We start from the raw sequence: 57,671 nt of genomic DNA on the forward strand, positions 1-57,671 counted from the left end.
AGGGTGCCTACACGACCGCGCACGCCGCCAATGCCGGCCTCGTGCGGCAGGCCGAGGGCGGCACGCTGTTCCTCGACGAGGTCGACTCGCTGCCCCTGCCGGCGCAGACCAAGCTGCTGCGCTTTCTCCAAGAGCACGAGTACCGGCCGGTGGGCTCGGCGACACTGGTGCGTGCCGATGTGCGCGTCATCGCCGCCAGCAATGGCGACCTGCAGAGTGCCATCCGCAACGGGCAGTTCCGCCAGGACCTGTTCTTCCGCCTGAACGTGCTCAGCGTGACACTGCCGGCACTGCGTGAGCGGCGCGTCGACATCCCGGTGCTGGCCCAGCACTTCGTCCGTGAGTTCGCACGCGAGTACGGCAAGCCCGTTGCACAGCTGACAGCGGGCGCGCTGCAGTTGCTGCTGCAGCACGACTGGCCTGGCAACGTGCGCGAGCTGCGCCACGTCATCGAACGCGGGGTGCTGCTCAGCGGCGGTGTCGAGCTGGATGTGATGGACATCGACATCGACGGCGTGGACAAGCTCGCGCCCGTGCCTGCGGAATCGTTCAACGCCGCCAAGCGCCGCGTCGTGGGTCGTTTCGAGCGCGGCTACATCGAGCAATTGCTCAGCGCTCATGGTGGCAACGTCACTCACGCTGCACAGGCCGCGCGCAAGGACCGCCGCGCCTTCTTCGAGCTGATCCGCAAGCACGGCATTGACCCGCAGCGGTTTCGCAGCCCGGCGGTCTGAGGCGCGGCGGGCCAACTGGGTGCCTGCTGCGCAATGCAGCAGACGTTTCACTGGCCTATCGTGAGCCGCCTTGCAATGCTTGCACGACGTGCTTCAGCATCGCCTGGACGCCCTTGTCGGTTTCATGGGGTAGCGCCGCCTTCAGAACATCCGAATGGGCCGTCGCGCCGGCAAGGTGTGCGGCCATCACCGCGTCCTCACGACGCAGGGCGTCTGGGCTGGCGAGCGCCGAGATGAGGAGCTCGCGGAGGTCTCCTGCCAGCCTGGGATCATGGGTCAGCGCCAGGCGTGACAAAGCCCCTCGTCGCCATGGAGCCGATTGCTCGCGCAGGGCTTCATAGTCCAGCACCGGCAGCTGTTCTCGCAGCGCCATGAGCACGGTTTCGCGCACCCGTGCATCCGCGACCTCCACCGCCAGCCAGCACGCCGGCATATCGGTGTCCAGCATCAGCCGGACGTGATTGCCAGCATCCTGATCGTCAACCCATGCGATCTCCGCGAGCGATGCCGTCGCCTGACGGCGACCGGCGGGTGCGAGGTTAGGACCGTCTGCGGCAAGCAGGCCGACCAACGCCTCATCGACAAGGTCTTCCAAATCCGATGCGGTGCAACGGTCATCGCAGGCAAGCAGGAGATTGATGGCAGCCATGATTGCTCAGGATCGGTAGGTCTTCAGGAAAATGATGAGCTTCTGCACAAGCGCCTGTGTGAGCCGGATGAGCACCGTGCGATCTGCTGGTAACGCGCCGGCCTGGGCATTGAACCAGGCTTCAAAGGCCGCGGCCACGCCTTGTGCCGCGCCACCAGCCTTGGTGAGTATGGAGCGGTCGGCGCTGACCAAGTGACGCAGTTGCTTGAAGATATGACCGATGCTCTCTCGCCGCGCTTCGGTGGCTTTACCGATCTTCTCCAGGTCGGAGGCTGACCGCCGGGTGTGGTCTGCATGATGGTCATCGCGGTGCGCGGCGACTGACGACTTGTCCGCCGACATCGGATTCGCCTTGCCTGCCAGCACCTCCTCAGCGCCTTTGATGACGCCTTCCTGATGCAGCGTGGAAGCGAGGTCCATGGCCGGCATCATGCCGCTCTTGCGTGCGCGCTCCACGGAGCCCAACGCGTCGAAGAACTTTCGTTGCTCGGCGCTGAGTGCCGAGATGGGCACATCCTTCAGTCGACCGTCAGCAATCATGTTGGCGTACTTCACTGGCAGGTTGCCCATGCCCGGCACCGAGCGAACGAAGGCGGTGTTCAGCGAAGCGTGATCCCGCCACCACAGGTCGGTGCCTTGCGCGGTTGTGGTGGTGGCCGAAGCTTTGTCCTGGCGAGACGATTCGCCGCTTGCGCGCGCCTGTTGTCCTGCATCGCGTTTGGCGCGAAGGTCGGCGATCTGCTGGGTGTCGGCGTTTGCCGGCATGTGGTGCAGCCCGGCTTCCGCACCCTGTTCTTCGCTCTTTCGAGATTGATCGTAGCGACGCAAATAGGCCGTCTCCGCCTTGACGAGGATGGGCTCCAGCATGGCACCCAAGACCGCGTTGTCCACGGTGTCCAGGGTGACTTCCGGGCTCGCTCGCGCTACGACGGCCTTGCCCTTGAGTGACAGGGATTTCAGCCCATTCGTCAGGCCCAGGAAGCCCAGCCGAGCCATCAGCCAGAAACGCCCGATGCCTTTGGACAGCAAGGCATCGACCTTGGGCCGCACTCTGGCGATGGCCGCCTCGCGCTTCTTGCGGCGCTCCTCCTCCTTGTCCTTTGTCCGCTGGCTCGGATCCTTCTTCTTGCCAGCATTCTTCGCATCCTTCTTCGCCTTGCGCCTGGCCCGCCAGTCCGTGAACTTCTTCTTCGCCTTTCTGACCGCACCGCCGATCTTCCTGGCGATCTTCTTCAGAGCGCCGCCCACCTTCTTCATGGCCGCCTTGACCTTGGCCATGATCTTCTGGGCGATGGCCTTGACCTTGCTGCCGACCTTGGACGCCGGCCCGCGCAGCTTCTTCAGCAGCCAGTTGGCGACGAAGTCGATGACGACGATGGCGGCGGAGGCCAGCAGTTCGGCGAACTGCGGCCCCGCACCGCCGGCCTTCACGGCCTTCAAGAAAGACACGAACTTGCCCAGCGCCGCAATGATGCGCTGCACCGTGCCCCAGGCGGCCTGCAGCCCTTCGATGATGGCCATCACGGCGCCGGCGGCCGGCACGATCATCGCCACGACCTTCTCGACCAGCAGCTGGATCAGCGCGGAGGGAATCGCCGCCTTCAAGGCCTCGAAGGCCATGTGGCCCACCTCCTTCACGGTGATGCCGCCCTTCTTGAGGACGTTCCAGATGGTCATACCCACGCCCAGCACTTCCTCCAGCTTGTCGTTGAACCATCCCTTCACGGCCGTCTTGAACGACTTCCATAGGTGGTTCTTCACGCCGTCCATGACGGCTGCGCCGAGATTGCTGATCCAGCCGCCCGGGTTGGCCGCGATGTCCTTGATGAGTACGACGAAGGTACCCACCAGGTCCGCCACCGCCTTGGCGAACTTGATGGCGCCGTCTACCACGGCCTTGGCCGCGTCAAGCACCATGAACATGGCCTTCTTGTAGGCATCGAGCAGGAACTCGAACGCCTTGCCCAGCAAGTCCAGCAGTTTCGTGATGCCCTTCTTCAACGCGTCGGCCAGCCGGTTCACCGCGTCCTCGGCCGCCTTCACCCGGTTCTCGATGAAGCGCCGCCATTTCTTCTTCAGCCCCGGGAACGCCGCCAGCAGCACTTCGCCCAGCAGGATCAGCGCCGCGCCCACCGCCTTGATGACCGCCACGATGGCCTTGCGCGCGGCCTCGATTACGGCGACCGCCAGCTTCTTGGCGGCGTCGATGACCGTGCGAACCAGCTTCTTGGCCGCGTCGAAGATGGCCGTGAGACCCTGCTTGAGTGCATTGAAGAACGACGCCACCTTGCTGGACAGCCAGCCGAACACGCCGGTCGATTCCTGCTTGGCCTCGGCCTTTCTGGTGGCTGCTGCCTGCTCGGCTTGGGCCTTCTCCTCGCCCGCCTGGCGGTCGCCGTCCTCGATGTGCTTCGTCGCCTCCGCATCGGCCTTGGCCTGCTCGGCCGTGACCTGCTCGTTGCCCTTGGCGACTTCCTTGCCGGCCTTGTCGTTGGCGGTCTTGATTTCCCGACCCTGCTCGGCCGTCCAGTCGGCCCGGGCCTTGGCCACCTCGCCGCGCGCACCCGCCTTCTCGGCGGCCTGCTGGGCCAGGTTGTCGTCCTTCAGTCGCGCCATCTCCTGGTCGTTCTTGGTCCTTTCCTCTGAAACCTTGGCCTGGTGCTCGCCCTTCTTGGCTGCCATCTCGGCCTGCGCGTGCGCCATTGCGGCGCTGACCTCGGGGCCTTTCTTCTCCCTGGCGATGATGCCGATGCCCTCTTCGGCCGCAGCCGCATCGGCCGCCCCCTTGCCGGCACCGCCGCCGGTGTCGGCCACCGTCGGCCCCTTGAGAACTTCCTTGGGCCGCGTCACGCGGATAGCGTTCTCACCGGCGGGCTTGGCGGCATCGACGCTGCCCTGCGCCCGCTGCGCGGCTGCGGTGCGGTCGAGTTCGGCCTTCTGCTGGTCCACCGCCGCCGGGTCCGCGTCGCCTTGCAACTGCACCTGCGGCGGCGCACCCGCCGACACATTCAGCCCCGGGTCGGTGGTGGGCATCTCGTCCACCGCGCCCTGCACCCGCGCGCCGTCTTCCTCCGAGACCTTGCCGCCCTCGCCCGCCGTGACGCTGGGCGCCACCAGGCGCTCGCTGGGCGCCGGCCCGGCCTCGGGTGTCGCCTCGGGCTGCGGTGTTTCCGGCGACGCGCCGGCCTCGACGGCGGCTGGGGCGTCACCAGCTTCGACGCTTTCATCCGTCTGCACGCAGCTGGCCGGCGCGCCGTCGGCGCCGACCTCGGCCTGCGGGATTTGATCCTGCAGCGCCGTGGCTTCCTCGCCCGCCGTGCGGTCGATGGCGCTGCCGACGCCGGCCAATGCCGCGCCGGCCTGCACCGGGCTCAGCGACGCCGCGGTGCCCAGGCCGGCTGCCGGGTCCTGTGCAGCGGTGTCCAGTGGCGGGCTGTCTTCCACGGCGCCCGCACCTCCTCCAGCCCCGGCACCGCCACCCGCGGCGCCTCCTCCGCCCCCTTCACCACCGCCGCCGACGCTCTCGCCCAGGTCCGCAACGCCCGCGCCCTTCTCGGCGGCACTCAGCTCGCCGGCCTCTGCCGCCCCGCCGCCGCCCGCGTCGGCTTGCTGTTCGACCTGATCATGCGCGTGGGCCTCGCTGTCGCTCTCGGCAACGCGCTGGGTGTCCGCTTGCGCCTCGCTGGCCTCGCGGCCGGCCTGCTCGCGGTGCAGGGCTTCGGGGTCCGCCGTCCGGGTCGCGCCGGCCGCGTTGTCGGCTTCTGCCGGCTTGAGCACTTCGGCGGCCTCAGGTGCCGCCCCGCCGCCACTGGCCTCGGCGCCCGACATGGCGGCCTGGGACGCGGCGGACTCGCCGCCGGCCGGCTCCGTGTCACCCGCGCTTTCATTCGCGCCTGCACCCGCGCTTTCACCTGCTGCCGTTGACGACTGCGGCTCGGCCTCGGCCTCCTCCGACGCTGCCGCCGGGTCGGCATGCGCCATCTTTTCCTCGGTCTTCTCCTGCGCGGCCTCCGCGGGTCCGGCCTCCGGCCCTGACGGGGTGGACTCGGCTGCGGCTTCTGCACTTTCACCGCCGCCTGAATCCCCACCGGTCGCACCGCCACCGCCTCCACCACCCGGCGCTGCGCCAGCTGTCGCTGCGGCGCCGCCGGCCGCCGGCGTTGCTCCGTCGTTGCCGGTGGCAGTGGCCCGATCGGCAACGGCCTCGTTGGCGATCTGCTGATTCGGCTGATCCGCCGCGCCTGCGCCCTTCGCTTTGGCGTCGTTGTGGAGGCCGCTCGTGTCGAGCTTGGGGTCGGGCTTCAGGTCGGCCTTTGCGCCGGCAACCTGCGCCCTACCACCCGCCTCGGTGGCTGAAGCGGCATCTCTCGCCGCCTGCTTGCCGGCCGGGGCGCCCGGTTTCTCGTTTGTCTTGCCCACCGACTTGAAGTCGGCCGGCTTCGCAGGCCTGAGATCCTGCAGATCGGCCTGCTTGCCCGGCGCCATGGCCTTCGGTCCGGCCGGATCGACCTGCGCCGGCTGGGCAGCCGTGCCGTCGTCCGTCCCAGCCGGCAGCGCCTTCGACGCGGGGCCGGCACCCGGGGCCAACAACGCCTGCGCCGGCGCTGCCGCACGCGATGCCTGCGGCAGCGAGTTCTCGGCGACTCCCGCTGCCGTCCCGCTCTGCAGGTAACGTGGCAGGATGCTCCGCCCGGCGGCGTCGGCCGCGAAAGGCGCGCCCTGCGGCGACGCCTTAAAGCCTGCCGTCGCCTGGCCAGCCTCGCTGGCCGCGCCTGCGGCAGACGGCATGGCGTTTTGCCCCGTCGGCCCCGTCTGCGGTGTGGCAACCGCCGGCGCCGCAGGTTCAGCCCCCGCCACAGGCACAGGCACCGGCGGCACACGCCGGCGGGCGTCTGTGGCGGTAGCGCGGGTGGTGTGGAACACGGCCGCCTCAGCTCAGAGGCTGTCCGGCGCGCGCTGCCCGAGCTTGCGGTACTCCAGCGCCAGCGCTTCGCGCAGGTCGTCGACCGACAGCGCGGGGGGGGCGCTGACCTCCTGCGCGCGCTGCCGCGCCAGCAGGGCCGCCGTCAGCACGGCGTTGCGGATGTGCCCGCCGGGCAGGTCCACCAACGCGGCGATTGCGCTCATGGCGGCGGTGTCCACCTGCGGCGTCTCGCCCAGATGCAGCGACCACAGCGTGCGGCGCTCGGCCACATCCGGCAGCGGGAACTGCACCACCGCATCGAGCCGGCGCAGAAAGGCGTCGTCGAAGCGGGCCTTGCTGTTGGACGTCAGCACCGCCACGCCGTGGAAGGTCTCCAGCCGCTGCAGCAGGTAGTTGGTCTGCATGTTGGCGTAGCGGTCGTTGGCCTGCTTGACGTCGGTGCGGGCGCCGAATAGCGAGTCGGCCTCATCGAACAGCAGCACCGCGTCCAGGTGCTCGGCGCGCGACAGCAGCTGCCCCAGGTTCTTCTCGGTCTCGCCGATGTACTTGCTGACGACTGCGGCCAGGTCCACGCGCACCAGCGGCCGCGCGAGGCGGTCGGCCAGCCATTGGGCGGCCAGTGTCTTGCCGGTGCCCGACGCGCCGATGAACAACGCCTTCACACCCGGGCTCAGACGGCCGTTCAGCAACGGGCCCAGCTGCTCACCCGCATCGGCGCGCGCCATGCAGCGCGTCAGCAGCAGGCCCAGCTCGCGGTGCACCTCTGGCGGACCGACCCAGGCATCGGCGGGGATGCGGTCGGCCGACACCTGCGCCCAGGCGCACAGGCTGCGCGCGCTGGCGCGCACCGCCGCCTCGATGGCGGCATGGGCGCGGCCATCGTGCGCCTGCGCGGCGGCCTGTGCCAGCACCGAGATGCCGCAACGCGAGCGCGCGACGGCCTCGCGGTCAGGCGCCGCCAGGCCATCGACTTCGGTCTCGCGCAGGCTGGCCCACAGCGCCAGCCGGTCGTGGGCATCCGGCTGGCTCAGCTCGAACTCGTGCAGGGGCAGCGCCGATTCGAACGCGATGTCGGTGCCGGCCAGCACGATCAACGAGCCTGACCCCTGCTGCAGCTGCGGCACCGCCGCCGTGCCCCCGGGCGCGGCCGGGGCCTGCCACACCGGTAGGCCGCGCGCGACGATCAGCGCTGGCACCACCCCTTCGCGGGCGGCGACGGCAGCGAGAGACTCGGCATACGCGTCATGCCCCTCCAGCTCGAACGCACGGCGGCCCACGGCGTCCGCCAGGCACGCCGCCATGCCGCGCAGTTCGCCCGCATCAGCGCCGCGCAACACCACCGTGCACGCGCCCGTCATCACTGCTGCCAGCCGCCCCACGGCCTGCGCCCAGGCCGCCGGCACCGGCCACGGCGGTGCGGCCAACGGGCGCAAACGCAGCTGCCCCCCTAGCGCCACCCCGTGGTTGGCCGGCTCGGGGGATGCCAGCCAGGCGACGATGGCCGTCGGCATCTGCACAGTGCGGGCATGCGCCAGTTGCTGGGCGTCTGCCCACTGCAGCAGCCCACTCGCCAGCGCTGTGCCTTGCAGCAGTCGGCTCATGGCAGTGGCCTGCGCCAGCGGCTCCTCGTCGATGCACGCGGCGAGGCTGGCGACGAGGCCCAGGCTCGGGCGGGCCGGCCCGATGCGGTGCGCATTGCCTTGCAGCAGCGAGACCGAGGCAGCCAGTCGGGCGTCCAGCTCCACCCACAGCGCCAGCGCGATGGCGGTCTGCTCGACGATGTCCAGCCCCAGCGCGTCGACCAGTGGCGCCAGCCGGGCCTCGTCGACGACGGGCCGCGTGGCCGGGTCGCGCAGACATTGCGCGTCAGGGTGGTCTCGCTGGTCGGCTGGCAGCGCGGCAGCCATGGCCGCCAGCAGCCGGGCGTGCAGCGACAACGACGCACGCTTATCCATGCGCGCTCCGCGTGGGCAGCAGGCGCGCATCGATGAAATGCAGGCTGACGATGCGCCCCAGCCAAGGCACCCAGCCCGGGTCGGCATCCAGGCCGAGGCGGCGCAGGCGCAGGTCGACGTCGTCCAGTGCGTAGATCACGTCGATGTGGGTCGGCGTGGCGCTGACCCACGCGGGGCGACACACCAGCTCGGCGAGGTCCATGCGCGCGTGGCGGCGCAGCGTGCGCCGCAGGCGCAGCGTCCACAGCCGCGTGGCGGGAAGTGGCCCCGCGTCCGCGTCGAACCAGTCACGTTGCGGATCGTCGCCACCCGCGTTGGCGATGGCCAGGCAGTCCAGCAGCAGCCCGACCACGAAGCGAGGACGCTCGGCAGCCTCCAGGCGTTCCAGCCAGCGCGGGAAGCGAAGCGCCATGAGCACGTTCAGCGCCAGCATCAGCCCGCCGCAGCGTGTGAATGCCGCGTCGGCCAGCCAGGGCCAGCACGACGGGGCACGGATGTGCACGGCCCCGGCGTGTGCACCCGGGCGTGCCGGCGACGGCAGGTCGCACGCCACTTGGCGGGCCGTGGGTGACGCGTGCGAGGGGGGCGCCGCCGCCGGTGCGGCGGGCTGCGCCCGTCCAGTCGCGGGCATGAAGGCATCGAACAGGCGCTGCGGGCTGTCTGCGGCACGCGCCTGCGGCCCGTCAAGGTCCTCCGGGCTTGGCTTCGGTTCTTCCGCTTCGACCGTGCGGGCTGCGCTCCCGGCCACGGCAAGACCCGCGCCCGCGGCGGTCGAGCCAACCAGCGCCTGCACCTCATCCATCGACGGGCGCCGGCGCAGTTCGGGCTTCAGCCACAGCGCCGCCAACAGCAACGCGGCCCCCTGCCCCAGCGGCGCGCAGGCCGCCAGCCGGCAAGCCACCGGATGCTGGCCTTGACGCAGACGACCGCTGGTGATCCGAGCGGCGGCCCTGTCGGTCGGCGACGTCGTGCCTGCCACGGGCACCGGCGCGGTCAGCGCCTGCAGCAGCGGCGGCTGTGAGTCGGGCGGCAGCGCCCGAAACAGCGCCGCCAGCGCCGTGTCCGACCAACGTCTGAACGCATCCAAGAGCTCAGGCGCGCTGTCCCGCAGCGCGGCCGCCATCACTCGCGCGGTGCCGGAGTCAACTTGCGTCGGGCCAGGCGTTTTTAACTCGGGCAAGGCCGCCGGCCAGAACCATGCGGCCGGCGCTTGGCCGCTCGCCAGCCGGGCCAGCCAGGCCATGCGCGCCTCGAACCGCGACACGAAGAACACCGCCTCGGCCGACGCTGCCGAGGTGTGCAGCGCCGGCACCGCGTGCAGCGCCAGCGCCCGCCAGGCCGACTCCAGCGCCCGCGCGACCGACGCCGGGCTGGCGCGGGGTGGCAGGTCCAGAATCCGCAGCCGGCGCACCAACACCAGTCGCCCGGCGTCGCCGAAGTCAGCCGTGTTCAGCGCGTCTTCCACCGCCAGGCGCAGCTGTTGCGCATCGTCGGCACAGGCTGGCAGCAGCGTCGCGTGACCCACGATGCGCGTGTGCCGACCAGCATCCACGGCCTGCCGGGCACGCGCGAGGGCAGACGCCGTGGTCATGGCTAACGCACCTTGGACATGCGCAACGCCTCCACCTGCCGGGCCACCCGCTTCTCGGCAACCGGCTCGGCGCCGTGTGGCGCGGGCCTCGTGGCCGCAGTGGCCACGGTGGCAGCACTGCGGGGAACCGCTCCCGCCTGCACCTGCGCCGCCTCCGCGCGCTGCACGCCGGCGGTGGTCAGCGGCGGACCGGCCTGTACCTGCACGCGCAGCGTGGCATCCAGCGTGACAGCCGGCCCGGCCGGCGCGTATGTGATGCGCGCGGTGGCAACGCCGTCGGCCAGGTCCTCGATGACGGCGCGCGCCAGCAGCGTCTGCGTGCTCGGGGCATGCACCAGCACCTGCATGCCGATTCGCGTGATGGCGGGGTCGATGGCGATGTCCAGCCGCGTGTTGACGATGGCCGGCACGGGGCGGCGGATGCGCGCGCTGATGATGCGTTTGACCGGCGCATGCGCGGCCAGCAGCAGGCACACGCGCACCAGGTCGTTCATGGCGTCCTGCGCCGGGGCCTCGTCGGCCACCTGGGCGAACAGCCAGTCCACCATGCGCTGCATCTGCCGCCAGGTGATGTGGTCCACGCCCAGGCTCTCGTTGCCGAAGCCGGGCAGCACCGTCAATAGGCGCAACGACACCGCCGCGTCGAGCTGAGAGAACAGCGCCGTCCAGCGCAGCCGCGTGGCCGGCGGCACTGTGCAGAAAGCCGCATGCAGGCAGGCCGAGACGCCCGCCACGTCGTCCAGCAACTGGGCGGCGGCCAGCGTGACCTCGCGCCGCTGCGTGCCGACCTGCAGCAGGTCGCGCACGTTGGCGATGCGCTGCACGGGTTCGATGGCCTGGCGCCAGCTGGTCGCATCGAAGCCCACCAGTTGCCGTGCCGAGTCCTGGTAGGACTGCGCGATGCGCTCGGTGTGGCGCTCGAAGGTGGTTGCCAGCATCAGGCCGGTCGCCGTGTGCGCGCCATTCGCCACGCCCAGCAGGCTCACCGTCGACACCGCCTGGCCCAGGAACACGCGCTGCTGCGCCTGCGCCACCACCCGCTCGATGTCGGTGATGCGGTCCAGCTTCACGAACACGTCGGCGATGGGCCGCAGCCAGCGCACCGGCACGTCGCGCAGCGTGTCGACCATCGCCATCAGCTCGGGCGGCGCGTCGTGGGCATCGTTGCGGCAGCGCGGCACGGGGTCGGCCACGTCGGCCGGCTGCGCGGCCAGCAGCGGGGTGTCCTGCAGCGCCAGCGTGACGCGCGGGCGGCGGAACACCAGGTAGGGCACATGCTCGGCCAGGATGGCGCGGCGCTTCGCTGCCAGCGCGGCCAGGCGCGCCTGCTCCTCGTCGCGCAGCGCGCGCGCGACCGACAGGTCGTGCCTCACCTCGGCCAGGCGCAGCGCCAGCGCCGCCAGCAGGTCCTGCAGCCGCGTGGTGACGCCGGCAATGCGTTCGCGTGCGGCCTTCGCGTCGGCCTGCAACCGGCGGTAGTCCTCCGCGCGCAGCTCCATGCCGCGCAGGAAGCGGATGGTGTTGTCGATGGCGTCAATGCCGCGGCGGAAGTACACCGCCTCGTGCAGGTCGGTGCCGACGTCGGCGGCGTCCTCGTCGCTGAGGTCGGCGCCGCCCAGCAGGTCGCCGGCCGTCACGCGGGTGGGGTCGTCGCCGGTTGGCTTGCGGTAGCCGTAGATGGGCAGGTCGTCGACCACCAAGCCGCTGGCCTTCAGGCCGTTGATTCCGCCCACGACGAAGTCGTTCTTGCCCTTGGCCGCCGTGTTGCTGGACACCACAGACGCCGGCAGCGTGAAGCGCTCGGCGACGGTGACGGTGTTGTAGGTGGCGCCGATGAGGCTGGCGCCCACCACGTCCTTGATGGCCGGCGGCGTCTCCAGGCTCAGCTGCACCGGCCGCACGCCCACGCCGCCGATGACACCGACCGCTGCTTTGCCGCCGATGACCTTCACCGGCGTGACGGCGATCTCCGGCGAAATCTTGACCGCCCCGTCCACCTCCAGCCGCGACCGCCCGCCGACCCCGATCACCGGCGAGGGCGCTTCGCGCAGCAGCAGCGCGGTTGGCGCCGGCGCAGCGAACAGCGACGTGCCGGCCGACGACAGCGCGAAGGTACTGGTGGGCACCGAAAGGCGGTTGCCGTTCTCGGCCAGGCGCAGTGCGGCCACGTTGCCGGCCCCCACCCGCGCCGCCGCCGCTCCCACACGGGCCCGCGTCGCCCGTTCGAACACAGGCGGCGCGACGGCCTTTTCGTTCAGCCGCTTGAAGTAGTCGTTGAACTCCTTCTCGGTGGCGACCGGGTTGTCGCTGCGCTGCACGAGCTCGGCCGCCGCCGGTGAGGTCAGGAAGCGGCCGGCGTCGTCGGTGCCAAGCACGCTTTGCCGCAACCGGAAGATGTCGGTGCGCGCCCGCAGGAAGCCGAAGTCGACGTGGTCTCCCGCCGCCTTGATGCGACCGTCCAGGCGCTGGATCAGTTCGTCCAGCCCGCCATCGACGGGGCGCGGCGGCGTGGTGGCGGTGCGGCCGGCGGGTGGTTCGCCCAGCTCGACGGTCAGCAGGCCCGCGCGGAAGTTCTTCCAGCTCGCCAGCAGCTTGTCGAGTTCGCTGACGTGGCGGGTGTGCGGGCGCGCGCCGGGCGGCGCGGCACTGTCGCCCTGCTGCGGCGCCAGCGGTTCCAGCGGCACTCCCAGCGCGGCGTCCTCGGACGCATCGGCGGCGGCGCCCTGCTCCACCCACACCCAGCCGCTGGCGTCGCTCACCTGCGCACCTGGCGGCAGCGCGTCGCTGACCCAGAACGACTCGACCCCGCTGGCGGCCCGGCCCGCGTGGCCCCAGCTCACCTCGCTGGGCTCGTCGCCGCCGAAGATGGCGAACGCAAGGCCGTCGATCTTCTGGCCTGCCAGGCCGGCACGCGCCATCGGCACAGACAGGCGCGTCCACACGCCCGTCGGCGGCAGGTCGCCGATGCGGTCGCCACCCGCCTCGCGCGGCACGCGGCCCCAGGTGAAGGGGCGCGTCGTCAGCGCAGCCTGCGGGGGCTCGCCGCTCACCAGCGGCCGCACGCCGATGCCGGCCGGCGGCCGGTCGATGCGAACGAAGACCACCAGTTCGTCGCTGGCCTGGAACTCCAGCTTCAAGTGCGCGTCCTTGAACTCGTGCATCTCCGCGCCATTGGCGACGGTGCTGGAGCGGTGGATGCGCGCAAAGGCGAGCGCGTCGAGCGCGCCGGTCTCGTCGGGCAGCGCGTTCGGATCGTCCTGCGGGTAGCTGGGCGTGTCGCCCACCAACGCTTGCGTCAGCAGGTCGAAGCGGCGGCGCAGCGCGTCGCGCCGGGTCAGCAGCTGCAGCCGCTCGCCGGTCAGGCGGGCGACCTCCAGGTCGAACAGCGGATGCAGCGGCAGGTCCAGCTTCAGCAGGTCGGGGTCGTACAAGCGCGCTGGCACGGGCACCAGCAGCTGCACCTGGTCGCGCAGCGACAGGTTGAACGGCAGCAGCGGCGACGCCTCGGCGATCAGTGCGTCCACCATGTCCAGCGGCACCGGCTGGGCCTGCACGTCGAAGCTGGGTGGGAAAAACCGTTGTCGCCCCGCTGCGAAATCGGCCATGTCGCGCGGCAGGATGCCGGCCGGCGGCAACCAATCGAACTGCCGGGCCAGCGCGTCGGCCTGGCGCTGTGCTGGCGCGAGTTCGGCTAGGTGTTCTAGCAGCTGCGAGACGCGTGCCTGCCACAGCACGTCATCGCCCGACCACGGCACCAGCGCGCTGCGGTTGCGCCGCCCGCCGCCCTGGCGCACCACCGCACCCCGGTCGGCGAAGACGGGCTTGAACTGCGCATCGAAAGCCACCAGCGAGAGCGGCACACCCAGCAGCTCCCAGGGCCAGGGCTGACCGCGCTCGGCTACCTGGCCCGCCTGCGCGGCGAGCGCGTCCAGCTCGGCCGGCGACAGGCTGGCGCGCTCCATCCATTCGCGCATGGAGCGCGGCACGGCGACGGACAGCCGCTCGCGCTCGGCGTTGAACACCGCGTAGGCCAGCCGGTTGCGCAGCCGCGGATCGACGTGGACGTCGTCTTCGCTCCACGGCGGCAGCGGCCGGTCCTGCGGCCAAGGCGCCCAGACGAGCTGGAAGCCGTCCTCCCAGGCGGCGCGCGAGAAGGCACTCTCGTCGGTGGCGTTCGGGCACGGGGAATCGATGGCGTCACTGCGGTCCAGCGCGATGGTGCGCGGCATCGCCACCAGCGCCATCGCATGCGGCAGGAAGCTGGCACCGTCCAGCTCGGCCAGCACCTGGGCCAGCGAGGTCTGGCGCTGGAAGCTGGACAGCCGCTCCCACGGCGTGGCGCCGAGGTGATGGTCTTCCAGCGCCTGCTCGACCCGCGGCGAGATCACGCTGATGGCGTCGAACGCGATGTGCAGCGGGTAGGCAAGCTCGATGTCCTGCCCGTCCGGCGCGATGGCACGGCCGGGCAGCAGCACCAGCGTGTCGCCCTCGATGGCGAGCTCCAGTCCGTCGATGATGCCGGGCGCCACCGACTGGCCGAGCCGCATCGCGTCGGCGATGCGGCCGCGCTGCTCCTCGATCAGCGCGGTGTGCGTCAGCGAGCGCTGCGGGAACAGGTGCAGCCGCTTGCGCAGCGGCGGCTCGCCGGCCCCCGCCTTGGCATAGGGCCCCAGCGCGGGCACGGTCGCGAGGACGTGCTCGCCTGCCAGGGGCCGGTCGATGCTGCGCAGGATCTTCATTTATTGCTCCAGCTTGGGCTTCACGCCGGCAAGCGCGGCCAGCCGCAGGCCGGCGTCGGGCGCCTGCGCCGCATCGCGCAGCTGCAGCGCGAAGCCTGCGTGCTGCAGCACGGGCAGCGACCGCACGGCGCGGTCCAGGTGCTGCGCCACTCCGCTGTCAGCCACGGACTTCACCAGTTCGGCCGTCTGGAGATCTTTCTTCACGTCCGGCGCGGCCGCCTGCGCCAGCGCGTCGAAGCCCTCGCCCAGCCGGGGGTCGCCGAACGCGCGGGCGACTTCCAGCACGTCGTCGTGCTGCAGGCCGTCATCGCCGCGGGCATCGGCGCGCAGCGACAGCGCCGAGAACGCGCTGCGGCGCAGCAGGTCGGACGTGGCCAGCACCTGGTTGCCGAGGTCGGCGGAGACGGCCAGCTTGGGAGCGGCCAGCAGGTTCACGGCCTCGGCGCGTGCCAGCGTCGGGATCTTGGCGACCAGGCTGCCGAAGCGCGTCAGCACCGCGTCGGCGCGCAAACGCACGTCGACCTCGGCGTCCAGGGCACGGGCATCGCCCGCCAGCCGCAGCGTGGTGCCGGAGATCTCGGCCGTGTAGGGCAACTGGCGTTTGCGCAGGTACCAGAACATGCCGCGCCCCTGCGCGCCGGCGGCGGCCTGCGTGCGCGCGGCCTCGATGGCGCGCTGCCAGGCCTGCGCCAGGCCGTCCGCCGGCACCTCCAGCACCGGGGGGCGGATCAGCAGGTCGGGCTGCGACAGGCGCACCAGCGACTCGAACGGGGAACGCTTGGCAATCAGCCCGGCCGAGGCCGAGCGCACCGGCCGCACCACCGTCTGCAGCGAGCGCTTGTGCTGCTCCAGCTGCTGGCGCGTGACCGGCGCCACGATGAGCAGGGACAGGTGGTCCAGGTCGTCGTCCGCGGCGCGCAGGTCGATGGGCGGCAGCGCGAGCGCCTCCTGCACCAGTGCGGCCAGTTCGTCGCTGGGGATGAAGGCGAACTCGCAGTCCACCAGCGGCGGGAAGTAGCTCTGCAGCAGCGTCAGTGCGCCCAGCTCGGTCTCGAAGCGCAGAGTTGCCGCCGGCAGCGGCCCCACCGGCGGCAGCACCTCGAACTGCCGCGCCGCCGCAAACCCGGCCTGCACCGTGCCGGTATCAATGTCGTCCATCTGGTCCTGGTGCTGCTTCAGCCAGGCTTCCAGCAGCGCGCGCGGCCGTTGCGACAGCCCAGCCGCCAGCGTGGACTCGGCGCCAACTTCGCGCCGCACCATGTGCACGTCGATCCAGCGCAGCGTGCCGCCCTCCAGGCACACCATGGCCAGCGGCAGCGCGTCCTGCAGCACGCCGGGGCGCTGGCGGTCGAAGAAGATCTCGCGCGCAACGCGCGAGCGCCGCGCGTTGGCGTTCTCCACACCGGCGCGGTCCGGATAGGGAATCAGCGTGATGGCCGTGGCTTCGATGATGTCGCCGTCACGCACCGTGCGCTGGCCGTCCAGCGTGGTCGGGTAGGCCGCCGTCGGGTTGGCGCTGAACTCGATGGGCCGCAGCGCCAGCACGAACAGGCCGCTGCGGTTCACAGCACTGGCCGCGGGCAGCAGCTTCACGCCCAGCTGGGCATCGAGTTGCGCCGCCATCGGCAGCGCGGCGATGGCCACGGTCTGCCGGCTGTCGATGTTCACCAGGTCGCCGCTGGGCGTGACGCCGATCCCCGGCTCAATGACGAGCTGCGGGCTGTTGGACGCCGCCTGCGTGCCCAGGCCCACCATCAGCCCGCGGATGACGCCCGCACCCATGGCCTGCGCCAGGTCGGACTGCCGCGCGCGGATGTAGTCCTGGTCGGCGGTGAGGTCGTCGGCGGTCAGGAAGCGGCCATCGAAGTAGAACGGCCGCCGCCGGCCGGCATCGACGATGAGCGCGCCGGCCGCCAGTTGGGCCTGCAGCCGGGCGTCGTCCTGCGCGTCCTGGATGGTGATTTCGCGGGTCGGGGTTGGCATCACAGGCTCCTCACAGCGCGCCGCGCCACGAATAAGGGTTGAAGACGATGGGCCGCAGCGCGTTGTCGGCCAGGTCGCGCCACCGCGGCTCGTGGTGCTCACCGGGTGGGGGCTGCGGTGCCGCCGCGATCGCGGCGATGGCTGCCGTGTCGACGGTGGGGAAGCGGGTCGCGTCGGCCTGTTGCACGGGGATGGCCACGCGTGCGAGCAGCACGCGGTCCCAGTCGGCCTCTACAGCGTGCTCGGCCAGCTTGGGCAGGCGCGTTGGGTCGTCATGTGACGGCTCAGGCCACGCGTCCAGCGCGCTTTCCATGCACCACAGGCGTCGCGCTGCCTCCAGCTGCACGGGGTCGGTGACGCCCTGCAGGTCGGCCAGCATGGCTTCCAGCTTCGGCGAGCGCGGCTGTGGCTGCGCCAGCGTACCCTTCGGGTTGGCCTCGGTCTCGCCGACGTCATGCGCGAGCTGCAGTGTCAGCTCGAAGGAATCTGCCAGCCGCGCCGGCACGACGTAGTCGGTGGCGTTGAACGGCCCCGCCGCGAAGGCGGGTGTCTTGCCGTGCGGGCAGGTGGCGAAGCGCAGGAACACATCGAGCACCAGGCGAGGCTCGCCCGGCGTGTCCTCGCGCACCGCGTCGATGACGTTGATGCGCTCCAGCGCCGTGGCGCCCATGGCCTCGCGCTGCGCAAGCCAGCGCGTGACGTGGATGCATTGGATGCGCCGGATCTCGATGAGCCGGCCCAGCCGGTCCAGCGCCAGCCCGGGGGCCACCTGCACCTCCAGCTCCGGGTTGTCCGCCGCCGCGCAACTGACCCGCAGACCGGCCACGGTGCCCACGCCGTACAGTGCCGCGAACGCGCGCCCCATGCGACCGCGGTGGTACAGCTGCTCGGCCGCAAAGTCCTCCGCGCCCAGCAGCACGCCGGTGGCGTAGTGGACGCGCTCGGGCACGCCGCGCGGCGCGAGGCTGTCGGCGACCAAGTCGTCGGCCTGTTCTTTCACGAGGCTGGTGTCGGCGGCGCCCATGCTCACTCCTTGAAGACCTTGATCTGCAGGCTGGCCGACGCGCTTTTGCCGGTGCTGCCCTGCACGACGAGTTGGACCCGGTAGGTGCCTGCGGGCAGCCGTGGGTCCAGCTGGACCTGGGGCTCGCGGACCGTCAGCGGCGCGTCGACCTTGAGGGTTTCCATGACGAGCCGTTAGCCGCGCAGCAGCGTCCAGTTCCACACCTTGACCTCGCCACCGATGTCGCTTGAGCGGTCGCCGGTGAGGCGGAAGGCACGGCCGAACGGCACGTTCACCTCGGGCGTGGCAACGCGCTCGCCGCGTTCGGTGAGCAGGTCGATGACCGCCGTGGGCCGCTCGGTGTCCTGCACGATGATGGTCACGTTGGCGGTCTCGGACTCGTTGCCCGCGTCGTCCACAACAACGAGCTGGAACACGTGCTTGCCGGGCTTCAGCGGGGCGTTGGGGCTGACGACGACGTCGAGCAGGGGCTCGTCGGACTTGACGCTGGCATCGGTGCCGGGAACGAACTTGGCCATGGTGGGCTCCTTGAAGTGGCTGGGGGTCGGTGGGTGGGGGTCAGTCGGGCGGCAGGTGCGTCCAGGTGAAGCTGTCGATGGCGCGTCCCTCTTCGGCGCTCGACGCGCTGCCGTCGAGCTGGAAGGGTTGGGCAACGCCGGCCGTGTCGCCAGGCGACAGGCCTTGCACCGCGATGCGCGCCACCGGCCGCTGCTGCGGGGCTTGCGGCGGCAGCACGGCGTCGAACGCGCCGGCATGGGCGTCCAGCGAGGCTTCGCCGCGCAGCGTGTCCACGCCGCCCAGCGACGAGGTCTCGGCGCCCGGCCCTACGCGCACGGGGCGCTGGGGCGGCGCGGCACGGAGGTAGGTATCGGCGCCCACCAGCGCGGCCACGCCCACCATCAACGGGTAGGCGGCATCAACGACACGGGTCAGCACGTGGGCTGGCGCAGCCAGTTCGGTCAGGCGCTTCACCATGCCCTTCTCGTCTGCGCCAAACGTGTCGTGCACCAGGACAGTCACGCGGTGTGCCAGGTCGTCGAACAAGGCCTGGTGCGCGGCGGCGCGGCCGGCCTGCAGTGCTGCGTCGGCCTGGGGGGCGGCTGCCGTGAGGTGGCGGAACAGCGCCAGGAAGGTCTTCAGCTCGCCGTCGCTGAGCGTGCGCGAATCGCCCAGGAAGAGCGCGTCGCCGACGACCGAGTTGCCGGATTGCGTGAGGCCGGTCGTCAGCGGGTCGGTCGCGTCCTGCAGCTGCGCGCCGAGGATGGTCGAGAGCGTGCGGCGCAGCCGGAAGTCCTCCACCACGACGATGCGCCCGCGCGTCACGGCGCCGTCGGTGGCGATGTCCAGCGCCCGCTGCAGGCCCGCCAGCGTGCCGTGGTGGCGCGCCAGCTGCGGCGCGTTCAGCAGCATCCAGCGCGCGCGCTCGCGCGACATGCCGGGCTCCAGCGACAGGCCGACCCACGACGCCAGCCAGGCCAAGGCCTCGGGCGGGCACGCCATCGCATCAGTCAGCAGCGCGCTGGCGGCAATGCGGCCCTCGATGTCCGTGAACAGGCCCTCGAACAGGTGCAGGAAGCGGTCGAGGAAGTCGGCGCCGGTGGCCGGGCCGGCGCGGTCGGCGTCTGCGCCGAAGACACGCTCGTGGTACAGCGCCGGCAGGTAGCGGTCGCGGTAGGACAGCCGGCCGGCGTAGGCCCGCAGCACGGCCAGTTCGGGCGTGGCGCGGCCGTCACCGAACAACTCCAGCGCCACCCACAGCCGCGAGCCCTGCAACGCGCGCACCGTCGTGCCGGCGCGCTGGATCAGCATGGCGAAGAGGCCGGCCTGGCCCGGACGCGCCGGTTGATCGCCCCCGGTACCGCAGCACAGCACGCTCTGGCCGCTGGGCACCTCGGTGGCGTCCTTGACCCAGGCGGCGCGCGGCATGTCGGGCGGCAACGCGTCCTGCAGCGCCTGCGGCAACGCGCTGCGCTCGCCGATCAGATGCGGGTACCAGTGCGCCCGCCGGCCGCGTTCGCCGGGCGTGAAGTCGGGGGCGTCGGCATCGTTGGCGGCCAGCCAGACCAGCATCGCGCAGCCGGTCGGCACCGCGGCCTCGGCGTAGAGGCGGTGCCAGACCGTACCCGGGTCGCGCGCATCGATACGGCCCAGCGCGGCGCGGGCACGGTCTTCGGGCGTGCGGTCCTGCGCGGCGTTCACCAGCAGGCCGTAGCGCGCACGGGCGCCCGTGGACACGCGGGCGACCCGCGCCGGAGCCACGCCGGCATCGCCACGCCGCGCGTAGTGCAGTCGCTCACCCGGCCGGCCCGCGACGAAGGCGCCGCCGTTCCAGCCGGCCAGCGGATAGAAATCGCCCTGCGGCTGCAGCGGTGGGCGCAGGTCCTGCGGCAACGTGTCGTGCCCCTCCGCGCTGGCGGCGGCCAGACGCTCCAGCAGCGTGGCGGGCATGGCGTAGGTCCAAACCCCAGGATCGCGGTCGCGACCCTCGGGCGACTTCAGCACACCGCGCGTGGCGATTGCGATGCGCTCGCCGTCCAGCCAGCCCAGCGTGTGCGGGAAGCGCGGCCCGGCCAGCCGCAGCGGCAGCGACAGGCGGCTCTCGTCCAGCAACGCGCGCACCGAGGCACCGCCGGCCGCGCGGCCCAGGCTCAGCACCAACAGCGGGCCGCGGCGGTGCGTTGACAGCGCGACCGCCTTCTCGCTGGCGGGCACGCGCGCGGCCAGCACGCGCCAGCGCGGCGGGTGGGGGTTGGGGTCGGCGGCGCTGAAGCGCGCATCGGTGCCGCGGCCCACATAGACGGGGAGAGTGGCCAGCGGCAGGCCGCTCATGCGCGCGATGCCGCCCTGCTCCACGTCAAGCGCCCACACGCCGCCGCCGGGCGCCGAGGCCAGGCGCTGCAGGTTGAAGCCGACCGGCGCGTCGAGCTGCGTCAACTCGAAGCGGCCGCGCAGGTCCACCAGCCACAGCGCGCCGTTGGCGGCAAGGTAGAGCACGTCGTCGTCCCCGACCGTCATGTCCGTTACCGGCTGGGCCTTCGCGGGCAGCGCGAAGGCCTGAGGCGCCAGCGCATGCCGGGCGGCCAGGTGCGAGACGCTGGTGATGCCGCTGCCGTCCCACTGCACGTGGTTGCCGAAGGCGTCCACCGCAACGGACGGCTGCAGCGCCACATCGGCCACGCTGGCCGCTTCTTCCACCAGCGCGAGGCTGTGGGCGCGGCTGGCCAGGCGCGCGCCTGTGACGCGGTGGTGCAATGCTGCCTCGACGGCCTCGGTCGGCTCGCCGCCAGGCACCGGCACGCGCCACGGCTGCAGCCCGCCGCCGAAGGACAGGCCGAAGGAGCGCAGGCCGTTGACGTCCATGGCGCCCTCAGCAGAATGCCGGCACGACCGGCAGGTAGAGCGCCGGCCCGCCGTTGCCTGCTTCGCCCGGGAACGGCGCATCGACGGACACCGGCGCATTGACGCCTTCGACCACCGCCAGCGCCGTCAGCTCCGGCAGCTGCCACGGGTCCAGCATCAGCGTCGTCACCAGCTTGCCCGCGCCGGGCAGTTCGACGAACACGCCGTCCTGCTTTTCGAACAGCCGCACCGGCGACACGCCGGCCACGCCGGCCACGCGCGCCACCACGACCTCCAGCTCGCGGTCGCCGAGCTTGCGGCCCAGCGGGTAGCCGCCGTCGTTGGTGGCTGTCGCGGGCCAGGGGCCGTCGGCACCGCCCAGCCCCAGCGGCAGTGGCCACAGGTAGCGGCGCAGCGCCAGCCGCACGTCGGCCAGCACGTCCTCGCGCGCAAAGCCGTCGCGCACCTGCACCGCCACTGAGATGCCGATCTCACGGTATTCGCAGCCGATGATGTACAGCTCGGTCCCCAGCGGCCGGCGCTCGTTCAGAAAGCCGTGCACCGCTTCCAACAGCGGCCGGTCGGCGCGCGGCATCGGCGCGGCGTGGCCCGTGCCCAGGCGCTGCGGTAGCACCATGACGGACACCGCGCCGGGCACGCTGGCGTTGCGCTCGTGCGGCTTGAACCGCGGCAGCACCTCCACGCGCCCCACTTGCACGCCGGGCGCCTCGCGGGCCAGCACGCGGTAGTCCTCGGCAGTCACCGCGCGGTCGCGGTGCTGGAAGTACGCGGGAATGCGGCGCTCGGCCGCGTCCAGCGTCTCCGCGTCGCTGCCGTGCTGCAGCGCCAGCGGCTGATGAATGTCGATGGCGGGGCTGGGCTTGTCCTTGCCGCCCTGGCGGTTGATGAGGCTGTCGAGCTTGGCCAGCGTGCCCGCCGGCAGGTTGCCCGCCGCCCCGCCACCTACGCGCAGCCCGGTCACCACGATGCGGCTGCCGGTGCTGGGCACGCGCCCGTGAACGCCGTCGCCCAAGCGAACGGTGCCGGCCTCGGGGTCGAGCTGGAAGGCGTTGTCCAGCGGGCCGGCGCGGCCGAGGTCGTCAATGGGCGACCACACGCGGCTGCCGCTGACGGGGTCGTGCACGAGGAGCTGCAACGTGGCCGGATCGGCAGTGCCCAGCGTGCTGATGCCCAGCTCGAATTGCTGGTCGGAGCCGCCGTCCGACACGCCGACGGCACGCCCCGGCAGCGCCTGCCGCTGTTCGATATGCACGGCGTTGACGCCCGCCCACGCCAGGCGCAGGCTGGACAGCGCGAAGCCGGGCTGCACGCGCAGCCGCAGCCAGGTGACCAGCTTGCTGGCGTCCTCGTCGCTCTCCAGGCGCGGCGGGGCGTCGCCAACGCCGGCATGCAGGTTCTCACGCGGGTCGTTGGACGGCGCGCCGATGCGCTCGATGCCCGGCAGCGCCAGCCGCACGATGCCGGAGCGCGTTAGCCCCCGCGTGCTGTCCTCCAGCGCGTCCAGCGCCACGGCGTCGGGCACCTGGGGCGTTGTCGCGTCGCTGCCGGTCGTCATCTCCCACACCAGCGGGATGGGACTGCGGGCGGTGATGCCCTCACCGCCTTCGCCGCCTGCACCGCCATCAGGCACATCCAGCGCTAGCGCCAGACCCACGTTGATCGCGCGTGCGCCGTCCTCAGCGTCGGCGGCCAGCGTCTGGCGGGCGTCCGCGCGTAGCTTGGCGCTGGGTGCCAGCAGTGCGATCCACAGCGAGCCGTCCACGGTGGCCTCGATCAGATCCACTCCGGTGGCCAGGTTCTGCCCGGGAGCGAACACCTCGGTGGTGACGTAGCCCAGCGGCGTGCCCTCGGTCGTGCGGTACACCGCCTGCAGGTCGGGCAGCAGCGCGTTGAAGTCGTCCTGCTCCTGCGCACCGAGCTTGCGGCGGATGAAGGCCCGTCCGTCCAGCGGGTAGGCGGTGCAGAAGTTCAGCGTAGAAAACGGCACCGGCTTGTCGATGCTGGAGCCGGGGCGCACCTGCACGGCCACGGCGGTGCGGTCGGCCTTCACCTTCAGCGACACCAGGCCGCGCGCGGCGGTGGCGGGCTTCAGCGGCATGCCCAGCAGCCGCAGGTAGGCCAGCCGCTGGCGCTCGGGAATGAGGTTGGCGCGGTACAGGATGGTGTCGCCCAGCCACGCGAACAGGTCGATGAGCGTGCGGCCCGGGTCGCCGGGGCGCGGGTGCGTCCATTCCGGTGTGTGCGCCGGGATGCGCGACAGCAACTCGGCGACGAGGTCGTCAAAACTGCGGTCGTCGAGGGCGGGCGGCCTAATTGGCATGGCGCGACTCCATCACCAGCGTGAGCCCCACCCGCGCCGGCGCCCCTGTGCGCTGGTGGCGGTAGGCGATCTCCACGCGCACGCCGTCGGCGACGCCGGTGGCTGCGTCGCTGACCGGATCGACCGCGATGCCGTCCACAACGATGCGCGGCTCCCAGCGCTTCAGCGCGTCGCCCACCAGGTCTTTGATGCGGCTGCGGGTGGCCACCGTGTTGGGCTCCGTCAGCAGGTTCTCCAGTCCGGCGCCGAAGCCCGGCCGCATCAGCTGTTCACCAGGCCGCGTGGACAGCAGCACCTGGATAAGCTGGCGCACGCTCTGCGCCAGGCTGGGGTAGTGCAGCTGGCCGTTGGCATCGGGCACCGGCAGAAGCGGCCAGCCGATGGGCTCAGAGAAGTTCGCGAGGGTGGGCGCTGGCTTGATCACGCGCTACTCCTTGGCCTTCGGGATGGGCAAGCAGATCTTCAGGAACGCCATCCACTGGAAGATCAGGTTGAACAGCGACAGGAAGATGTTCAGCACGATGAACGCGCACAACGTGATGATGGGCAGCGAGAACGAGCAGATCCAACCGAGGCCGATGGCGGGGGCGCCGCTGCCCTTGCCGTCCATCAGGTCCTTGGGATCGCCTCGCAGCAGCTGCGCGAGCCGGGGCGGCAGCGCGAAGGCGACGCTGGGCTTGACCTTGGCGAGCTGGTTGCGGTCCAGCAGGTCCGGCATGGGGATGACAGGTACCGCGGCGCCCGACGACTCGAACCACGGTGCGATGGTGAATTCCTCGCTGTAGCCCGACCACACCAGGCGGACCGGGCACCCGTCGTGCTCGGGCTTCAGGCGCACGAAGGCACGCACGACGAAGCGCGGCTCGGCGCCGTTGCGGCCTTTGTCGAAACGCCCGCCGGCTGGCAGCAGCCTGGCGAACTGCTGCTGCATGCACACAAGCGACGCCTCGAAGATCGCGTCGCCGGTCGCTGGGCTCACCGCGCCCCAGCGGTCGGGGATGCTGACCGTGGCGCCGGGTTGTGCGTCGAACAGCACGGCCTTGGCGTCGAGCACAAACTGCCAGGCGCTACGCCGGTCGATGCGCGCCGGCTGGGCGCCTGAAGCGGGCACGTCGGTCTCGACCTGCAGCGTCTGCAGTGCCGCCTGCAGCGCCCGCGCGCCGCTGCCCTCACCGAAGGCGTCGTACTGGTTGTTCAGTTGCAGCAGCAGCAGACCCAGCGTGCGGTACAGCGCGTCGTGCTCGGCGCGGGTGAACGCGGGTTGCGACGCCGCCAGCGGCGTCTGCGCGGCGCGGCGGGCGTCGTCCGTGCCGATGGTCCGCACGGCCGGCACCGGGAAGGCGCGCGCACCACCCGGCAACAGATAGCTCACCATGTCGGCCCGCAGCGCGCTGCGTTCGTCGGCGTCCGTGCCGAACGCCGGCGCGCTGGCGGTGGCCTCGGTCAGTTCGCCAGACACGACTTTCAGCGTGCCGAACAACAGCGTCTTGCCAGCACCGGCGCACACGTCGGGCGCGGCGACGAACAGGGGCTGCACGTCCTCGCTGACCGATACTGCCGACGCCGCCAGCCGCGCCGACCCCGCCGTGCGCACGCGCTGCTGGCTCGGCGCCAACGCGTCCAGCAGCGGGTGCCCCAGCAGCACCGCCCGGCCGCGCCGGTCATGCGCGGGGTCGAGGTCTTCGTCCACCGGCTCCCAGCCGAATACCTTGTTGCCGGCCTTGAGCCACGCCAGCCTGCGAGCACCGTCCACACGGCGCAGCACGAAGCCGCTGCTGTCGATCTTGTCCGGAGCCACGCGCGGCTGGCCGGGCTGGTCGCAGAAGCATTCCAGCACCAGCAGGTTGAACACGCGCTGCAGCGGCGGAAACACGCGCAGCGCGCCGTCGCTGCGGGCGGGCGACATGGCCAGCACGGCGGCGTGGCGGCCGGTGTCGGCCAGGTCTTCCAGCAGGCCTTCGACGAACTCCTGGTCGCGCCGCTCGACGATGACCGGCCGCTCTTCGTGGGCGCGCGAGCCATGACGCAGGCCCGTCAGGCAGACCGGGTGCGCCCGCCCGTGCGACACCGCCTGGGACGCGCGGATTGCGAGGGGTTGGGGCGGGCGCTTCACTGCTTGCGTCATGCCGGCCTCACCAGATGTTGCCCGCGCCGGGCGTGTACGACGTCGACACCACCGCGTTGGTGATGAGGGTGTCGCACTTGACCACGCCGGAGAACGTGGACATGGCCGCGTCCACCTTGACCATGCCGGCGCTGACCTCCACTTGCGCCGCCTGCACCTTGACCTTGGCGGCGGCCTCGACGGAGACACCCTGCGTGTCGATAGTGACCGTGTTGCCCGCGCATTCGATCCTGACCTTGCCGCCTGCCTCGTCGGTCATCGTCAGCTTCACGCCGCCGGGCGTCTCGCACGCGATGGTGGCCGTGGCCTCGCTCTGCTCGACGATGGCGATGCGCGTACCGGCCTTGCCGGTGATGCTCCAGCGGTCGACCTTGCCATTCAGGCTCTCGGGCGGGGCGGCTGCGCCATTCCACAGCCCGCCCACGACCACCGGGTGGCGCGCGTCGCCGTGGACGAACACCACCAGCACCTCGTCGTCTTCCTGCGGAATGAAGAACCCGCCTCGGTTGTTGCCGGCAAACGGGCTGGCGACGCGCGCCCACAACGCGACGTCGCTGGCCGTGTCGAGCGCATACAGCTCCACCTTCACGCGGGCGAGGTTCAGCGGGTCGTTCACGTCTGTCACGCGGCCCAGATACGGTATGGCCAGCGCATGCAGCGGTGCCGCGAAATGCTGCACGGGAAGCGTGTCGCGTTTCATGGGGCACTCACGCCGGGTTGCCGAGGTAGGCGCTCTCGGCGCTGAACTCGGTCTCGAAGCCGCGCTGCGCGTCGTAGCGGTGGGTGCAGCCGGTCACGTAGTAGGTGTTGTCAAAGCGTGGCGACACGTCGGCCAGCGTCACGTGCGTGCCCACCCGCAGCGCCGGATTGCCCTCGCAGCTGGCGACCACGCGCACGAAGCGGCGGGCGCGCTGCTCGAACTCGGCCTGCGCGAGTGCGTCGGCCTCGGACTGGGTGAGCGCGAGGCGGTGCGAGGTCTGCTGCACGCGCTCCCCGAAGGCGGGCTGTAGGAGGTCCTTACCCAGGCGGCCGCTGCCCGGTCCCACCGGGGCGCTGCTGCCGGTGCCCTCAACCGCCTGGCCCTGGGCGTAATCGAACCCCGACAGCTTCACCTCAGTGACCTGATGCGCCAGGTCCGCCACGACGCGCACCTTGTGCAGCTGGCTGTGCATGCGCAACGTCACGGCGTTGCGCTGCACGTCGCGGCGCGGCGAGACTTGCAACTCGCCGCCGCTGATCTGCAGGTCTGCGCCACGGCGGGCCAGCAGGCGGCGCAGGAAGGCCAGGTCGCTCTCGTTGAACTGAACCTCCACCACGGACGTGTCCGACAGGCCGGTGATGGTGGGCGTGAGGCCCATGCGGCCGGCCACCTCGCGGGCGATGTCGGCCACGGACTTGTTGTCATACACGGCGATGCGCCGCGTCATGCGCGCCTGCTGGGCTTGATCCTCGGCCTGCACGAGGAGGCGCGGCGGCCCCTCGCTGTCCAGCGCCAGTTCGAGCGCGCTGACGGTGCCGGAGAAGATCTCCGTGGGCGCGGCGGCCTCGCCGGCATAGACCTTCAACGCCGCGCCGAGCTTGAGCAGGCGCTCGTCCTCGAAGGCCAAGCCCACCTGCCCGTCGGCGCGGGCGGTGAAGTTGACGAAGGCGATTTCCAGCGACGACAGGCCGCCCTCCTGCTCGCGCATCACCAGCGACTGCATGAGGCCGGCCGCCATGTCATCGTCCTGCCCGGCAATGCGCAGTGTGGGGCGTGCCGAGTAGAACGCCAGGTGGGACAGGTTGATCTCGCCCATGACGTCCCTCTCAATCGGCGGCCAGCCGTTCGAGCCGCCACGCCTCGCGGCTCAGCGCCGCCTGCAATGCACGCTCGTCCAGCGTAGGGCCGCCCTGCCCTTCGCCCGACGCGGACGGCGGCGGGCTGACCGGCTGCGGTTGCGTCTGCACTTCCAGTTCCTCTATGACGACGGCCACGGTGGCTCCTTGCTCAGTCGAACTTGATGCGGGCGCCGACACCCATGTCGGCCTTCATGCCGGAAGAACTCGCGCTGACCGCCTTGCCACCAAGCGCGAACTCGCCCCCCACGGCGACGGACGGTGTGCGCGGCGGCGCCTGCAGTGCTGCGGCGTTGAGACGGACGCTGGTGGGCGTCCTGCTGGCCCCGAGGCCGGCAAAGGGCTGCAGGCTGACGGCGCCGCCGGAGGAAGCACCCGCGCTCAGGCCAGAACCCAGTGAGATGCCCGCGCCGGCGCTGGCACCCATGCCCGCACCGATGCCGCCAGCGGTACCCGCGCCGGCCGTACCGCCCGTGGAGAAGCTGACGGCGGCCTTCAGCTCGATGCCGCCGCCGGCCACCGCCGCCACGCCGGCGCCCGGGTTGCGCATGCTCTCGAAGCCGTTGGCCGCCGCCAGCGCGCGTCCCGCGACGGGGTTGCCGCCCTGCGAAGCCATGCCGCTGGTGCCGCGTGCGCCCATCGGGGCCAGGCTCACGCCGCCCCCGGCCGCAGCCGACGCGTCCGGGTGGCCCGGCGGCAAGGCCGCGAACACATCCTTGGGGTCTTGCGACGACAGGCCAATCTTCAGCGTCGAGCGCAGCGGCACGCCCTCGGACGAGAAGAAGTCCAGGTTCTCCTTGAACGACTCGACGATGCCCTTGAATTGGAAGGTGCCCCAGCGGAAACCAACCAGCGGCGGCGCCTGGTCCTTGTTGGTCGCCTTGTCGCCGGGGTTCAGGAACTGTTTGATCCGATCCGTTTGCTCGCGCACGTCGCCGCCGTCGTGCGTGCTGTCGAACACCAGGTCGAATTCCAGCTTGGCCGTGGTCTGCGCGACGAACTGCTTGGCGTTGGCGTCGCGGCCCTTCTTCTCCAGCGTGTTCTGCACCGAGTACGACAGGCTGGTCGGGTTGAACTGCACGAGCACCGCGTCGGGGCTGTCGGCGTTGGGCTCCTGGCTCGGGCAGGCCTGGTCGACCTTGTAGAGCTTGGCCTTGTGTTCGTCCGGGATGCGCATGTCAGCCCTCATTTCCAGGTTCGGCGGCGGGCCGTGCGCCGGGCCACTCCCAAGCCGACCCGCACTGGCGATGTGGTTGCGGATCGATGCCGCAAGCATCACTGCCGCCCCGGGGGACCGGCCAAGGTAGGCCTTGCACGAGGGGCCTCATGGTCAAACCGCCTCGAAGAACAGGCCTTCGTGGGCCAGGTGGATCTCTTCGATGCCGACGTCGCTGGCGCGGCCGTTGAAGTCCGCGGCCTTGAACTTGACCGGCATGGCCCGCTCCAGCCGCCACTTCAGTCGGGGGGTGCCGTCGATGTCCAGCATCGTGATGCGCACCGTGAGCCGGTGCGCGAGGGCCCCGTTGGCGCGCACGTTGCCGTCGCTGGTGCCCGCGCCGCTGAACAGGCCCCACCAGTTCCACAGGTCGCGCTGCTGCGTCATGCCGCGCTTGAGCACCACGGTGGCAAAGCTGACCTGGCCGGCGCGTTGGTGGGCGCCGTAGTTGACGCCGCCTTCCTTGATGGTCTTGGTCTCCATCGAGGCTTCCAGCCCCGACACCTCGGCGAAGGCGCCTTCGCACAGCGGCTCGTCGCCGCTGGCGCCAGTGCCGCCACCGCGTGGGGCGATGGGCTCGCGCGTGAACGCCACGCTGAAGCGGAAGCCGAACATGGGCGGCGCGAAGTGGTCGTTGGTGTCGGGCATGGTGATTTCGATGCCGATCACGCCGCGTTGGCGAACGCCGACGCCGGGCCGGCGTCGCGCAGGTTCAGCACGACGACGATGCGCTGGATGGGTTGTGCGGGCTGGATCTCGATCTGCGCGATGAGCCGGCCGGCGTCGAGGTCGTTCTGCTGCATGGTGTCGCGGCCACATCGCACGACGAAGGGCGTGCCGTCGGTGGACAGCGCGCCGCCCGTCAGCAGCACGCGCATCAGGTCGGACAGCCGCTCGCGCACGCGTGCCCATAGCCTCTCGCCGTTGGGCTCGAAGCTGAGGTCGTTGCCGGCACCGCGAGAGGCCTGGATGACGACGTTGATGAGCCGCCGCACGCAGGCCTGGCGCGTGCGCGGGTCGTCGGCGCAGGTCACGTCCGACAGCAGCTGCGGCCCGCGCGGCGTGGGGCCTAGCAGGCACACGCGCTCGGCCAGCGTCAGCGATCCGAGCGGCGTCCAGTGCGCCTGTTGCGTGGCCTGGGTCCACGCCATCACCGGCTCGCTGCCCTGGTAGCGCTGCAGCGGACGCGTGCCCGCAGAGCGGTACGCACCGCGCTCCAGCGCGCTGCGGGCCAGCACGCCGGCCAGCGTGCCTTCAGGCGCCTCGATGCCGCCCTGCGCGTCGGCGCTGTCGCCGGTGCGAACCCAGGGGTAGGCGATCTGCAGGCGGTCGCTCAGCAGGCTGCCCTCGCCGTCGGCGGCCGGCAGCATCCAACCAGGCGTCTGCGCCATCCACGCAATCCACTGCGCCGGGGGCGGTAGGTCGGTCGCGTCGCTGAGCAAGGGCAGCGAGGCCAGCAACTGCACGTCGCGGCGGTGGAAGGATCGGCCGGCGTTGTCCAGCAGCGCCAGCGCGCGCAGTTGCAGCTGGCGCCACAGTTCCAGACCGCGGGCGTCCAGCCGGGGCGGTGGCAGCCGGCGACCGACGGGCAGGTTGTCGGGCGGCGCTTCCTGCACGCACTCGACGAAGCGCTCGTCAGCCGCGACAACCTCGGCGGGCGGCACGTGAGACGGTACCGGGCGCGCGCAGGCATCGATGAGATCGGGCAGCAGAGCGAAGCTCACGTCCTCCAGCCCGTACACATGCTCCAGCCCGACCCAGTCCGCGGCCGATTGCGCCACGGGAGGCGCGCCACTGCGCAGGCCCGTCATGTCGCTGCCGGCCATCAGGCGCCGGATGCCGGGCAACTGCGGGCACCGCTCCGTGTCGGCGTCGAATACCGTCGGCACGAACGGCCCGCGTGGCTCTGGAAAGCAGGCGGCGAATCGGCTCACGCGCGTGTCGAACACATCGCTGGGGTCGCCGCTGCGCACGACGTAGCAGCGCCGCCCGCCCTCGCCGAAGAAGGCGCGCACGGCCACGCCCAGCGGCGTGGCCAGCACGGGGTCGTCGGCGCGGACCCGGCGGTCGCGGATGCCGTGCTGGTCCCACGCGAACAGCGCGTCGAACGTGTCGAAGCTCTCCAGGGCCACCGGCAGGTTGTGCAGCCGCTGGATGCGCAGCCACGCCGCCAGTTCGTCGGTGCCGAGCAAGCTGCGCGGCTGAAAGCTCCGCAGGCGCGGGTCGTCGATGAGGGCATCCGGCAGCGGTGTCAGCGTCCGGCAGTCCTTCAACAGCGCCGCGAACACGGGACGGCGGGTCTGCGCGGCGAGGAGTTCGGCCAGCCCCGCGGCTTCATCAGCCGAGGCGGCCGCCAGCAGCGTCTCCACGAAGCGAGCGCCCGAGGCCAGCGACACCCGCAACTGCGCCACCGGTACGCCGCCCACACGCTCGATGCGCTGCGCGGCCAGCCAGCGGGCCAGCACGTTGGGCATGGCCTGCAGCTCGCCGGCCGGTGGCACGCGGCGGCGCGCCACGGTGCCGATGAAGCAGGCGATATCCGTGCGCAGCGGGTGGGCTGCCACAGGCAGCGCCACCTCGAAGCTCAGGCCCGGTCGCGGGCGGGTGATGGTCATGACGGTTCAGCGCGATGGGGTGCGGTTCACTCGACCTGGTAGCCCTCGCAGGAGAGGACCAGCTCCTCCATCGCCACGTCGCCGCCGCCCTTGCCGGCCAGCGTGGGGCCGGTGTACTTCAGCGGCATGGCGCCCTGCAGACGCCAGGTGGCCACGGGGCCGTTGCGGGCCTCGTCGAGCAGGTGGATGACCACGGTGCGCTTGGCCTTGTAGCCATCGGTGCGGGTCAACTTGATCCAGTCGAACAAGTCCTTGCTGCCCATCAGTCCGCGCTTGAACGTCACGTCGCCGACCTTGTGCACGCCGGGGATCTTGCGCACGTGGTTCTCGGCATCGTTTCCGTTGCGGTACTCGGCCACCGTGATCTCGGTGACCAGGCCCGACACGTCGGAGAAGCCGGCGACCACGCCGGTGCCGAGGTCGACCTGGAAGTTGAAGGCGCCGTAGGGGGTGTCGCGTTGAATCATGGTGGGTTCCCTTCAGCAGATCAGCTCTTGGCGTCGGCCGTCTTCTGGCCGATGCGGAAGATGACGAACTCGGCCGGCTTGACCACGGCCACGCCGATGAGGCAGATGAGCCGGCCGTTGTCCAGGTCGTTCTGCGTCATGGTCGTGCGGTCGCAGCGAACGAAGAAGGCTTCCTCGGGCTTGGTGCCGAGCAGCGCGCCGTTGCGCCACTCGTTGTAGAGAAAGTCGCCGATGGTGCCTCGCACGTTGGCCCACAGCATCTCGCCGTTGGGCTCGAACACGGCCCACTGAGTGCCGCGGTCGATGCTGGCGCCCAGGTAGTTGAAGTAGCGCCGCACGTTGAGGTACTTCCACTCCGGGTCGCTGGAGATGGTGCGGGCGCCCCAGACCCGCAGGCCGCGGCCGTTGAGCGCGCGCAGGCAGTTCACGCCAATGGGGTTGAGCAGCTCCTGCTGGCCGAAGTTGACCGCCGGCTCGAAGCGCAGCGCGCCGCGCACCACCTCGTTAGCCGGAGCCTTGTGCACGCCGCGCTCGATGTCGTTGCGCGCGTAGATGCCGCACACGTGGCCTGACGGCGGCAGGGTGATCTCCACCGGCTGCGTGCTGTTGGGACCGGCCAGTGGGTTGGCGGCGACGATCCAGGGGTAGTACAGCGCAGCGCGGTTGGAGTCCACCAGGCCGCGCAGATCGCGCATCTGGTTGGGCGTCACGTCCGGCGGCGCGTCAAGCACGGCCATGCGGTAGCGCCGCGGGTCGGCCACGTGAGTGATCAGCGCGTCCTGGATGGCGCGATAGATCGAGCCGCCCGACACGTTGAAGAACGCCGAGTAGCCCGGGCAGGCAACGATGGACACGTCGTCCAGCGCGACGAACAGCGCCAGCGCGTCGGCGTACTCGTTGGCGTCCGGCGCGCTGCCGTCCGTGCCGCCGGCGAGCGTGTAAGTGGAGCTGGGCTCGCTGCCGTCGCTGGCCATCGTGCCGCCGCCGAAGGCCGCCAGCAGCTCCCCGGCCGTCACGGCCGCCCCGCTGAATTTCAGCGCCAGGCCTTGGGCCAGCTGGTCTGCGCGCTTGCCGGGCTTGTCGGCCAGCCGCGCGCCGATGTACTGCGGATGCTCACTGCCCAGCGTGAGGCCTTCATAGACCGCGCGGGCGCCGTCGGTGGTGTCGACCGTCACGTCGAAGGTCAGCGCGACGGCGGTGAACTGGGCGGCGTCGAAGTCGGCCGGCAACGTGGAGATGCTGGGCGCCGGCGCGGGGGCCGGCCCCGGGGCAGGCGCCGGGCCGGGTGCCGGTGCGGGTCCGGGCGGCGGCACGGCGGCGCCCACAGTGGTCCAACTGCCCGCCGTCTTGGCCCACAGCCCCACCAGCGTGGCGGCGGTGTCCTTCAGGTGGACGCGCACCACCGTGCCGTCGGGTGCGATCTCCAGCCCCTTCTTGCCGATTGGCGTGGCGACCTGGCTTACGCGAACGCTCGCGCCGTTGTAGTGCGTGCCCGGGAAGCGGGCCTCGAACCAGGCACGCGGGCTGGGGGCCGGTGCGGGCGCAGGCCCCGGCGACGGTGCAGGTCCGGGCGACGGTGCAGGTCCGGGCGACGGTGCGGGTCCGGGCGACGGTGCAGGTCCGGGCGACGGTGCGGGTCCGGGCGACGGTGCGGGTCCGGGCGACGGTGCGGGTCCGGGCGACGGTGCGGGTCCGGGGGCGGGGGCCGGGCCGGCCGCTGCAACTACGGGTGTTCCCGACGCGGTGGCTGCAGTGGCGTCGCTGGTCAGCGCGCGGCTGACGTATAGCCGGCCACCGCCGTTGTTGAAGAAGGCCTGTGCGGCGTGCGCGATGTAGTTGCGGTTGTGCACGGCGCTGGTGTCGCCGTCGAAGGCCAGATCCTCGACGCCGCCGTAGATGCGCTCGAAGTCCGCGAAGCTGGTCAACAGTTCGGGCGAGACGCCGCCGGGGCCCTTGCGCGTCGGCCCGGCAAACGCACAGGTGCTGGTGCCCACGCCTTCGATGGACTTGGATCGGAAGCTGACCTCTTCGACGTAGACACCGGGTGCAAGATATTCAGGCACGGTTCACCTCCATGGGGATCGATCGGCTAAGGCCAGGTCACCTTCGCCAGGGAACGCCGGCTCGATCCGGCGGACAGAAACACTTCGCCGGCATCCACCGTCGTCAAGGCGGGCGCCGGATCTGCAGGGTCCAGCGCGGCCAGGCGGTCCAGCACGCGCCGGGGATCGGGGATCGGCAGCGCGGCTGCGTCGGTGCGGCGCACGACGGCCTGGTCCAGCACAAGCTTCAGGGCTAGCCTGAATTCGCGCGTGAGACCCGCGGGGCCCGGGTCGGGCAGCAGCGGCGGCGCACCCGCGATGACGACGAGAGCCTCGCCATGGGCGTCGGTCATGGTGCGATGCACGGTCAGGCCGGCGACGGCCGGCGTCGCCTCGACCAGCACGTTGGCCAGGCCCACCTCGGGCCCGCCGGCATCGACCACCACGCGCAGCCGCAGCGCCGCCCAGGTGGCGCGCAAGTGCTGGGATGCCGCCGGGTGCAGGCGCACCTGCACGGGCGTGACCGCGTTGTCGGCCTCGGGGACCGTCGATGTCGGCTTGCGCAGCAGGCGCGGCAGCGCGACAGTGAAGCCGCGCGGCAGGTAGCGATGCGCGGGGTCGTGCACCGTCATCGCCACGTCGGTGCGCGGCGGGTCGGCCGGTGCGCCGTCGAACGCGCGGGTGTAGGCCTCATGGTCGTCGAAGTGGCGAATGACGTAGAAGCCGCTGCCGTTGCGCAGCAGGCCCAAGCCTGGCGCCTCCACGTGCAGCGGCGCCAGCACGCGGGCGTCGGTGACGTCGTCGACAAACTCTATGGCACCGAAGACCCGGCGGTCGAGGGTCTCGATCACGACGCGCTCTCCCCGCCACCCGCGACGTCGTCGCCGAGCTGGAAGCGCGTGGCGACCACGCGTTCGGCATCGGGTTGAGTGTCGATGTCGATCATCACGTTGCGCGCCACATAGCCCAGCGACGGCCGCAGCGGTGGCACCAGCACCTGCCAGAGCTTGCTCAGGTCGTCGAGCGAGAGTTCTTCGGGGGCGAGCGTGATGAGGTCTCCGACCCCGAAGCCGCCGATGTCTGCGAAGACGCTCCTGTCCATCACCGGCCGCATGTGCAGCTCGCGCAACGTCCAGGCGATGAGGCTCTGCTCGCGCAGCGCCGAGTCGGCCCACACGGTGACGAGCATGTGCAGGTTGACGGTCATTGGCACAGGCTTGCCAGTGGGCAGCGTGGCCGCCGGCCGGTTGCGCAGATGCTCGTTGTGCGAGATGCGGTACAGCACGATGCTGACCTTGGTGTCCTGACCGTCCAGCTTCTTGAAGTCCGACATGCCCAGCGGCTCGAACTTGCACGTGATGCCCGCCACCGGCCTCAGCTGGTAGGCGCGCGACAGCAACTGCGCGAGGCCACTGGTGAGGGCGTGGATGGCGGAAACGGTGGCCATGTCAGTGCACGCGGGGCTTGCCGGTGGGCAGCACCGACTGCGGGTTGTCGACCAGCGCATCGAGCCGCGCGCCGAGGGCGGCATCGGTGCTGACGCGCCGGTAACGCACGCGGCCGTCGGCCGCCTGCAGCGCCTCGACGACGCCACAGGCCGACATCCATCCCAGCGCGCCTTCCACCAGCGTCGCGGGCACGGGCTGCGGCTCCACGTCGATCCACCAGCGCGCGATGCCTTCGGCAGTGTCACAGGCGTCGGGGTGCTGGCGCCAGTAGCGGGACAGGTGGGAAACGATGGTCATGACGTCGGGATCCATGGGCATGGCTGCCCCTTCGGAGGTCGTGACCTGTTCATTGCAATTGCGGTGCCACACGCGGCAGTACGTGCAAGTGCCTGTCGCGCTTGAAGTCTGTGGTTTCTAGGGAGGCGCTTGGCGAGGGCGGATTTGTCTCAGCAGGCGGTGTGAGGCCTCGGCTGCAGGCGGCATGGAGGCTGGTGGAGCGGGCCAGGACGAATTTGTCCTGCTGCGCGCCGGGCGGAATCTCAGGGATGCTGCGAAGCCTGCTACTGGTTTACGGGGGGAGCAGCAGGCCTGCGGCGGGCACAGGCGCGGATGACCAGCGGGCGGGTGGCCCTCAGGCCACGATGCTCAGGCGTATTGCCGGGCGCACCTTGGGGGCGGCATCTGATTGGCGCCGCACCAGCGTGTAGTCCATCAGCGACTGGCTGACCGGCAGGCGCACGCCGTTGCGCCAGGCGCGGATGTGCCGCACCAACAGGTCCACGGCGGCGCTGGCCATGTCGCCGATGGGTTGCCGGATTGTCGTCAGCTCGGGCCAGATCGTCGTGGCCAGCGGGGCATCGTCAAAGCCGACGACGGTCAGATCGCTTGGCACGAACATGCCCAGCCGCTGCGCCACGGCGACCGTGGCGGCGGCCATGTCGTCATTGCTGGCAAAGACGGCGGACGGCCGGTTAGGGCCTGCCGCCAGCAGGTGCTCGGCGGCGTCCAGCCCGGACTGGTAGGAGTACATGCCGGGCGCGATGCGCGCGTCGGCATCGATGTCGAGCCCTGCATCGGCGACTGCGGCGCAGAAGCCCGCCAGGCGTCGATCGCTGCAGCTCTGGCCCGGGTCGCCTTTGATGAAGCCCAGCTTCTGGTGCCCCAGCGACAGCAGATGCCGCGTCAAGTCATAGGCGGCCTTGTAGTCATCGATACCGACGCTGTACAGATGGGCCGACGGCACCCCGGCCGACACCGCCACCGCGGGCATGCCGCTGCGGGCCACCTGCTGCAGGATGGCGGGCGCCTCGCAAAACGGGGGCGGCAGGATGAACCCGTCGATGCCGCTGGCGATCATCTCGGCCACGGCCGCCTCGCCGGCATTGGCAGACGCGCAGTACCGGGCATTGAGCTGCACATGCCGCAGGCTCGTCTTGCTCAGCAGCCCCAGCAAGAATCCGTTCAGGTAGCCGGCGCGCGGATCGCTGTACAGCATGCCGATCAGGATGGGACGTGAACCGGCGAGCTTGCGGGCTGCCGGATTGGGCATGTAGTTCAGCGCCGCCACGGCCGCCTGCACCTTCGCCCGCGTGCCGGGCCGCACGGTAGATTCGCCATTGATGACCCGCGACACCGTCATCGCCGACACGCCGGCCAGGCGCGCCACGTCGAAGACGGTGGCTGACCTGGGAGCACCTTTTTTTTCTGCGTCTGTCGTCATGGCCTTCCTTGTTGGTGGCGGTACCTCTTCGGGGCAGCCCGATGTTAGGAAGGGGGTTCAGTACCTGCGATCACATTTCGGCGTGAAGCGATAGCGGATGTGGATCGACTCCCTCAGCCGGGTCTGCAAGCACCCCAGGCCGGGGTGGGCGATGAACGAAGTGGCATCGCCACCGCGCCGGATGTGATCGCTGAGTCGCGCGCCCTCGCCTAGCATGCGCCGACGAACTGCCGGACTTGCGATGAAGAGACTGTTGCTGACCCTGCTGGGGTCGTGCCTGGCGGCTGGTGTTGTCGCGCAGGGGGCGTCGGCACCGGCCGGCCCCATGAGCTGGGCCATCACCCTGAATGCGGACGACAAGCCTGCCTTCGCCTCGCCGCCCGAAGGGTGGGACCGGCGCCGCGCCGGCGTCGCCCAGGGCCGGTTGGAGATGGTCGGGTACGACTCGAAAACCGTGGGCACGCGCCGCCGCATGCAGGTCTACACCCCGCAAGGCTACGACGCGCAGCGCGCGTATCCGGTGCTGTACCTGCTGCACGGCATCGGCGGCGATGAGACCGAGTGGCAGCGCTTTGCCGCACCGGAGGTGCTGCTGGACAACCTGATCGCCGACGGCCGGGCGGAGCCCATGATCGTCGTGATGCCCAATGGCCGCGCCCAGCCCAACGACCGTCCCGAGGGCAACGTGTTCGCGGCTGCGCCGGCGTTCGCACGCTTCGAGCGGGACCTGCTGGACGACGTGATCCCGGCCATCGAGTCTCGCTACCGCACCCGCACGGATCGCGACGGTCGCGCGCTGGCAGGCTTGTCCATGGGCGGCGGCCAAGCGCTGAATTTCGGCCTGGCTCACATCGACCGCTTCGCCTGGGTCGGCGGCTTCTCCGCGGCGCCCAACACCCGGGCGCCGGCCGAGCTGCTACCCGTGCCTGCCGCGGCGCGGGAGCTGAAGTTGTTGTGGCTGTCCTGCGGCAGCCAGGACGGGCTGCTGCGCGTCAGTCAGGGCGTGCACGCCTATCTGAAGGCCGAGGGACTGCCGCACGTCTGGCACGTTCCCGCCCACGGGCACGACGCCGCGCAGTGGAAGCAGGATCTCTACTGGTTCTCGCAGCGCCTGTTCCGTTGAGGGCGCCGTGGCGCCTCAACCCGCGGCACATCAACCTGCGGCGCTCAGGCGCAGCGGCGGGCGGGAGCGCGGCGCGGCGTCGGACTGCCGGCGTATCAGCTCGTGGGCGACCAGTACGTGCTCGCAAGGCAGCGGCTCGCCGGCGCGGCGCGCGCGGATGTGGCGCACGAGCAGATCCACCGCCGCGCCTGCCATCTGCGTGATGGGCTGGCGGATGGTGGTCAGCTCGGGCCAGATGGTCGTGGCCAGCGGCGCGTCGTCGAAACCGACTACGGTCAGGTCGCTGGGCACGTCCAGCCCCTGGCGATGGGCGATGGCCACGGCGGCGGCGGCCATGTCGTCGTTGCTGGCGAACAGGGCCGTGGGGCGCTGCGGGGCCGAGAGCAACTCCTCGGCCGCGTCCAAGCCGGAGCGGTAGCTGAAGTCGCCCTGGGCAGTCAGCGCCACCTGGGCGGGATCCATGCCGGCGTCGCGCAGCGCCGCATGAAAGCCGGCCAGCCGCCGCTCGCTGCAGCGCTGATGCCGGTCGCCGATGACGAAGCCCAACCGCTGGTGGCCCAACTGCAGCAGGTGGCGCGTCATTTCATAGGCGGCGCGGTGGTCGTCGATGCCCACGGCACTGAGCTTGGGGTGCGGGCGCCCGCTAGACACCGCGACGGCCAGCTTGCCGCTGTCGATGGCCATCTGCAGCAGCGGTTCGGCGTCGCAGAAGGGGGGCGCCAGGATGAGGCCGTCCACACCGCCAGCCAGCAGGGTGGCGACCTGCCGTTGTTCGTCGTCGCGGGCCTCGCAGCGCTGCACGTCCAGGTGCACGTGGCGCAGGCTGGCCTTGTTGAGCAGTCCGATCAGGAAGTCGCTCAGGTAGCCCACGCTGGGGTCGTGATAGACCATGCCGATGCTGATCGTGTCCGCGTCCAATACCCGGCGCGGTATCGGGTGGTTCTGGTAGTTCAACGTGTCCAACGCTGCGCGCACTTTGTCGCGCGTGCCGGGACGCACGTTGTCCTCGCCATTGACGACGCGCGACACGGTCATCGGCGACACGCCGGCCAGCTCGGCAACGTCGGCAATTGTCGCCAGCTTGGTGCGACGCCGCTGACGCAGGGGTGGGTTCAATGTCGACCTCGCAGGTTCACTTCGGCCTGCGCCGTGCGCAGGGAAATGATTTCGCTAACATTTATTGGTTGAAGAATCACCAGCAGACTGTAGCGCGACTGGACAGCGCGGTCCTTGGCGTTTGCCCGACGCTTGCAGCATTCATCGGCAGGCCCTCGACGCGCTGCTGCGCATCGCAGTCAGCGCCCCTCCCGCTTGGTGTGCAGGGTGATCTCGGCCGGTGCCAGGCCGTCTGCCTGCGCGCGCACCACCAGCGTGCCGGCGGTGCCCACCCGGCCGCGCACGATGGCCAGCGCCTGGCCGCTGAAGGCACGACGGTGGGGTGACGGGAACGGCTCGAAGCTGGTCGCGTCGCCATTGTCGGTGGCGACGATGTCGCCGGGGCCGTCAATGCTGAAACGGATGCGCGTGTCGGCGCGCGGCACAGTGCGTCCGGTCGAATCCGTGACGCGCAGCGTGACAAAGCTCAGGTCGCTGCCGTCAGCCATGATCCGGCTGCGGTCGGCCTGTAGCGCCAGCGCCGTGGCCGCGCCCGCGGTGGCGACGGTGGCCGTGGCCCAGGGCATGCCGTCCTTGTAGGCCTGCAGCGTCAGCTCGCCGGGCTCGTAGACCACCTCGTCCCAACGCAGCCGGTACTGGCCCGTCGCCTTCTTCCGCTTGCCGAGTGACCGGCCGTTCAGGAACAACTCGGCTTCGTCGCCGCTGGTGAAGGCGTGGACCGGCGTGACCTGGCCCACGCGATCCGGCCAGGTCCAGTGCGGCAGCAGGTGGGCCATGGGCAGGTCGGGCCGCCAGCGCGACTGGTACAGGTAGAAGCGGTCCTTGGGGAAGCCGGCCAGGTCCACGATGCCAGAGTAAGAGCTGCGCGCTGCGTAGTAGGGCGTGGGCTCGCCCAGGTAGTCGAAGCCGGTCCAGACGAACTCGCCGGCGACGTAAGGATGGGCGTCCAGCGCGGCGAAGACCTTGTCGGCCGAGGCGCCGAAGTCCACCGCGTACAGCTCGTAGCCGCTGACCTGCAGCGCTTGGCTGTCGCCGCCGCGGCCATCGCGCGTGATGGAACTACTGGCCGGCGTGACCGGGAACAGGTAAACGCCGCGGCTGCTGAACGCAGAGGCTGTCTCGCTGCTGAGGATGAGCTTGTCCGGGAACCTGGCGTGGAAGTTGGGGTATTGCGGCGGCGTGCGGATACGGTCGGTGCCGATGAACTCGGGGTCTTGCCTTATGCCCTCGCCCTGGTAGTTCAGGCTGATGACGTCCACCTCAGCCGGCAGCGGCATGTCGGACTTGGCGAAGTTCATTGCCGTCGTCGTGGGCCGGGTGGGGTCTTCCTCACGGGCGATGGCGTGTAAGCGGCGGGCTATCGCCGCGCCGGCCTGGTCGGTGTACTGCTCGCCCACCTCGTTGCCGATGCTCCACATGATGATGGACGGGTGGTTGCGGTCGCGGCGCAGCATGGCCCGCAGGTCGGCGTCGTGCCAGTCCGGGAAGATCAGGTGGAAGTCCAGCGGCGTCTTCTTGCGCTCCCAGCTGTCGAAGATTTCATCCACCACCAGCAGGCCCATGCGGTCGCACAGCTCAAGGAACTCGCGGGCCGGCGGGTTGTGCGACATGCGCACGGCATTCGCACCCATCGCCTGCATGATCTGCAGCTGTCGCTCGGCGGCCCGCACGTTGAAGGCGGCGCCCAAAGCGCCCAGGTCGTGGTGCAGGTTGACGCCCTGCAGCTTCACCGGCTGGCCGTTGACATGCAGGCCGGTGTTGGCGTCAAAGCGCAGCGTGCGGATACCGAAGGGCGTCTCGTAGCGGTCGATCACGCCGGCCTTGCTGGACAGCCGCGTCACAGCGACATAGCGGTGGGGTTGCTGCTGCGGCCTCGGGCCCCACAAGCGCGGCTTCGCGATGCGCATCGCCAGGGCGGCGACGCCCTGCCCGCCCGCCGGCACCGCGAGCGCCGGCTGCAGGCTCGTGGCGACGGCGTCACCCATCGGTTTCCCATCCGCGTCCAGCGCAAAGATCTCGGTCTGTACGTCCACACGCGCGGGCGCGGCGCCGTCGTTGTCGACGCGCACCTCCACCTCCACCGTGGCCTGCCCGGCCGCCACCTGGGGCGTCGTGATGCGCGTGCCCCAGTGAGCCACATGCAGCGGCGCGGTCTTGGTCAGCCAGACCTTGCGGTACAGGCCTGCCCCCGGATACCAGCGCGCCGACTCGGGCGGGTTGTCCAGCCGAATGACCAACTGGTTGGCGCCGCCCGGTTGGGCCCAGGGCGTCACGTCCAGCCGGAACGAGTTGTAGCCATAAGGCCAGCCGCCCACCAGCTTGCCGTTGAGCCACACGGTGGCATGAGACATGGCGCCGTCGACGTCCAGGAACAGCGAGCGGCCGCGGTCCGCCTCCGGGATGTCCAGCGTGCGCCGATACCAGACCGGGCCCCAGGTCTGCAGCCGGCCCATGCCGCCGTACGGGCCGGTCTGCAGGAAGGGGCCGGCGATGGCCCAGTCGTGCGGCAGCGTGACGGCCTGCCAACCGCTGTCGTCGAAGCCGGGCCGCACGAAGTCGACATCGCTGCCCAGGTGGCCCTCGGGTCGGCGATGGCGTTGGGCGGGATCCTTGATGAAGGGGTTGGCGCTCGGCAGCACCCAGGGCTTGAGCACGCGGTCTTGCGTGCCGGCCTGGGTCCGCACGGCTTCGTCGGGCCGGGCATCGGCCACCTTGCCGTCCGCCGACGCTTGCACCTCCGGGCGCACGTCATACATCAGCCGCGCCGTTGCGCCGGCCGGGTCGCTGCGGTGGAAGCGCCAGCCTGCTGACAAGTCGATGCGCTCGCGCGCCAAGGCCGGCAAGGCCACGGCCAGGCACAGGGCCAACGCAGTCGCCGTGCGCCGCCAGGGGTTGTCGTACATCCTTGAGTCTCCTGCGGTCGTTGGTAACGTTCTCAAAATCTACATTCAAGCCCGTCAGCCTAAGTGGAAACGCCAGCAGGCACGTGCTGGTAGATACCTATGATAGCGATACCAATAACGAAGAGACAACGCTGCGCATGACGTGGAGCGCGTGCGGCTTCCCCACCCGGCCAGGTGACCGCAGGGCCGCTGAGCCGGGCCACTCCACCGCATCGCCGGCGGCTCGAAATGGCTCCTCCACCCCCTCTCCTTCTGCCCGACCTGCGGGCGCGGCTGCACGACGTGGCGCGTGAGGCCGGCGTGAGCCTGGCCACGGTGGACCGCGCGCTGAACCACCGGCCCGGTGTCAGCCCACGCACGCTGCAGCGCGTGCAGGAGGCGGTGACGCGGCTGACGCAGCGCCACCACGACCCTGCCATGCCGCTGCCGCGCGGCGGTGGGTGGCTGCTGTGCTTCCTGCTGCCGGCCGGGCAGAACTGCTTTGTCGATCAACTGCGCGAGGCACTGCACGCGCTGACGCCGTGGCTCGCCGAGCAGCGCGCCCGCGTGGAGATACGCACCACCGACGCCTTCTCGCCGGCGGCTGCTTCCGCAGCGGTCAGGCGGCTGCGCGGCCAGTACGACGCGGTGGTGCTGATGCTGCAGGACCACCCACTCGTGCGCGAAGCCGTGGAACGCATGGCTTTCGACGGCACCAGCGTCGTGACGCTGGTGTCCGACATCGCGGCGCGCGCGCGCAGCCATTTCGTCGGCATCGACAACCGTGCCGCTGGCCGCACGGCCGGCGCACTGCTGGGCCGCTTCGTTGGCGCCTGCCGCGGGCCGGTGGGCATCGTCATGGGCTCGCATTCGCTGCAAGACCATGCGCAGCGGCTGCACGGCTTCCAGCACGCAATGGCGGCAGAGCATCCGCAGCTGCAGTTGCTGCCGCCGCTGGAGTGCAAGGACCGGCCAGAGGCGGCGCAGCCGCTGGCCGCTGCGCTGTTGGCACAGCAGCCCCGGCTGGTCGGGCTCTACAGCATCGGCGCCGGCAACGACGGCATTCACCAGGCGCTGAAGACGTCCGGCGCCGCGGGCCGGCTGGCCTGGGTTTGCCATGAGCTGACGCCGCACACGCGTGCCGCGCTGTTGGACGGTAGCGCGAGCGCGGTGATCGGCCAGTCCGCCATGCAGGAGGCGCGTGCGGCCTGCCGGCTGGCGCTGGCGCGGCTGACCCGCCAGCGCGAACTCGCAGACGTCGAGCCCATCCGCATCGAGATCTACTTGAAGGACAACCTCCCATGACAGCCACTCGACTGGCGGCCGCCCTGTGCGCAGCCGGCCTGTGCCTCGCCTCGCCGCCAGCCCCGGCCTGGCAGTCCGACAATGGCGACGGCAGCTACACCAACCCGCCGCTGAACGCCGACTACCCGGACCCGGACATCATCCGCGTCGGCGAGGACTTCTACTTCGCCACCACCACCTTCGCCAACTCGCCGGGGCTGCGCATCCTGCACTCGCGCGACCTCGTCAACTGGCGCATCGCCGGCCACGTGCTGCCGCGGCTGGAAGGTGGCCCGGCGTTCGACCTGAAGGGCGGCAGCGTCTACCGGCGCGGCGTGTTTGCGCCCAGCCTGCGCTTTCATGACGGGCAGTTCATCATTGCGTTCACAATGGTGGGCCAGCACACGCGCATCTGCCGCGCCGCCGACGTGGCCGGCCCGTGGCGCTGCCACGCGCTGGATCGCGCGGCCTTCGACCCCGGCCTGTTTTTCGACACCGACGGCAGCGCCTACATCGCCACTGCCATCGGCAGCGACGGCACGGTGACGCTGCTGTCGCTGAGCCCGGACCTGACGACGGTGACGCAGGCCCGCAAGATCCACCACATCCCGGGCGCCGAGGGCTCCAAGCTCGTCCGCCGCGGCGACTGGTACTACCTGTTCAACGCCGTGCCGCGCCGCCTCGCGATGACGATCTCGCGCGCCCGTGCGCTGACCGGGCCGTGGGAGACCATCCCGTCCATCAACAGCGCGCAGACCGGCGGCCACCAGGGTGCCATCGTGGACCTGGCCGACGGCCGCTGGTGGGGCTTCGTCATGCAGGACAAACCCAGCATCGGCCGCATCACCAACCTCAGCCCCATCTTCTGGAAGGACGACTGGCCCGTCTGGGGCACGCCCGAAGCGCCAGGCCGCGTGCCGGCCGTCGCGCGCAAGCCGGTGCAGGGCCAGGCGCCGCAGCAGCCCGCCACGTCCGACGAGTTCGATGCGCCGCAGTTGGGCCTGCAATGGGCGTGGAACCACAACCCCGACGACAGCCGCTGGTCGCTGGCCGCCCGCCCCGGCTTCCTGCGCCTGCAGGCGACGCGGGCCACCACGTTCTGGAGCGCCCGCAACACACTGACGCAAAAGGGCCAGGGCTCCTACAGCCGCGCCGACGTGGCACTGGACCTCCAAGGCCTGGTGCGAGGCGACCACTGCGGCTTCGGTGTCATCGGCAAGGTCAACGCGCACATCGCCGCGACGCGGCTGGACGATGGCAGCCTGCAGCTGGAGATGGGTGGCCAGGTCGACCAGGGCGACGGCAAGCCGCAGACCGAACTGCCAATTGAACACCCAGCCCGCGCCGCACTGCCCGGCCCGCGCGTGCTGCTGCGCACGGAGCTGGACTTCACGCGCGAGCGCGGCCGGCTGTCTTGGTCGGTGGACGGCCGGTGGCAGACGCTGGGCGACGAGTTCGCCTTGATCTACGACTGGCGCACCGGCACCTTCCAAGGGCCGCAGTACGCCCTCTTCTGCTTCAACCCCGGCGCCACAGGCGGGCAGATGGACGTGGACGCGTTCCTGTTCAGCGATCGCCGCTGACGCTGGCGGCACCTGCATGAGAGACGCCCCGGTATGCCGGGGCGTTGCTGTTGGCGGCTGCCGGAGTGCCAGCAGCCTCAATGACCGTCAGAACGCGGCGCGCATCGACACGTTGTAGCTCGGGCCCGGTTTGTACTCGTCGAACACGGCGCCGGGGAACTGCACCCAGGTGCGGCTGATGGCATCGGTGGCGTTCCAGACGCTGAAGTTCAGGCTGGTGTCGTACTTGAAGCCGAAGGCCTGTTTGAAGTTGATGCCGGCGGAGGCATCGATCTGTGTGCGCGCGGTGCTCCACATGTAGGCGCCGGGCGTGGACAGCCCCACGCTGGAACCGACGATGTGCTCCGACTGGTACTGGCGAGAGACCCGGAAGCTGTAGCCATTGCGCTCGTAGTACAGCGTCAGGTTGTTGGTGCGCGGCGGCACACCGGCCACCGGCAACGCGTTGGGCAGCGTGTCGGTCTGCTTGGTGTACGTGTAGTTGGCGGTGAAACCGAAGCCCTTGACCGGCAGGAAGTCCAGCGGCTGCTGCCAGGTCAGCTCGGCACCGCGCACCTTGAGCTTGGTGGCGATGTTGAAAGGTTCGGTGATCTCCACGATGTGGCGGTCCCGTCCGCCGCTGGCGGTGACGGATTGCGTCTGTGCATCCGTCAACCCGACCTCGCCGTACAGCGCATCCAGCTGCGCCAGCGTGTAGCTGACGACGCGGTTCGCCGGGCGACCGGTCAGGTCCTTGCCGAACGCGCTCAACGCCACGTAGGCTTCGCGCGTCATGTAGTACTCCAGCGCCAGATCGAAGTTGTTGGACTTGAACGGCTGCAGCTTGGGATTGGTCAGGTTGCCCTGGCGCGCGCCCTGGTCGCCGATGGTCAGCCGGGTCTGGCGCAGGTCCGCCGGGTTGGCGCGCGTCATCGACTTGGAGGCCGACGCCCGGGCGATCAGGCTGGGCGTGATGTTGTAGGCCAGCGAGGCCGACGGCATCATGTTGGTGTACGTCGTCGACTCGTAGTTCCAGAGCGTCAGATCGTCGTAGCGGGCGCCGTTGAGGTTGCCGAGCGCCGCGTTGCGCGGGTCGGCCTGCGTGACGACCTCGCCGATGGTCTGCTGCGTTTCCGCATAGCGCAGGCCAGCGTTGTAGCGCAGCGTGCGGCCCAGCGGCCGCAGTATGCCGGTGACCTCGGCATAGGCCCCGTAGACGTTCTCGCGGATGTATCCACCGCTGCCGTTGCCGAAGCCGCGGCGGATGTTGTCGCGGAAGTAGCCGTAGTCAGTGTCCTTCGCGAACTTGTCCCAGTTGACCGTGATGAAGCCCTGGCTGGAGGCCATCGCGTACTCGGGCACCCGCGCGTTGGGAATGACGGACCCCAGGTAGGCCAGCGGCGTCGTGACGCCGCTCGTCACGCCCTGGCCGAAGCCGGGGTACGCGGTGGCGGGCAGCGCACCGGTGGTGGTGCGGCCATCGCAGCCGGGCGTTTGCAGCTGGGTGTTGGGCTGGAAGAAGCGGTAGTTCATGTTGCCGCCGCAGGTCACGTTCATCCAGGCGTCGGCCACCGAATAGCTGCGGTAGCGCCGCTCGATGTCGTCGACGGCGACACCGACCTTGAGGTTCAGCGTCTCGTCGCCCCACTTGGCGTTGAGCCGGCCGCCACTGGTGGTGTTGCGACGGTCATAGAGGTCCATGCGCAAGCCCGACAGGCCCTGCCCGGCTTGGTACCAGCCGAAGTTGGCCGGGTCGTTGATGTTCAGGTTGCCGCTGTAGCGCGGGATCTCGCCGGGGCGGGAGTTGTCGTAGGTGATGACGGAGTTGGGCGACCGCGTGGCGAGCAGCACCGTCGGCATGTCGCGGTAGAAGTCGCTGTAGGTCAGGTTGAGGTGGGCGTCGATGGTCAAGTCATCGCTGGGCCGCACTTCGAAGCCGGGGTTGAAGCTCCAGAACTTGGTCTTTTCCTCCATGGGCCGGAATTCCAGCGACCAGAAGGTGTTGGCGAACGTGGCTTTGGTCAGCACGCAGCCGCTGGTGCAGTCGCTGCGGTCGAACTCCATGCCCACGGGGATGGGCGTGTTGGCGCGCGTGCCGGCGTTCATGCCGTTGTAGACCATCTGGTTGGACTTCTGCGCGCCCAGCATGTCCAGGTAGATGTCCCACTTCTCGTTGGGGCGCCATTGCAGGCTGACGATGCCGCTGGCGCGTTCGCGCTCGCCCTCGTAGCTGATGTGGCGGCCCAGGCGGCCCATCAGCGCGTTGTCGATCTGCTTGATGTTGGCGCCGGGGTTCAGCGCCAGCAGCATGTCGCGGTTGATCTGCGCGCCGGGTGTGCCCAGGATGGTGCGCGCATAGTCCGGCAGCGCGCTCAGCGCCAGGCCGGATGGCACCGTGTCCGGCGTGGACTGCGAGCCGCCGCCGGTGTTGTTCGGATTGTCGCTGGCCAGCGCCTGGAAGGATTTCAGCTGGAAGTTGCGCATGTCCACCGTCTGGAAGCCGGTGGTCCTGTACTGGGTGTGCCCCCAGGCCGCCCCCACGAGCACGCCGAAGTCGCCCAGCGTGTTGGTGCGCCACGTGTTGCTGACCAGCGCAGAGCCGGTGTCGCTCCACTTGCCGACTTGATCGCGGTAGTTGCCGCTGAGCGTGACCGCCGAGCGGAAGCCTTGCTTGTCGAACGGGCGCACGCTGCGCATGTCCACGGTGCCGGCGATGCCGCCTTCCAGCACGCTGGCACGCTGGCTCTTGTAGACGGTGGCGCTGCGGAACAGCTCGGAAGGCAGGAAGTCCATGTCGACTTCGCGGTTCGCGCTGATCGTGCCGCCCCAGTGGCCGGCCGAGGCCGAGGCCATGGGCGCGCCGTTCAGCAGTACGCGGGTGAAGTTTGCGCCCATGCCGCGGATGGAGATGTTGAGCCCCTCGCCGTCGATGGTGGCGCGGTTGACGCGCACGCCGGGCACGCGCGACAGCGAGTCGGCAATGCTGGAGTCGGGGAACTTGCCGATGTCTTCGGCGAACACCGTTTCACTCAGGCCGATGTCGTCGCGCTTCTCGCGGGCGGCGTTGGCCAGCGAGCTGCGGTAGCCGGTCACGGTGACCGTCTCCAGCGTCTTGCCCTTCGCCGCGGCCGCCGCAGATGCGGCGTCGGCGGGCGGCGTCACCCCTTGCGCGTACGCGCCAGCGATCAAGCTGGCCAGCATGGTGGTTGCGAAAACATCGCGTGCCACGGTCATGCGGCGTTGCGCCGCGCCCTTCGAATCAGCGTTCACTCTTGTCTCCTTTTGTGGATCTTCTCGGGTCTTGTTGCGCACCGCGTGCCGAGAACACGGCTTAAGCAGGTCTGGTAGTTAGACCAAATGATTGGTAACGCAATCATTTCAGTCTAGTTTGAGACCGCTACCACGGGACTATGGTTTTCCCGATCCAAACGGCGGCTGTGGCGTTCTTGCCATGCCCCACCGCGCGTCGGTCAGGGGCCGAGAGCTTCGAAATCCACCCAGCTGAAGTCCGCCGTCGCCGCACGCGCCGTGGCGCTGACGGCGTACAGGCCCATATAGACGCCAGTAAAGCCGGTGGACGTCTCAGTGGACAGCTCGTGCGTGGGAATGCTGCACAAGGCCTGCCACCGGGCAGCGCCGTCGGCTCCCTCTGCGCCACGCCAGGCCAGCGCGTACTGGCGCGGGTCGGCCAGCACCTGCAACTGCAGCGCGCCCGCGGGTGCAGGAGCCGACGCCAGCACGCGCGCCTTGCCGCCCAACTGCTGCACGCATTCGACGCGCCGCTCCGTGCCGCCCATGCCGCCGCTGATGCGCAGCAGCGCGTGGTGAGACTCGTTCATCCGCAGCGCCACGCCGGCGGCATCGCCCGCGTCGCCGGGCTGGAAGTCGAGCTGCGTCGCGAAGCGTTGATTCAGGCGCTCCTGGCGCCGGCCGATGAAGCTGGGCGTGCCCACGACGTCGAGCCCGATGCGCGCGCCGGTCAGCCGCAACTGCCCCGGGCGCTCCGTCAATGACCACTGGCCCGGTGCGTAGGTCCGCAGGAAGGTCCAGTGCGGTGGCAGCCGCCGCTGCGCCGCAAAGGTCTCGCGGACCGGCGCAGCCGGCCAGGGCGCCCAGTCCGGCAGGCCACGGGTGGGCTGCGGTTGCGCCAGCACGCCCTGCTGGCCGAATTCGGGCCAGCCGTCCGCGCGCCAATGCACCGGCGACAGCAGCGTCTCACGGCCGATGTGATGGTGGCGACCACCGGCAGCCTGCTGCGGGCGGATGGCTAGCAACGTCGCCCACCAGTCACCCTTGGGTGTCATTACGAGGTCCGCATGGCCCAGCGCCTGGAACGGGCTGTCGGGCTGGTGGCGGTGCGTCAGCACGGGGTTGTCGGGATGCGGCTCGAACGGCCCCCACGGTGAACGCGAACGCGCCATGGTGATGCGGTGGTCGTACGACGTACCGCCCTCGGCGATCATGATGTAGTACCAGCCCTCGCGCTTGTACAGATGCGGACCTTCGGGCCAGATCCCGCCCATGCCGCTCCAGATCAGCCGGGGCTTGTCCAGCAGCTTGCCCGCCTTCACATCGACCCGCGCCTGGTAGACGCCGCCGTTGCGACCTCCACCGTGGCGCGTGTAGTAGACCGTGCCGTCGTCGTCGAAGAAGAACGAGGGGTCCATGCCGAACTCAGACTCCGGCAGCCGCACCGGGTCCGACCACTCGCCCGCAGGGTCCGTGGCGGTCAGAAAGAAGTTGCCGATGCCGCCCACGTCGGTGGTCACGATGTAGAACCGACCCGGCTCGCAGCGGATGGTGGGGGCAAAGATGGACTGCGAGCTCTTGCGGCCCTCGAAGGTCAACTGCCCGGGGCGCGACAACGCGTTGCCCACCAGCCGCCAGTGCACCAGATCCTTGCTGTGATAGACGGGCAGCCCCGGCAGGTACTCGAAGGTGCTGGTGACGAGGTAATAGTCGTCACCAGCCCGGCAAACGCTGGGGTCCGACGCGAAGCCGCTGACGACTGGATTGTCGAAAGTGGCCGGCATTGGTGGCTTCTCCGACTGCGCACTCGCGGCGCCCCACGCGGCTGAGAGGAACAGCGCCACCGAGGCGACAAAGCAAGACTTCAGATTCACGATGTCTCCTGACTATTGATATGGTTACCATATCCATGGTACCGATACCATTCATCCCGCACCGACCGGGTCTACCCTGATCCAGGTCGCAAGTTCACCGGCACGCCAGCGCACCCGCGCGCGCAGCACGGTTCAGCGACCCGGGTGCCCAGACGCCTTACGGCGATCCGCACAGGCAGTTACCACTACGATGCCGCCCCAGAACAAAAGTTGGGTGCGGACGATGGTGTGCATGGATGACTCCGGGGTGGGCGTGTGGGCGTGAGGCTGCTGGTCGGCCTGGTCTGGCTGCTCAGCTGGCTGCCGTTCCGCGTGATTTCGGGGCTGGGCTGGCTGCTGGGCAGCTTGATATACCTGCTGCCCACATCACGCCGCCACATCGGCACGGTCAACTTGCGGCTGTGCCTGCCCGACATGCCGGAGTCCGAACGCCAGGGCCTGCTGCGCGCCCATTTCGTCGCGATGGTGCAGATGCTCCTGGAGTACGGCTACGGCTGGTTCGCGTCGCGCGAGCGGCTGAAGCGGCTGATGCGCATCGAGGGTCTGGATCACCTGAAAGCGCTCGACGGCCGCAACGTCATCCTGATGATGCCGCACTTCACCGGACTGGACCTGGCCGGACTGCGCATCTCGCTGGAGACGCCGGTCGTCAGCATCTACTCGGTGCAGAAGGATCCCTGGCTGGACGCCTTCTTCCGCGCCAAGCGTCTGCGCTTCGGTACCGGCATCATCTTCGCGCGCCAACAGGGTACGCGGCCCACGCTGCGCGCGCTGCGCGACGGCTACCGGCTGTACTACCTGCCTGACCAGGACTTCGGGCACCGCGACTCGGTGTTCGTGCCCTTCTTCGGCGTGCCGGCCGCCACCATCGCCGGGCTGTCACGCATGGCGGCCGTGGGCAACGCCACGGTGCTGCCCTGCTACCCGCGGCGCGAGGCCGATGGCTACACGCTGGTTATCGAGGCGCCGCTGGATAACTTCCCCAGCGCCGATGTGGTCGCCGACGCGACACGCATGAACGCCGTCATCGAGCGTCAAGCGCGTCGACAATTGCACCAGTACTTCTGGCTGCACAAGCGCTTCAAGTCGCGCCCGCCCGGCGACCCGGACTTCTACGCCCCATGACCGACATTCCCTACATCAAGATCGCCATCGTCGCGATCTTCATCGGCTGCACGATGTACGTGCATTTCCGCGGCAAGGTGCGCCTGCGGTTCTTCCGCCAGTTGACGGACCACTCCACCTTCATGGCGCCAATCAACTGCCTGATGTACCTGTTCAGCAGGCTGCCCGCCAAGCCCTACCTGCCGGTGTCGGGCTTTCCGGAGCTGAAGCTGCTGCAGGACCACTGGCAAGACATCCGCGCCGAGGCGCATCTGCTGGCCAACGCCGGCGAGATCAAGAAGAGCGACAAGTACAACGACGCCGGCTTCAACAGCTTCTTCAAGACTGGCTGGACGCGCTTCCATCTGAAGTGGTACGACGACGCGCACGCATCTGCGAAGGAGCTGTGCCCTGTGACGACCGAGCTGCTGCAGCGCATCCCGACCGTGAAGGCCGCGATGTTCGCGGCGCTGCCGCCCGGTGGGAGGCTGGTGACGCACCGAGACCCGTTCGCCGGATCGGTGCGCTACCACCTGGGTCTGGTGACGCCCAATACGGACAACTGCTACATCTCCGTGGACGGCGAGCGTTACAGCTGGCGCGACGGCGAGGGCGTCATTTTCGACGAGACCTACCTGCACTACGCCGAGAACCAGTCGGACACGATGCGCATCATCCTGTTCTGCGACGTCGAGCGGCCGCTGAACAACCCGGTGGCCCGCTGGTTCAACCACTTCATCAGCAACACGCTGATCCGCGCGGCGTCCGCGCCCAACTCGGACACCGACAAGACCGGCGGCATCAACCGGCTGTTTGCCTACGTGCAGCAGGTGCGCATGTTCGGCAAGCGCATCAAGGCGAAGAGCCGTTTTGCCTACTACGCGATCCAGTGGGTCGTCTTCGGCGGCCTGATCGTCTGGTGGCTGTGGCCCTGATGCACACGACGACCGGGGAGCAAGCCTCCCTTCGTTAGCATCGAAGGTTTTGTTCACCCCCAAACCCTGCTCCATGCCCCGTCTGACCGCCGCCCCCGCCCTGCTGTTGGCCGCCGCCCTGGCCGCGAATGCGCAGGAAGCCGCCAAGCCTGCGTCCTGGAGCGTCAACGCGCCGCCCGGCGTCGCCAAGACGGCGCAGATCGACGTGAAGAGCGGCACGTGGATGAGCGTGGACGTCAGCCCCGACGGCAAGACGGTTCTGTTCGACCTGCTGGGCGACCTCTACACGCTGCCCATCGCCGGCGGCGAGGCCAAGGCGCTGACGCACTCCATCGCCTGGGAGCAGCAGGCCCGCTTCTCGCCCGACGGCAGGCAGATCGCTTTCCTCAGCGACGCTGGCGGCGGCGACAACGTCTGGCTCATGAACGTGGACGGCAGCGACGCCCGCGCCGTCACGAAGGAAGACTTCCGGCTGCTGAACAACCCGGTGTGGCACCCCAACGGCAAGTACCTGCTGGCCCGCAAGCACTACACCGGCACGCGCAGCGCCGGCTCGGGCGAGATCTGGCTGTTCCACGTCGAAGGCGACGCGGCCAAGAACAGGGGTGTGCAGCTCAACGAGAAGCCCAATTGGCAGAAGGACCTGGGCGAGCCCGCCGTGTCGCCGGACGGCAAGTACCTGTACTACTCGCAGGACACGACGCCCGGCCGCGCGTTTGAGTACAACAAGGACAGCAACGGCGAGATCTACAAGATCTTCCGCCAGGACCTCTCGGACGGCTCCGTTGAAGCCTTTGTGCAAGGTGCCGGCGGCGCCGTGCGCCCCACGCCGTCGCCGGACGGCAAGTACCTGGCCTTCGTGCGCCGCGTGCGCAACCAGAGCACGCTGTTCCTGAAGGATCTGCAGACCGGCGTGGAGCGCCCGGCCTGGAGCGGCCTGTCGCGCGACCTTCAGGAAATTTGGGCGATGTGGGGCGTCTACCCCAGCTTCGCGTGGATGCCTGGCAGCAAGGAGATCGTCGTCTGGGCCGAGGGCAGGATCTGGCGCGTGGACCCGTTCAAGGGCACGGCCGCCGACATCCCCTTCCACGTGAAGGACACGCGCGAGATGCGCGAGCCGATGCGCTATGCACACGCCGTGGCGCCCGACCAATTCACCGTGCGCCAGTTGCGCGGCGCGCAGGTGTCGCCGGACGGCAAGCGCGTCGTCTACGCGGCGCTGGGATCGCTGTGGCTGAAGGACTTGCCCGGCGGCACGCCGCGCCGCCTGACCCAGCAGAACGACGCCTTCGAGCTGGCACCGCACTGGGCGCGCGACGGCAAGAGCATCGTCTACGCGACCTGGCGCGACGACACGCAGGGCACGATCCGCCGTCTCGACATCGCTTCCGGCAAGGAGACCGTGCTGATCAAGGAGCCCGGCAAGTACCTGGAGCCGCGGCTGTCGCCGGACGGCAAGCAGCTCGTCTATCGCAAGATCAAGGGCGGCAGCCTGACCAGCCCCTGGCACAGCCTCGACACCGGCCTCTACCTGGCCGCGGCCGATGGCTCGGGCACCACCGAGCGCATCGCCAAGGAAGGTAACGCGCCGCAGTTCGGCAGCAAGGGCGACGAGCTGTTCTTCACGAAGGTCAGCAGCCCCAGCGAGGTCGACCAGCGCTTCTCGCTGATGCGTCTGAGCCTGCACGACCGCAGCGAGACCGAGATCGTGCGCAGTGATTTCGCCAGCGAATACAGCGTGTCGCCGGACGGCCAGTCGCTGGGCTTCGTCGAGCGCTTCCACGCCTATGTGATGCCGCTGCCCAACGTGCAGGGCCAGTCCGGCAAGGTCATCACCGTGGGCGCCAAGATGGACGCGCTGCCGGTGCGTCAACTGGACGTGAACGCCGGCTACGCGCTGCACTGGAGCGGCGACGCCAAGCGCCTGCACTTCACGCTGGGTGACGAGCTGTTCACGGCCAGCGCCGAAGGGAAAGACAAGGCCACCAGCCAGAAGATCGGCTTCGAGCAGGCCAGCGACAAGCCGGCAGGCAAGATCGCGCTGACCGGTGCGCGCATCGTGACGATGAAGGGGGATGAGGTCATCGAAGGCGGCACGGTGCTGATCGACGGCAACCGCATTGCGGCCATTGGCAAGGACGTCGCCATTCCCGCCGACGCGAAGCGAATCGACGCCACCGGCAAGACCATCGTGCCCGGCTTCATCGACGGCCACTGGCACGGGGCGATGAATGACGGCGGGCTGATCCCGCAGCAGAGCTGGGTCAACCTTGCCTCGCTGGCCTTCGGCGTGACGACTCTGCACGACCCGAGCAACCTGAACGCGGCCGTGTTCACGCAGGCCGAGATGCAGCGTGCCGGCATCGTCACCGGCCCGCGCATCTACTCGACCGGCAGCATCCTCTATGGCGCCCGCACGCCCATCACGGCCGTCGTCAACGGGCTGGACGACGCGCTGACCCATCTGAACCGCCAGAAGGCCGAAGGTGCGATCAGCGTGAAGAGCTACCAGCAGCCGCGCCGCGACCAGCGCCAGCAGGTGCTGGAGGCCGCGCGCCAGACGCAGATGATGGTGGTGCCCGAAGGCGGCTCGCTGTTCCAGAACAACATGAGCATGGTGGTGGACGGCCACACGACCGTCGAGCACTCGCTGCCGCTGGCCGAAGTGTGGGACGACGTCAAGCAGCTGTGGCGCCAGAACGCAGTGGGCTACAACCCGACGCTGAACGTGGGCTACGGCGGCCTGGACGGCGAGCACTACTGGTACGCCCGCACGGAGGTCTGGAAGCATCCGCTGCTGAGCCGCTACGTGCCGCGCGCGGTGCTGGAGCCGCGCTCCATCCGCCGCGAGACGGCGCCCGAGGAAGACTTCAACATCCTGCGCGTGGCGCGCACGGCCAACGAGCTGTCCAAGGCCGGCGTCAACGTGATGATCGGCGCGCACGGCCAGCGCGAGGGCCTGGGCGCGCACTGGGAGATGTGGATGCTGGTGCTGGGTGGCATGAGCCCGCATGACGCGCTGCGCGCCGCGACCATCAACCCAGCCCGCAACTTCGGCTTCGACAAGGACCTGGGCTCCATCGAGCCTGGCAAGCTGGCTGACCTCGTCGTCATCGACGGCAACCCGCTGGACGACATCCGCCAAAGCGACCGCGTGGGGCAGGTCATGCAGAACGGCCGGCTCTACGACGCGAGGACGATGAACCAGTTGGCCCCCGTGGCCAAGGCGCGCAAGCCGCTGTTCTTCGACGGGGGAGAAGGCAAGTCCATGCCCATCGACAGCCACGCGCTGGAGACGGCGCACGGCCACGGCGATTGAAGGCGGCCTTCGCCGCCGGCCAAGCCCCCGTGGGCCCCGGGCCGGCGATGTCTGCCTACACTGAGTTGCCTCTCCCGTCTCGCCGTCAGCCGGCCTCCGCGCCTTGTCCGCCTCCGCTCCGTCCGCCACCAGCATCTACCGGCACGCCGGCTTCACGAACTTCCTGATCGCCCGGCTGCTGGCCGTGCTGGCCACGCAGATCCAGGCGGTGGTCGTCGCGTGGCAGGTGTACGACCTGACGCGTGAGCCCATCGCGCTGGCCTACGTGGGCCTGGCGCAGTTCATCCCGATGCTGGTGTTGCTGTTGCCGGCGGGCGACCTGATCGATCGCTTCAGCCGCAAGCCCATCCTGGCGGCGGCCTGGGGCCTGAGCACGCTGTGCGCGGCCGGGCTGTGGTGGCTGTCCGGCCACGGGGAGTCAGGTGTCGACGGCATCTACGCGGTGCTGGTGGTGTTCGGCTGCGCACGGGCGTTCTCGGCGCCGGCGCTGCAGAGCCTGCTGCCGCAGATCGTGCCGCGCGAGCAGCTCGCCCAGGCGCTGGCCGCCAACAGCATGCTGCTGCGCGTGGCCAGCATCGGCGGGCCTTTCCTGGGCGGGCTGCTGTATGCAGCCGGCGGCGGCGAGCTGACGTATGCGGTCTGCTTTGCCAGCCTGGGTCTCGGCACCGTGCTGCTGCTGCGCGTGCCGGTGGCGCGTGCAGTGGCGGTCGCCGTGGGCGGCACCATCTGGCAGCGCTTCGGTGCCGGCATCCGTTTCATCCGCAGCCGGCCCATCATCCTGGGCACCATCTCGCTGGACCTGTTCGCCGTGCTGCTGGGCGGCGTCATCGCGCTGCTGCCCGTCTACGCCCATGAGGTGCTGAACGTCGGCCCCGCCGGTCTGGGTGCGCTGCGCAGCGCGATGGCTTTTGGCGAGGTCGCCACCGGGCTGTACCTTGCCACGCGGCCGTTCGACGCACACGTCGGCCGGCGCATGTTCATCGCCGTGGCCGTGTTCGGCGCGGCCAACCTGGTGTTCGCGCTGTCGCACTGGTTCTGGCTGTCGTTCGCAGCGCTGGTCGTCGCCGGCGCTTCCGACATGGTCAGCATGTACATCCGCGGCGCGCTGGTGCAGTTCTCCACGCCCGACGACATGCGCGGCCGCGTCAACGCCGTGAACATGCTGTTCATCGGCTCGTCCAACGAGCTTGGCGAGTTCCGCGCCGGCACGGCGGCCCACGCGATGGGTGCGGTGCCGGCAGCCGTTACAGGGGCGGTCTGCACGCTGGGCATCGTCGCGTTGTGGAGCCGGCTGTTCCCGCGCCTGCGAGAAGTCGACAAGTTTGAAGAAGCCTCGCGTGGCTGATGGCTAGAATGCGGCCCGTCAGGAGAGCGCTCCGGGATTCTTGGGAGCCGCCGAAGGCGCAACAACGCTCAGGCAGAAGGACTGACGAAACGTGTTGAGAGGTCGCGCCGACTGGCAGACACTCGACGCGTTCCTCACTGGAGAGAGACGGGTCCTTGAGCCCGTCCACTGAAGGGGCAAGCCTGCGGCGATTCGCCAGGGTCAATCTCTCAAGTACCAGGGACAGCGAGGACATCCACACCCGAATTCCGTCGGAGCTACTGATGTCCTCTTTGCTGAAAACGCCCCTGCACGCCCTCCACGTCGAGCTCGGCGCCAAGATGGTGCCCTTCGCCGGCTACGACATGCCGGTGCAATACCCCACCGGCGTGATGGCCGAGCACAAGCACACGCGGGCCGCCGCCGGCCTGTTCGACGTGTCGCACATGGGCCAGGTGCGGCTGGTCGGCGCCGATGCCGCCGCTGCGCTCGAAACGCTGGTGCCCGTCGACATCATCGACCTGGGCGTGTTCAAGCAACGCTACGCGCTGTTCACCAACGACCAGGGCGGCCTGTTGGACGACCTGATGGTGTGTCGGCGTCCCGACGACCTGTTCGTCGTCGTGAACGCCGGCTGCAAGGAGCAGGACATCGCTCACATGCAAAAGCACATCGGCTCGCGCTGCGAAGTCATCCCCGTGCCTGAGCGCGCGCTGCTGGCGCTGCAAGGCCCGCAGGCCGTGGACGTGCTGAGCCGCCTGAACCCCGAAGTCGCCAAGCTGACCTTCATGACCGGTGGCTTCTTCAGCCTCGACGGCATCGGCACCTTCCTGACCCGCTCGGGCTATACCGGCGAAGACGGCTACGAGATCTCCGTCCACGAGGACGACGCCGTGGCGCTGGCCCGCAAGCTGTTGGCCCATGCCGAGGTCAAGCCCATCGGCCTCGGCGCTCGCGACTCGCTGCGCCTGGAAGCAGGTCTATGCCTTTACGGCCACGACATCAACGAGACCACGACGCCGGTGGAAGCGTCCATCACCTGGGCCATCCAGAAGGTGCGCCGCGCCGGTGGCGCCCGTGCCGGCGGCTATCCCGGTGCAGCGGTTATCGATGAGCAGTTGGCCAACGGCGCTGCGCGCAAGCGCGTCGGC

General features: G+C 70.1%; 38 protein-coding genes and 2 riboswitches (2 of these 40 cut by a window edge). Of the genes, 9 read left to right on the forward strand and 29 right to left on the reverse strand.

Annotation, left to right across the window (positions count from 1 at the left end; genetic code table 11):
- Positions 1-734 carry the 3' portion of a sigma-54 interaction domain-containing protein gene (locus ACG02S_RS05275; protein ID WP_394469395.1) on the forward strand. 277 nt of this gene lie to the left of the window's left edge, so only the last 734 of its 1,011 coding nucleotides appear in the window; its start codon lies off the left edge, out of view; its stop codon occupies positions 732-734.
- Positions 735-789: 55 nt separating this feature from the next.
- On the opposite strand, the gene ACG02S_RS05280 is transcribed toward ACG02S_RS05275, so the two are convergent.
- From ACG02S_RS05280 to ACG02S_RS05405, 25 genes are all read right to left on the reverse strand, one after another.
- Positions 790-1,383, reverse strand: a complete 594-nt coding sequence (locus ACG02S_RS05280) for a hypothetical protein (RefSeq protein WP_394469396.1) — start codon at positions 1,381-1,383, stop codon at positions 790-792.
- A 6-nt stretch (positions 1,384-1,389) separates the two neighbouring features.
- Positions 1,390-6,171 carry a hypothetical protein gene (locus tag ACG02S_RS05285; RefSeq protein WP_394469397.1) on the reverse strand — a complete coding sequence of 1,594 codons (4,782 nt, stop codon included), beginning with the start codon at positions 6,169-6,171 and terminating at the stop codon, positions 1,390-1,392.
- Between the two features lie 147 nt (positions 6,172-6,318).
- Entirely contained in the window at positions 6,319-8,262 is a 1,944-nt protein-coding gene (locus ACG02S_RS05290; protein WP_394469398.1) for an ATP-binding protein, read from the reverse strand.
- Positions 8,255-9,853 (reverse strand): hypothetical protein, encoded by a 1,599-nt coding sequence (locus ACG02S_RS05295; protein WP_394469399.1) that lies wholly within the window; start codon positions 9,851-9,853, stop codon positions 8,255-8,257. Before ACG02S_RS05295 ends, ACG02S_RS05290 begins: the two co-directional genes overlap by 8 nt.
- A 2-nt stretch (positions 9,854-9,855) precedes the next feature.
- Entirely contained in the window at positions 9,856-14,592 is a 4,737-nt protein-coding gene (locus ACG02S_RS05300; RefSeq protein ID WP_394469400.1) for a hypothetical protein, read from the reverse strand.
- A complete protein-coding gene (locus tag ACG02S_RS05305) occupies positions 14,593-16,575 on the reverse strand; it encodes a hypothetical protein (RefSeq protein ID WP_394469401.1) in 1,983 nt (660 codons plus the stop codon).
- A gap of 10 nt (positions 16,576-16,585) precedes the next feature.
- Positions 16,586-17,599 (reverse strand): hypothetical protein, encoded by a 1,014-nt coding sequence (locus ACG02S_RS05310; protein ID WP_394469402.1) that lies wholly within the window; start codon positions 17,597-17,599, stop codon positions 16,586-16,588.
- A 2-nt stretch (positions 17,600-17,601) separates the two neighbouring features.
- Complete coding sequence (locus ACG02S_RS05315; RefSeq protein ID WP_394469403.1) at positions 17,602-17,763, reverse strand: PKD domain-containing protein; 162 nt, start codon at positions 17,761-17,763, stop codon at positions 17,602-17,604.
- 9 nt (positions 17,764-17,772) lie between these two features.
- Positions 17,773-18,117 (reverse strand): hypothetical protein, encoded by a 345-nt coding sequence (locus tag ACG02S_RS05320; RefSeq protein WP_394469404.1) that lies wholly within the window; start codon positions 18,115-18,117, stop codon positions 17,773-17,775.
- A 40-nt stretch (positions 18,118-18,157) separates the two neighbouring features.
- On the reverse strand, positions 18,158-20,959 hold the full coding sequence (locus ACG02S_RS05325; RefSeq protein ID WP_394469405.1) for a phage tail protein: 2,802 nt from the start codon (positions 20,957-20,959) through the stop codon (positions 18,158-18,160).
- A gap of 7 nt (positions 20,960-20,966) precedes the next feature.
- Positions 20,967-23,279 carry a putative baseplate assembly protein gene (locus ACG02S_RS05330; RefSeq protein ID WP_394469406.1) on the reverse strand — a complete coding sequence of 771 codons (2,313 nt, stop codon included), beginning with the start codon at positions 23,277-23,279 and terminating at the stop codon, positions 20,967-20,969.
- A complete protein-coding gene (locus ACG02S_RS05335) occupies positions 23,269-23,703 on the reverse strand; it encodes a GPW/gp25 family protein (protein ID WP_394469407.1) in 435 nt (144 codons plus the stop codon). The genes ACG02S_RS05330 and ACG02S_RS05335 overlap by 11 nt, the downstream gene beginning before the upstream one ends.
- Positions 23,704-23,706: 3 nt before the next feature.
- Entirely contained in the window at positions 23,707-25,404 is a 1,698-nt protein-coding gene (locus tag ACG02S_RS05340) for a hypothetical protein (RefSeq protein WP_394469408.1), read from the reverse strand.
- A 7-nt stretch (positions 25,405-25,411) separates the two neighbouring features.
- Entirely contained in the window at positions 25,412-26,104 is a 693-nt protein-coding gene (locus ACG02S_RS05345; protein WP_394469409.1) for a phage baseplate assembly protein V, read from the reverse strand.
- Positions 26,105-26,111: 7 nt separating this feature from the next.
- Positions 26,112-27,200, reverse strand: coding sequence for a phage late control D family protein (locus tag ACG02S_RS05350; protein ID WP_394469410.1), 1,089 nt, complete (start codon positions 27,198-27,200; stop codon positions 26,112-26,114).
- A gap of 10 nt (positions 27,201-27,210) precedes the next feature.
- Positions 27,211-27,378, reverse strand: a complete 168-nt coding sequence (locus ACG02S_RS05355) for a hypothetical protein (protein WP_394469411.1) — start codon at positions 27,376-27,378, stop codon at positions 27,211-27,213.
- A gap of 13 nt (positions 27,379-27,391) precedes the next feature.
- Positions 27,392-28,417, reverse strand: coding sequence for a CIS tube protein (locus tag ACG02S_RS05360; protein ID WP_394469412.1), 1,026 nt, complete (start codon positions 28,415-28,417; stop codon positions 27,392-27,394).
- A gap of 153 nt (positions 28,418-28,570) precedes the next feature.
- Positions 28,571-29,104 carry a phage tail protein gene (locus ACG02S_RS05365; protein WP_394469413.1) on the reverse strand — a complete coding sequence of 178 codons (534 nt, stop codon included), beginning with the start codon at positions 29,102-29,104 and terminating at the stop codon, positions 28,571-28,573.
- A 17-nt stretch (positions 29,105-29,121) separates the two neighbouring features.
- Positions 29,122-31,071: a hypothetical protein gene (locus tag ACG02S_RS05370; protein WP_394469414.1), complete on the reverse strand. Its 1,950-nt coding sequence runs from the start codon at positions 31,069-31,071 to the stop codon at positions 29,122-29,124.
- Positions 31,072-31,097: 26 nt separating this feature from the next.
- Complete coding sequence (locus ACG02S_RS05375; protein ID WP_394469415.1) at positions 31,098-31,538, reverse strand: phage tail protein; 441 nt, start codon at positions 31,536-31,538, stop codon at positions 31,098-31,100.
- A 20-nt stretch (positions 31,539-31,558) separates the two neighbouring features.
- Positions 31,559-33,601, reverse strand: a complete 2,043-nt coding sequence (locus ACG02S_RS26420; RefSeq protein ID WP_419964802.1) for a phage tail sheath family protein — start codon at positions 33,599-33,601, stop codon at positions 31,559-31,561.
- 26 nt (positions 33,602-33,627) lie between these two features.
- The gene (locus ACG02S_RS05390) at positions 33,628-34,431 is read right to left on the reverse strand and encodes a hypothetical protein (RefSeq protein WP_394469417.1); all 804 of its coding nucleotides are present in this window, start codon (positions 34,429-34,431) and stop codon (positions 33,628-33,630) included.
- Positions 34,428-35,027, reverse strand: coding sequence for a Pvc16 family protein (locus tag ACG02S_RS05395; protein ID WP_394469418.1), 600 nt, complete (start codon positions 35,025-35,027; stop codon positions 34,428-34,430). The genes ACG02S_RS05390 and ACG02S_RS05395 overlap by 4 nt, the downstream gene beginning before the upstream one ends.
- Position 35,028: 1 nt before the next feature.
- The gene (locus ACG02S_RS05400; protein WP_394469419.1) at positions 35,029-35,346 is read right to left on the reverse strand and encodes a hypothetical protein; all 318 of its coding nucleotides are present in this window, start codon (positions 35,344-35,346) and stop codon (positions 35,029-35,031) included.
- 313 nt (positions 35,347-35,659) lie between these two features.
- Positions 35,660-36,748: a LacI family DNA-binding transcriptional regulator gene (locus ACG02S_RS05405; protein WP_394469420.1), complete on the reverse strand. Its 1,089-nt coding sequence runs from the start codon at positions 36,746-36,748 to the stop codon at positions 35,660-35,662.
- Between the two features lie 241 nt (positions 36,749-36,989).
- On the opposite strand from ACG02S_RS05405, the gene ACG02S_RS05410 reads away from it, so the two are divergent.
- On the forward strand, positions 36,990-37,871 hold the full coding sequence (locus ACG02S_RS05410) for an alpha/beta hydrolase (RefSeq protein ID WP_394469421.1): 882 nt from the start codon (positions 36,990-36,992) through the stop codon (positions 37,869-37,871).
- Positions 37,872-37,901: 30 nt separating this feature from the next.
- Here ACG02S_RS05410 and ACG02S_RS05415 read toward each other — a convergent pair whose 3' ends face one another.
- Both ACG02S_RS05415 and galB read right to left on the reverse strand, forming a co-directional pair.
- Complete coding sequence (locus tag ACG02S_RS05415; protein WP_394469422.1) at positions 37,902-38,987, reverse strand: LacI family DNA-binding transcriptional regulator; 1,086 nt, start codon at positions 38,985-38,987, stop codon at positions 37,902-37,904.
- Between the two features lie 179 nt (positions 38,988-39,166).
- Positions 39,167-41,890 carry a beta-galactosidase GalB gene (galB, locus tag ACG02S_RS05420; protein ID WP_394469423.1) on the reverse strand — a complete coding sequence of 908 codons (2,724 nt, stop codon included), beginning with the start codon at positions 41,888-41,890 and terminating at the stop codon, positions 39,167-39,169.
- 228 nt (positions 41,891-42,118) lie between these two features.
- Between galB and ACG02S_RS05425 the strand changes: the two genes are divergently transcribed.
- Together ACG02S_RS05425 and ACG02S_RS05430 are read left to right on the forward strand one after the other, a co-directional pair.
- Positions 42,119-43,174, forward strand: a complete 1,056-nt coding sequence (locus ACG02S_RS05425; RefSeq protein WP_394469424.1) for a LacI family DNA-binding transcriptional regulator — start codon at positions 42,119-42,121, stop codon at positions 43,172-43,174.
- Positions 43,171-44,736 carry a glycoside hydrolase family 43 protein gene (locus ACG02S_RS05430; protein ID WP_394469425.1) on the forward strand — a complete coding sequence of 522 codons (1,566 nt, stop codon included), beginning with the start codon at positions 43,171-43,173 and terminating at the stop codon, positions 44,734-44,736. Before ACG02S_RS05425 ends, ACG02S_RS05430 begins: the two co-directional genes overlap by 4 nt.
- 87 nt (positions 44,737-44,823) lie before the next feature.
- On the opposite strand, the gene ACG02S_RS05435 is transcribed toward ACG02S_RS05430, so the two are convergent.
- Positions 44,824-47,985: a TonB-dependent receptor gene (locus tag ACG02S_RS05435; RefSeq protein ID WP_394469426.1), complete on the reverse strand. Its 3,162-nt coding sequence runs from the start codon at positions 47,983-47,985 to the stop codon at positions 44,824-44,826.
- Positions 47,986-48,185: 200 nt separating this feature from the next.
- Positions 48,186-49,838: a glycoside hydrolase family 43 protein gene (locus ACG02S_RS05440; protein ID WP_394469428.1), complete on the reverse strand. Its 1,653-nt coding sequence runs from the start codon at positions 49,836-49,838 to the stop codon at positions 48,186-48,188.
- Positions 49,839-50,099: 261 nt separating this feature from the next.
- Here ACG02S_RS05440 and ACG02S_RS05445 point away from each other — a divergent pair, with 261 nt between their 5' ends.
- The 5 genes from ACG02S_RS05445 to gcvT form a co-directional block, all read left to right on the forward strand.
- Complete coding sequence (locus tag ACG02S_RS05445) at positions 50,100-50,963, forward strand: lysophospholipid acyltransferase family protein (protein ID WP_394469429.1); 864 nt, start codon at positions 50,100-50,102, stop codon at positions 50,961-50,963.
- Positions 50,960-51,877 (forward strand): aspartyl/asparaginyl beta-hydroxylase domain-containing protein, encoded by a 918-nt coding sequence (locus tag ACG02S_RS05450; RefSeq protein ID WP_394469430.1) that lies wholly within the window; start codon positions 50,960-50,962, stop codon positions 51,875-51,877. The genes ACG02S_RS05445 and ACG02S_RS05450 overlap by 4 nt, the downstream gene beginning before the upstream one ends.
- 73 nt (positions 51,878-51,950) lie before the next feature.
- The gene (locus ACG02S_RS05455) at positions 51,951-55,196 is read left to right on the forward strand and encodes an amidohydrolase family protein (protein WP_394469431.1); all 3,246 of its coding nucleotides are present in this window, start codon (positions 51,951-51,953) and stop codon (positions 55,194-55,196) included.
- A gap of 103 nt (positions 55,197-55,299) precedes the next feature.
- Complete coding sequence (locus ACG02S_RS05460) at positions 55,300-56,541, forward strand: MFS transporter (protein ID WP_394469432.1); 1,242 nt, start codon at positions 55,300-55,302, stop codon at positions 56,539-56,541.
- Between the two features lie 9 nt (positions 56,542-56,550).
- Positions 56,551-56,635: riboswitch (glycine riboswitch) on the forward strand.
- Between the two features lie 33 nt (positions 56,636-56,668).
- Positions 56,669-56,777: riboswitch (glycine riboswitch) on the forward strand.
- 27 nt (positions 56,778-56,804) lie between these two features.
- Positions 56,805-57,671: the 5' portion of a glycine cleavage system aminomethyltransferase GcvT gene (gene gcvT / locus ACG02S_RS05465; protein ID WP_394469433.1), read on the forward strand. It continues 246 nt past the right edge of the window; the window shows 867 of its 1,113 coding nt (coding positions 1-867); its start codon is at positions 56,805-56,807; its stop codon lies off the right edge, out of view.

Origin of the sequence: Pelomonas dachongensis (assembly GCF_043555865.1) — a bacterium.
Classification (GTDB): Bacteria; Pseudomonadota; Gammaproteobacteria; order Burkholderiales; family Burkholderiaceae_C; genus Pelomonas; species Pelomonas dachongensis.

Excerpts from the sequence above, each read along its gene's own strand:
- ACG02S_RS05340 (WP_394469408.1), bottom strand. The coding sequence starts at position 25,404 with ATGACGCAAGCAGTGAAGCGCCCGCCCCAACCCCTCGCAATCCGCGCG.
- ACG02S_RS05350 (WP_394469410.1), bottom strand. The coding sequence starts at position 27,200 with ATGGGCGAGATCAACCTGTCCCACCTGGCGTTCTACTCGGCACGCCCC.
- ACG02S_RS05310 (WP_394469402.1), bottom strand. The coding sequence starts at position 17,599 with ATGGGCGCCGCCGACACCAGCCTCGTGAAAGAACAGGCCGACGACTTG.
- ACG02S_RS05360 (WP_394469412.1), bottom strand. The coding sequence starts at position 28,417 with ATGCGCATCCCGGACGAACACAAGGCCAAGCTCTACAAGGTCGACCAG.
- ACG02S_RS05290 (WP_394469398.1), bottom strand. The coding sequence starts at position 8,262 with ATGGATAAGCGTGCGTCGTTGTCGCTGCACGCCCGGCTGCTGGCGGCC.
- ACG02S_RS05400 (WP_394469419.1), bottom strand. The coding sequence starts at position 35,346 with ATGCCCATGGATCCCGACGTCATGACCATCGTTTCCCACCTGTCCCGC.
- ACG02S_RS05395 (WP_394469418.1), bottom strand. The coding sequence starts at position 35,027 with ATGGCCACCGTTTCCGCCATCCACGCCCTCACCAGTGGCCTCGCGCAG.
- ACG02S_RS05280 (WP_394469396.1), bottom strand. The coding sequence starts at position 1,383 with ATGGCTGCCATCAATCTCCTGCTTGCCTGCGATGACCGTTGCACCGCA.
- ACG02S_RS05320 (WP_394469404.1), bottom strand. The coding sequence starts at position 18,117 with ATGGCCAAGTTCGTTCCCGGCACCGATGCCAGCGTCAAGTCCGACGAG.
- ACG02S_RS05325 (WP_394469405.1), bottom strand. The coding sequence starts at position 20,959 with ATGGACGTCAACGGCCTGCGCTCCTTCGGCCTGTCCTTCGGCGGCGGG.
- ACG02S_RS05405 (WP_394469420.1), bottom strand. The coding sequence starts at position 36,748 with ATGACGACAGACGCAGAAAAAAAAGGTGCTCCCAGGTCAGCCACCGTC.
- ACG02S_RS05410 (WP_394469421.1), top strand. The coding sequence starts at position 36,990 with ATGAAGAGACTGTTGCTGACCCTGCTGGGGTCGTGCCTGGCGGCTGGT.
- ACG02S_RS05365 (WP_394469413.1), bottom strand. The coding sequence starts at position 29,104 with ATGCCCGACACCAACGACCACTTCGCGCCGCCCATGTTCGGCTTCCGC.
- ACG02S_RS05330 (WP_394469406.1), bottom strand. The coding sequence starts at position 23,279 with ATGCCAATTAGGCCGCCCGCCCTCGACGACCGCAGTTTTGACGACCTC.
- ACG02S_RS05300 (WP_394469400.1), bottom strand. The coding sequence starts at position 14,592 with ATGAAGATCCTGCGCAGCATCGACCGGCCCCTGGCAGGCGAGCACGTC.
- ACG02S_RS05450 (WP_394469430.1), top strand. The coding sequence starts at position 50,960 with ATGACCGACATTCCCTACATCAAGATCGCCATCGTCGCGATCTTCATC.
- ACG02S_RS05425 (WP_394469424.1), top strand. The coding sequence starts at position 42,119 with ATGGCTCCTCCACCCCCTCTCCTTCTGCCCGACCTGCGGGCGCGGCTG.
- ACG02S_RS05430 (WP_394469425.1), top strand. The coding sequence starts at position 43,171 with ATGACAGCCACTCGACTGGCGGCCGCCCTGTGCGCAGCCGGCCTGTGC.
- ACG02S_RS05285 (WP_394469397.1), bottom strand. The coding sequence starts at position 6,171 with ATGCCGTCTGCCGCAGGCGCGGCCAGCGAGGCTGGCCAGGCGACGGCA.
- ACG02S_RS05345 (WP_394469409.1), bottom strand. The coding sequence starts at position 26,104 with ATGAAACGCGACACGCTTCCCGTGCAGCATTTCGCGGCACCGCTGCAT.
- ACG02S_RS05315 (WP_394469403.1), bottom strand. The coding sequence starts at position 17,763 with ATGGAAACCCTCAAGGTCGACGCGCCGCTGACGGTCCGCGAGCCCCAG.
- ACG02S_RS05295 (WP_394469399.1), bottom strand. The coding sequence starts at position 9,853 with ATGACCACGGCGTCTGCCCTCGCGCGTGCCCGGCAGGCCGTGGATGCT.
- ACG02S_RS05370 (WP_394469414.1), bottom strand. The coding sequence starts at position 31,071 with ATGACCATCACCCGCCCGCGACCGGGCCTGAGCTTCGAGGTGGCGCTG.
- ACG02S_RS05455 (WP_394469431.1), top strand. The coding sequence starts at position 51,951 with ATGCCCCGTCTGACCGCCGCCCCCGCCCTGCTGTTGGCCGCCGCCCTG.
- ACG02S_RS05375 (WP_394469415.1), bottom strand. The coding sequence starts at position 31,538 with ATGATTCAACGCGACACCCCCTACGGCGCCTTCAACTTCCAGGTCGAC.
- galB (WP_394469423.1), bottom strand. The coding sequence starts at position 41,890 with ATGTACGACAACCCCTGGCGGCGCACGGCGACTGCGTTGGCCCTGTGC.
- ACG02S_RS05305 (WP_394469401.1), bottom strand. The coding sequence starts at position 16,575 with ATGCCAACCCCGACCCGCGAAATCACCATCCAGGACGCGCAGGACGAC.